Origin of the sequence: Amycolatopsis sp. (genome assembly GCF_036008905.1) — a bacterium.
Classification (GTDB): Bacteria; Actinomycetota; Actinomycetes; order Mycobacteriales; family Pseudonocardiaceae; genus Amycolatopsis.
On sequence record NZ_DASYMU010000067.1, the window covers coordinates 1 to 48,836 of the forward strand.

A 48,836-nucleotide genomic window follows, 5' to 3' on the forward strand; every position below is an offset into this window, starting at 1 on the left:
CACCAATGACGCGGATTTTCCCCCCTCAACACGCTGACAAACTCTTCGCCGAAGCGCTAGCTGAAATTGCTGAGCGACCCAACCCAAAACGACGACTACGCGCATACCCACGCGTCGTCAAACGACGGCAAGTCGGAGCGACACTCACCAAACGAGCCGACCACCGAGAAGCAAGGTACGCGGACCCACCGAACATCCGGCTGACACCTCGGGCAGCTTAAGTCAGTGGCATTGCTGTCGACAGATGGCGGGCGAGCGTGCACAGACTGCACTTGGGGGTGCGTGGGTTGCACTCAAGCGTGCGTGGGGCGCGCTTGAGTGCAAAGCCGGGTTAGGCGACGGGGGTGTAGTGGGAGGCGTCGCCTTGTAGGGACGTGGAGGGGGTGTTGTCGATGCCGACGGGGACGTCGCCGGCGACGGTGACGCGGTGCAGACGCCGGGGGAGATCGTCGTAGTTGTCGACGGCGTAGTGCTGCGTGATGCGGTTGTCGAACAGGACGAGCTGGTTCGGCTCCCAGCGCACGCGGACGACGTTTTCGGGGCGGGTGACGTAGGTCTGCAGCAGGCGCAGGATGTCGCGGGACTCGCCCGAGGACAGGCCGACGATCCGCTGGGCGAAGCCGCCGATGAACAGGCCGCGTTCGCCGGTCGCCGGGTGGACGCGCACGACCGGGTGCACGGTCTGGTACTGCTTCGCCGTGAACACCTCGCGACGCTGTTTTTCCTTCTCGCCCACGGATTCCGGTGCGCGGGCGTAGTCGTGGTCGTTGGTGTGGACAGCCCGGAGAGTGTCGGCGAAGGTGCGCAACGGGTCGGGGAGGTCGCGATAGGCCGCGGCCGAGTTGGCGATCAGGGTTTCGCCGCCGTAGGGCGGGATGACGAGGCTGCGCAGCGTGCTCGCCTTGGGCGGGTTGAGCACGAAGGTGACGTCGGTGTGCCACTGGTTCGCGCGGCCGCCGTCCTCGCTGTCGACGGGCAGCACGCTGGGCGCGCCGTCGAGCGAGGGGACGGTCGGGTGCGCCTTGGTCAACTCGCCGAAGTAGCTCGCGAACCGCTGCTGCCCGGCATCGTCCACATTGGCCTCGCGGAAGAACAACGCCTTGTGCTCGTGCAGCGCGTCGGTCAGGAACGTGACGGTTTCGGTGTCCAGCTCGGCCGACGGGTCGACGCCGACGATCTCGGCGCCGATCCGGCCGGTGAGTTTGCGGACGTCTCGTTCGGTGCTGATGGCGGTCATGCGGCGTACTCCTTCGCTCGGTGCTGATTTGCCGGACGCGCGAGGCCGTAGTGCTCGCGCAGGGTGGAGCCGGTGTACTCGGTGCGGAACAGCCCGCGCCGCTGGAGCTCGGGGACGACGAGGTCCACGAAATCGTCGAGACCGCCGGGCAGTGTCGGCGGCATGATGTTGAAGCCGTCGGCCGCGCCCTCGGTGAACCAGTGCTCGAGCTGGTCGGCGATCTGCGTCGGCGTCCCGGCGAAGACGCGGTGGCCGCGACCGCCGGCCAAGCGCTCGATCAGCTGGCGGATCGTGAGGTTCTCGCGCCGCGCCAGGCCGGTCACCAGGTCGAACCGGCTCTGCGCGCCTTCGGTGTGCGTGCCGACCTCGGGCAGCGGGCCGTCGAGCGGGTACAGCGAGATGTCGTGGTCGAGCATGTTCGACAGCTGCTTGACGCCGTATTCGGGCGTGATCAACGCGTTCAGCTCGGCTTCGCGCTGCCGCGCTTCGGCTTCGGTCCGCCCGATGATCGGGCTGATCCCGGGCAGGATCTTCACCTCGTCCGGCGTCCGTCCGTACTGCGCCAGGCGCGCTTTGACGTCGTCGTAGAACGCCTTGCCCTCCGCGAACGTTTGCTGTGCGGTGAAGACGGCCTCGGCGTGCCGCGCCGCGTAGTCCTTGCCTGTCTCGGATGAGCCTGCCTGCACGAGCAACGGGTAACCCTGGACCGGCCGCGGGGTGTTCAGCGGCCCGCGGACCTGGAAGTGCTTGCCGACGTGGTCGACGCGGTGGATCCGCTCGTCGTCGGCGTAGATCCCGCTGTCCTTGTCGATCAGTGCGGCGCCGTCTTCCCAGCTGTCCCAAAGCTTTTTGGCGACCTCGACGAACTCGGCCGCGCGTTCGTAGCGCAGTTCGTGGTCGGGCCGCTTATCGAGGTTGAAGTTACGGGCTTCGTCTTGACCCGCCGAGGTGACGATGTTCCACCCGGCGCGCCCGCCGCTGAGGTGGTCGAGCGAGGCGAACTTGCGGGCCAGGTGGTACGGCTCGTTGTAGGTCGTCGACGCCGTCGCGATCAGTCCTATGTGCTCGGTCGCACCGGCCAACGCGGAGAGCAAAGTCAACGGCTCGAACAGGTTGTGCGAGTTGTAGCGGACGTTGCCCCACAGCGCGACACCGTCGGCCAGGAACAGCGAGTCGAGCTTTCCGCGTTCGGCCGTCTGCGCGAGGCGGACGTAGTGCGCCAGCGAACGTGCCTGCCTCGGCTGCGACTCGGGGTGCCGCCACGCGGCTTCGTGATGCCCGTTCTCCATCACGAAGGCGTTTAGGTGCAGCTGCCGCCTTGTTGAACTCATCGCGAACTTTCTCCTTGCTGGCGCCAGGTCGAGAAACGCCGTTCGAACAGCACGAAACCTTGGTTGACGAGCAGCCCGAGGACGGAGACGGCGATGATGCCGGCGTACATCTTCGGGATTTCGAAGTTCACCTGTGTGGTGTTGATGAGGTAGCCGAGCCCGGCTTTCGCGCCCACCATCTCCGCCGCGATGAGCACGAGGATCGCGTAGGTGCCCGCCATCCGGATGCCGGTGAAGATGGTCGGGACCGCCGACGGCAGGATCACCTTCCGGAACAGTGTCGGATTGGACAGCCCGAGCGAGCGCGCGGCCTTGACCAGTAACGGATCCACGGTCCGGACACCGGCGATCGTGTTGAGCAGCACCGGCCACACGCAGGCGTAGACGACGAGCGAGATCTTCGACGTCTCGCCGATGCCCAGCAGCAGCGTGAAAACCGGCAGCAGCGCCAACGCGGCAGTGTTGCGCGCCAGCTCCAGCAACGGGTTGAGATACGCCGCCAGCGGTTTGTACCAGGCGATCAAGAGTCCTAACGGGACGGCGACAGTGACCGCGATCGCGAACCCCGCCGCCGAACGGCCGAGACTGGCCTGGAGGTGATCGAGCAGCTGGCCGTTCTCGATCAGGCCCCACAGCGCGACGACGTCCTCCGAAACGGGCGGGAGGAAGGTCCGCGTGCCTTCGTCGAGCACGTACCGCGGGATGAGTTCCCACGCCGCCAGGAACAGCACAATCGCCGCGGAGCTACGGGTGACGCGGCCGAGGAACCGGGCTGCTCGACCGAATCGCGGCGGCTTTTCCGATGGCAAGGACGAAATTCGTGGAGGTGTCAGGGGCGGTGCGTTGAGAGTCGTCGTCATCAGGCGGCCCTTCTCTCTGCTTCACTGGCCTTGAGGACTTCGTCGTGGAGCAGTGTCCAGATCTCGTGACGGTGCCGGACGAACACCGGATCGGAGCGCAGGTCGCGATCGTCGGTGCGGTCGCCGAGATCGACACCGACGACCTGCTTGAGCCGTCCTGGCCGGGACGTCAGCACTGCTACCTGCTGGCCCAGGTACACCGCTTCGTCAATGCCGTGAGTGATGAAGACGATCGTTTTGCCGGTGCGGTGCCAGATCCGGAGCAGCTCGTCCTGCAGTTGCTCCCGGGTCTGCGCGTCGAGCGCCGCGAACGGCTCGTCCATCAGCAGCACGTCCGGGTCGTAGGCGAGGCTGCGGGCGATGGCGACCCGCTGCTTCATCCCGCCCGACAACTCGTGTGGATAGCGCTCCTCGAAGCCGGAAAGCCCGACCAGGTCAAGGAATTCGCGGGCTCGGTCGGCTCGTTGGCGTTTGCCGAGGCCTTGGCCTTCGAGGCCGAATTCGACGTTCGCCCGTGCGGTGCGCCACGGGAACAGGGCGTACTGCTGGAAGACGACGCCGCGATCGAGGCCGGGACCGGTGATCGGCTTGCCGTCGATGAGGATTTCGCCGGACGTCGGTGTGGTCAGGCCACCCAGCAGGTCGAGCAGCGTCGACTTGCCTGATCCGCTGGGGCCGACCAGCGATAGGAACGTGCCGCTTTCGATGTCGAGCGTGATGTCGTCGAGCGCCAGCAGGCTGCGCGTTTCGGGGTTGTCCTTGGTGGGACGGACGGGGAAGACCTTGCTGACCGCGTTGATGCTGATCTTGGTGGTCTTGTTGGACACTGTGGTCACCGCCCCGCTACCGGCGTGGCGCCGTCACGGTAGGGGTTGAATTCGTTGGTGTAGATCTTCGCCGCGTCGAACTTGTCGCTCTTGATGACGCCGGTGCGGTGCAGCCAGTCCGTCCAGCGGGTGAAGTCCTGATCGCTGATGAGGCCGCCCGGCGTGGAGATGCCGACACTCTTCCAGTATTTCAGTGTGTCGGTGCTTTCGTTGCGGCCACGGTCATCGACGATCTTCGTGAACTCGGCGATGACCTGCTCGCGCGGGGTGGTGCGCTCCCATTCGATGGCCTTCGCCACCGCGCCGACGAAGATTTTCGCGGTCTCCGGGTACTTCTTGATGAAGTCGTTGCGCAGCACGTACGGGCCGCCGTTGTAGGAGCCGAGGATCTTGTAGTCGTCGAACAGCGAACGCAACCCGCCCGTCGCCAGCGCGTGGTCCTGCAGGACACCGCTGAGCGCGCCGGCGTCGACCTGCCCGTTGCGGATGGCTTCTTCGGTGCTCACCGGCGGGATCACCACGAGCTGCACCTGTTTGATCTCGTCGTCGGAAAGCCCGGCCTGGCGCAGATAGGTGTTGATCACGGCTTCCGCGTTGGCGCCCACGGTGTTGACGCCGATCTTCTTGCCGATCAGGTCGCGGGCGGTCCGGATAGGACTGTCCTCTTTGACGTAGTAGCCGGTGAACGTCTTTTCGTCGTAGCCGTAGTAGTTGATGACGGCCTTGACCGGTGCGCCCGCTTCGATCAACTTGACCACCGCGCCGGTGAACGCGCCGCCGAAATCGGTCTGGTCGGTGGCCGCGGATTGGATGTCCTGGGGCCCACTGATGGTGTTTCCGACCCATTTCAGCTTGACCGGGCCGAGGTAGCCGAGATGCTCGGCCAATTCCGGCAGGGAAACGGTGTTGGCCGAGCCCTGATAGCGCAGTTCGAGCTTTTCGGGCTGCCCGGGAACGCTGGTGGCGGTGGCTGATTCACCGCAGGCGGAAAGCATCGCCGCCGCCAGGAGGGCGACCGCGGCGGCGAGTGCGGGACGTGTTCTTTTCACGGTTCGTCTTTCTGGTTCAGGGTCGTCGAATACCCGAAAAGCCGATGCGGCCATTCGGAACAGTGCTCGATTACTGGAGGCTCGGGCTCAAGTCTGCAAGTGGGAAACAGTGCCGTCAATATTGCGAGTTTTTGAATTAACCCACTTCGTCGAGGAGATTCAGTGGATCGCCGTAGAGCAGGTCGAGCATCACCGTGCACGCCGCGGTGGCGAGCTCGGTGCCGGGAAAGCTAGTGGTGACAACGGTTTGTGCGGGATCCTCGCAAATGGACGAACGGTCTCTTACCTCGTCACGCACGGCCGAGAGACAGCGAGGAAGATCGAATCCCTGTCCGGCGAGCACGAGGACTTCGGGATTGAGGACGTCGATGAGCAGCGCCGCGGCCTGGCCGACGACCTTCGATCGGTCGAGGAACAGTTGCCGTGCAACGGAATCGCCACTCCGGGCGAGCTCCAGCAGGGTCTGGAACGACGGTTCGGCGATGAGACCCAGTTCGGCGGCACGCCGCCCCAGTGTCTGTTCGGAGATCGTCGCCTGCAAGCAGCCGTTCCGGCCGCACGCGCAGGGCTCGACGCTGTCGGGAACGGTGAGGTGGGCGACCGCCCCTGCGGCCGAACGCGGGCCGTGGTGCACGGTGTCGCCGGTGGCGAACGCGGCGTCGACGACGTTGCCGACGAACAGTTGCAGCACACTCGACCTGGTCCTGGACTGTCCGAACAGGCGTTCCGCGTTCACCAGCGCCCGCGAATGCGCGTCCACCCGGACCGGGAGCCCGGTCGTTTCGTGGAGCACCTCGCCGGCGGGAACGTCATGCCAGTCCAGCAGTGGATGTTCGATGATCGTTCCGGTGGCCTGGTCCACCCAGCCACCGGTGGCGACACCGAGGCCGAGCGCTTCCCGGTCGCCGCCGTGGTCGTCGAGCAGGACGTCGATGAGGAAACCCGCTCGCTGCAATACTTCCACCGCGCCGGCGCCCGCGTGCGGAACCGCGCGTTGCGTGACGATCCGGCCACGCAGGTCCATCAACGCGAGCGTCACGTGGTGCAGCGCGATGTGCACGCCGCAGATGAGGTGACGATCGGTTTCGACGTCGACCGGCACATGCGGGCGCCCGATCGCCTTGGGGCCCGCGACTTCCGGCAGTTCCCGGAGCAGGCCGAGCTTCGCCAGTTCGGCGCTGTGTCCGGTGACCGACGCGGGGGAGAGACCGGTGAGTCGCGCGATCGTGCTCCGTGCGACGGGACCGTGATCGAGCAGCGTGCGCAGGACGGAACTCGCGCTCGAACTCCGCCTTGTGCCCGGTCGCGCCGCGGAACCGTTGCGGTGCATGGTTTCCCTCTCCGGCGGAGTACGGCGAACGTCAGTCGGGAACGAGCATCACGCGACACATCGCGCCCGCCTGACGCCGGAGATCGACGTGGCGGCGAGAGGTGAAGCCTGCGGCCTGGGGTGCCATTCACCGATACTCGCAGAGCCGGAGAGGGTTTCCTAGCAACGGTGTCCCGCGCTCAGGATGTGGGACTCACCAGTCGTGCAGGGTGCCGTCCGTCAGCCGGTTCACCGGGAAGTAAGCGGCTTCGGTCTCCGCGGTGTGCGGCAGTGCCCAGCGCGTCGCCATCTGTCGACAGATGGCGGGGTAACCCAATCTGGTCACCACGGTCTTGCTGCCGTGGGGCGCGAAGCCGTCGAAGTCGCGGCCGCTGCTGTCGTATCAGGTCGCGGAGGACAGCGCGGCTCCGCAATGCGCGATCTCGTACCAGCTGCGTCAGGGCGCGGGCAACGAGACATTTACAAGTACTGCACCGGCGGCGGGGATGTCGCGTACCAGCGGGACATTCTCAGTGAGCACATCGCCTTGGTCATCATCGGTGCCGCCGACGCGCTCAACTGGCTGAAGGCGCGGCTGGCCGACAAGCCCGCGGCTCCCGGCTGCGGCAAGAAGACGGTCCTGTCGTCGTTGCTCTCGCCGGGCGCGCTGCCGACGTTCGGCGAGAGCCTCTACAACGACTTGCTTGCCCTGCTTGGCCGCCCCATCCGCTGAACATTCTGAAGGTCGAATCAGGCGGCGTTGAAGTCGTCCGGGTTCGGGCCGGTGCGCTCGCCCCGGTCCAAAGAGGACAGACTGGAGACCTCGTCGTCGGTCAGCGCGAAGCCGAAGACGTCGAAGTTTTCGCGGATCCGGGTCGGGGTGACCGACTTGGGGATCACGACGTTGCCCAGCTGCAGGTGCCAGCGGATGACGATCTGCGCCGGGGTGCGGCCGTGCTTCTCGGCGAGTGCGACGATCGCGGGCTCGCTCAGCAGGTCCCCGCCCTTGGCGAGCGGGCTCCACGCCTCGGTGGCGATGTCGTGCTTCGCGTCGAACGCGCGGACTTCGGCCTGCTGCAGGTACGGGCTCAGCTCGACCTGGTTCAGCGCGGGGACGGTGCCACCGGTCTGCAGGATCCGCTCGAGGTGCGCGGGCTGGAAGTTGGACACGCCGATCGCGCGGACCCGGCCGTCGGCGTAGAGCTTCTCGAACGCCTTCCAGGTGTCGAGGTACAGATCGCGCTCCGGCGTCGGCCAGTGGATCAGGTACAGGTCGAGCGTTTCGAGGCCCAGCTTTTCCATGCTGGCGTCGAACGCCCGCAGGGTCTTGTCATAGCCCTGCTCGGAGTTCCACAGCTTGGTGGTGACGAACAGCTCGTCGCGCTCGATGCCCCCGGCGGCGAGTGCCTTGCCCACGCCCGCTTCGTTGCCGTACAGGGCGGCGGTGTCGATGCTGCGGTAGCCGGCGTGCAGGGCGGCCGACACCGCGGCGGTGGTCTCCTCGTCGGGGACCTGGAACACGCCGAAGCCGAGCTGCGGCATTTCGACGCCGTTGTTGAGCTTGAGGTTGGGAACGGTGCTCACGTTGTCTGTTTCCTTACTTCTGTTGCCGGATCAGGGAATGATGCTGTTCGCGACGCCGCCGTCGACGCGCAGTGCGCCACCGGTGGTGGCCGACGAGTGCTCCGACGCCACATAGGTGACGAGGTTCGCGATCTCCGCCGGGCGGATCAGGCGGCCCAGCAGGGAGGTCGGGCGGCCTTCGGCCATGAACTTGTGCTCGGCCTCGGAGAACGGCACTCCGGGGTAGAGCCCCTTGATGAACTCCTCGACACCCGCTGTCAGTGTCGGGCCGGGGAGCACGCTGTTGACCGTGACGCCCATGCCGGCGACTTCCTGGGCCATGCCACGGGAAACCGACAGCTGCGCGGTCCTGGTCATTCCATAGTGGACCATCTCGGTCGGGATCTGCACGGAGGATTCGCTGCTGACGAAGACCACCCGGCCCCACCCACGTCCGACCATACGCGGCGTGTAGTGGCGCGCAAGCCGGATGCCGGACAGGACGTTGACCTCGAAGTAGCGCTTCCACTCGTCATCGGCGATCTCGAAGACCGGTACGGCCTCGAAGATACCCGCGTTGTTGACGAGCACGTCGACGTCGGGGAGTTCCGAGGTGAGCTTCGCCGCACCTTCGGCGGTGCCGACGTCGGCGGCGATACCGCGGACCTTCGTGCTGCCAGTGGCTTCGGCGAGCTGCTTGACCGCGTTCGCGATCCGCTGGTCGTCACGGCCGTTGAGGACCACGTCGGCACCGGCGCGCGCGAGGCCTTCGGCGATCGCGTAGCCGATTCCGGAGGTCGATCCGGTGACGAGAGCCGTCTTGCCGGTCAGGTCGATGTTCATGAAGCTGAGATCCCTTCCTTGGGTTCCATGGTCGCCGAGATCGGGGCTTTCCGCCGGTTACGGCGGTCCAGCAGACCCGAGAGGACGGCCACGGCGAGACCGGACGCGGCGAGTGAAGCGCCGATCCAGTTGGGGGCGGCGTAGCCGAGGTTGTGCTCGATGGCCATGCCGCCGAGCCACGCGCCACCGGCGTTTCCGAGGTTGAACGCGGCGATGTTGGCGGCCGACGCCAGCGCCGGAGCGCCCGTGGCCTTCTGCATCACGCGCGCTTGGAGCGGCGCGACGGTGGCGAATCCGGCGGCGCCGAACACCACGATCGTGAGCGCCGCGGGGAGCTGCCAGTGGGCGGTGAAGACGAACGTCAGGAGCACCACGGTCAACGCCGAGAGGATGACGTAGAGACTCGGCATGAGCGATTTGTCCGCGGCCTTGCCGCCGAGCAGGTTGCCGACGAACAGCCCGCCGCCGAACAGCACGAGCAGCCAGGTGACGGACCCGGTCGAGAAGCCGGCCACCTCGGTCATCATCGGCGCGATGTAGGTGAAGGACGCGAACACCCCGGCGAACCCGAGCGCGGTCATCGCGAGCGCGAGCCACACCTGCACGTTGCGGAACACGGCGAGTTCGCTGCGCAGGCCGCCACCAGGGACGACGGTCTGGCGTGGCACCAGCGTCAGGATGCCGATCAGGCCGATTACGCCGAGCACGGTCACCGCCCAGAACGTCGAGCGCCAGCCCAGCGCCTGGCCGAGCGCGGTGCCCGCCGGCACGCCGAGGACGTTGGCCACGGTCAGGCCGGTGAACATGATCGCGATCGCGCTGGCTTGTTTTGCCGGTGCGACCAGCGAGGCGGCCACGACCGAGCCGACGCCGAAGAACGCGCCGTGGGACAGCGCGGCGACGATCCGCCCGGTCATCAGCAGGCCGTAGCTGGGGGCTATCGCCGAGATCACGTTCCCGGCGATGAACAGCCCCATCAGGCTGACCAGCACGGTCTTGCGCGGGATGCGGGAACCCAGCGCGGTCAGCAGCGGCGCGCCGACGACGACACCCAGCGCGTAGCCGGAGATGAGGAGGCCCGCGGATGGGATCGACACGCCGAAGTCGTTCGCGACCTCGGGCAGCAGGCCCATGACCACGAACTCGGTGGTACCGATGCCGAAGGCGCTGATGGCCAGCGCTAGCAGGGCAGCGGGCATGGAACGGTCATCTCCCGAGGTAGTCTTTTGTCAGGCGTTCGCAACTATGAGCGTCCGAAATAGTTGCACACGCGGGTTATTGCGCACGCCGACTAACGTAGCATGCAAAGATCAGGGCGCAAGCCGAGAGCGCCCGAGCGAGAGGTGAACCGTGTCACTGGCAGACGACGCTGTGGAGGCACGCGCTCAGGGATGGCGCACGCTCGCCGCTCTGCACGCGCGGATCGAGGACAACCTGGAGCGCGTGCTTCAGCAGGAACACAAACTGTCCGTGAGTGAGTACAGCGTGCTCGACGCGCTGGGGCGGCAGGATGGGTTCCATTTGCGGATGAATCAGCTGTCTACGGCGGTGGTGCTGAGCCATTCGGCGACCACGCGGTTGGTGAGTCGGTTGGAGGACCGCGGGTTGTTGCAGCGGTACTTGTGCCCGACGGATCGGCGCGGGATTTATACCGAGGTGACGGCTGCTGGGCGGGAACTGTTGGAGACGGCTCGGCCTTCTCACGACGGGGCGCTGGCTGACGCGTTGGCCGCTGCGGAGGAGTTGCCGGAGTTGGCTCCGCTTGTTGGGGCGTTGTCGACGCTTACTTACCCCGTGGGGTGACCGGGGGCCGACCCAGCGTGGGTCGTGAGTGCGTAACAGTGTTCTAACACTGTTACGCACTCACGACTTCGGGGTCAGGGGCAGAGGGCCATGGGGAGGGTGCCGGGGCCGCTGATGGAGAGGTGGACTGACGCGATGGTGACGGCGGAGCCGGAGGCGATTCGGAAGTCCGTTTGCTCGTTTTCGCGGCCGGCGAAACCGGCGTCGGGGACGGTGAGGGCGGCGGTTTTCCAGGTGTTGGTGCCGGTGCGGGCTATGGAGCCGGCGGACTGGTAGGCACTGCCACCGTGCGCGTCGTACTGGACTTGGAACGAGTCTGTGCCGGAGTCGTAGTAGTCGATGGTGAACACCGTGGCGAAGTTGCCGTCGTAGGCGAGTCCATTGTCGACGGTGAAGTACATGTTCAGGTTGTTCGGCACCTTTTGCACGGTCTGCCTGGCGTTGCGACCGTCCACTGTGACCGGTGTTGTCGCGCCGTCGCCTGGGGTTTCGTATTGGGCGAGGCCGTTCGACACGTTTTGTTCGCCTAGGGTGGCGCAGACTTTTGCGGTGTCACCGGCGCCGACTAACGCCACCGGGAATTCCAGTCGGGGGAGTGCGGTCGACGCCGAGGTCAGGTTCAGGGCGATGGAACTGAAGCCCTGTACGACATCCGGGTCCGCGGACAGTGAGACGTCTACTGCGCCGGTTCCGTCTGGGGCGAGCTGGACTGTGCCTGAAGACGGGGTCACGGTGACTCCGGCGGGTGGCTGTGCGGTCCAGTTGAAGGAGTGCACAGTGCTTGGCTTGGCCGGTTGTGCGCCTGCGCCGACGGCGAACTTCAGGGTGCTGGCGGTCTGCGCGCCGACGGCGACGATCGCGCGTTCGGGAGTGCTGGTCAGGTCGACCGGGGTTACGCCCGGCGGGAATTGGGCGGGGACGGCGGGGAAGGACGGTGGTGCGGTGCCCCAGGACTTGTTGGGAGTGCTGGAAAGCCGGTAGTCGATGTTCGTGGTCTGGGCGCATTTGCCGTCGCCGAACAGTGTCGAGCCGCGCAACCAGGCTTGCTGTGACGACTTGCCGTTGACCGATAGGCCTTGCACGTATTGCTTTGTCGACGCGTTCGGCGCCGAGATGTTCACCTTGGCCTGGCCAAGGTTCAGTTTCACCGACGGGAACAGCGGCGAGGTCAGCGCAAGGGTGTCCGTGCCCGAAGTCGTCGGGTACATGCCCATCGACGACCAGACGAACCACGAGCTCAGCGCGCCGAGGTCGTCGTTGCCGGGCTCACCGCCGGGCGTGTTCGAGTACACCGTGGTCAGTGTCTTCCGCACGGTTTCCTGGGTCTTGTAAGCGGATCCGGCGTAGTTGTACAACCACGGCACGTGCATGTTGATCTCATTGCCCGCCCAGAAATGCGGGTCGTTGGGCCCGGCGTTGTTCTTCGTGAAGAACTCGTCGAGCCGCCGGTTCGCGTTCGTGTTGCCGCCCAGTGCGTCGAACAGGCCGCGGACGTTCTGCGGCACCAGCCAGAGGTACTGCGCCGCGTTGCCTTCCTGGAAACCCGACTGCCCGAACCGTTCCATGCCGGTGGTCACCGGGTTTCCGCCGGGGAAGTTCCCGGCGGCGTCGCGCGGCTGCAAGAAGCCCGAACCGGGGTTGAGCAGCTTGGTCCAGTTCTGTGAGCGGCTCAGGAATTGGCTCGACGTCGACTTCTGGCCGAGCGCTTGGGAGAACTGGGCGATGCTGAAATCGGCGAGCGCGTATTCGAGTGTCACCGAAGCGCCGTTGTCGACGTCCGAGATCGAGCTGCGGCCGACGTTGGGGACGTAGCCCAGTTTCAGGTAGTCGGCCAGCCCGGCGCGCTGCTCGTAGTAGCCCTGCCCGAGGGTTTCCGGGGTCTGGACCACGGTCGCGCCCTTGACCATGGCGGCCAGCGCGGCCTTGGTGTCGAAGTTGCGAGCGCCGAAGGCGTAGGCGGACGCGATCATCGGGTCGGCCGCGTCGCCGTTCATGACGTCGACGTAGGCGTTGGCCACCGGCCACTTCGGCAGCCAGCCGCCCTGTTGCGCGCTGGTTACCAGCGACTGCATCATCTGGCTGGTCTCTTCGGGCGCGATCATCGCCTGCAGGGGTACCAGTGAGCGGTATATGTCCCAGCCGGAGAAATTGGCGTACTGCGCCTTGCCCGGCGCCACGGAATGGATCTTGTTGTCGAATCCGGGATACTGCCCGTTGACGTCGCTGAATACGTTCGGGTGCAGCAGGCAGTGGTAAAGCGCGGTGTAGAACTGCACCTGCTGGTCGTGCGTCCCGCCGCCGATTTCGATTTTCGACAGCTGCTTGCGCCAGGCCGCCCGCGTCGCGTCCGCGACTTTCTGGCGGTTCCAGCCCGGGATTTCCGACTGCAGGTTCGCCAGCGCGTTGGCCGTGCTGACGTAGGAGATCGAGACCTTCATCCGCACCTGGCTGCTCTGTGCGGTGTCGAAGCTGACGTACGCCCCGGACTGCAGCCCGGTCGCGCTCGTGCTGCCGGGGTTGACCGTGGCGTCGTTCCAGGTGCCGTGCGCGCTGAACGGACGATCGAAGGTGGCGGCGAAGTAGACCGTGGAAACGTTCTGCTGCGCGCAGAAGTGACCGCCGCTGATCGACCCGGTCACCTTGCCGTCCTTGATCTGAACGGCGGTGTCGGTGTTGCCGTTCTGCGAGTAGCCCACCTTGAACAGCAGGCTGGCCTCGGCGCCGGCGGGGAAGCCGAATTCGCCGATGCCCGCGCGGGTCGTCGTGGCGACGTTCGTGGTGATCCCGCCGAGCTTCGTCGCATACGTTCCGGGGCTCGCCTGTTCGTCGGCGTGGCTGAACGGCTGGGTCGTCTTTCCCGGTGTGGCACCGATGTTCCCGCTCACCGGGAGTATCGGGAGATCGCCTTGGATCGGGCAGCCGACACCGGACAGGTGTGTGACGCTCAACCCGGTGGTCGCGGAATCGTCGTAGTTGTAGCCACCTCCCGCTGGGCGGGACGTCGTTTCCGGGCTCCAGGTGAGCATCCCGAACGGGGCCGCGGCGCCGGGGAACGTGTTGACGGAGCCGACGAACTCACCGCCGCTTCCGGTGCCGATAAAGGGGTTCACCAGCGTTGTCGAGTCGACGGCGGCCTTCGCTTCGACGTCGGCGTGTGCCGTTGCCGCGCCCAGTGTCCCGGCCGCGAGCGCGACCACGACTCCGGTGCCGAGGGACCGGAAACCACGGCGGAAGTATCCGCTTGAGCGCATCTCGTCTCCCCGAACGGGTTTAGTTCACCTTGTGGACTAAATCGACCCATGTATAGCAGTGTGACTGCGATCACGTCAAGAAGCCGGGCGGCCTAAAACTGTTGTCTCAGCAGGCATTTTGTCTTGCAAGACATTGTCGACTCGCGGCGGAAAATTTTCGCAAGCGCTTTCTGGAACCAGTAATTAGGGTTCTGGGAATACGAACCACTGCTCCATTCGTGGGACATCGAACTAGGTCAAACACGACAAACCCGCAGGTCAACCCTAAGTTCGGGACATGTAACAAGTAGGCAACGCCCCCGAAACCGTTGACCCCGCTCGATCAGGTGACTTAATTTGTTGGCCCACTAGACAAAATTGGTGGTTGCGTTGGATTCCTCCCTTCCCCTCCGGCCGGTCAGATCGGCGCGTCCCGCCGATCAAGCGACCGTCCGCCGCAGCAACCTCACGTTGGTGCTGCGGCACCTTCGTGATGGCGGCCCGCGGTCGAGGGCCGGGATCGCGATGGACACCGGGCTCAACAAGGCGACGGTGTCGAGCCTGGTTTCGGAACTGGCCGAGCTCGGCTTGGCCCGCGAAGGAGACCTCGAGCGCGCCGGAGCGGTCGGCCGCCCCGGCAAGATCGTCGAGCTCGACGGTCGCCGTGTCGGCGGCATCGGCGTCGAGATCAACGTCGACTACCTGAGCGCGCTCGCCCTCGACCTGACCAACGCGGTGCTCTTCGAACAACGCGTCGCACTCGACGTCCAGGCCCTCACCATCGACAAAGTGCTTGACGCGGCAGCGGATCTCACCGCACGGGCGCTGCGGGAATGCGGCAGGCTCAACGTCGTCCCGGCCGGGGTGACCATCGCGATCCCGGCTCTCGTCGACGTCGCGGCCGGGGTGGTCGCGTTCGCGCCGAACCTCCGCTGGCGCGATGTCGCGGTGGTCAAGGGTTTGGTCGACCGGCTCACCGCCAGGCTCGGCAGCCCGGCTTTCCCGATCCGCATGGCCAACGACGCCAACCTCGCCGCGCTCGGCGAGTACGCCATGGGCAGCGTCGCCGGCACCCCGGATCTCGTGTACCTCACCGGCGAGATCGGCGTCGGTGGCGGTGTGATCGCCGGCGGACGGCTTCTCAGTGGCGCGGAAGGGTTTTCCGGCGAGATCGGCCACATCCAGCTCGACCCGGGCGGCCGCCAATGCGGCTGTGGCCGGCGTGGCTGCTGGGAAACGCTGGTCGGGATGGCCGCGATGCTCCGGCTCGCCGCCGAACCCGGTGACCCGGTGCACGACCCGTCGCTCGATCTCGAACAACGCCTCGACATGATCCGCCGCCGGGCCGCGGTCGGCGACCGCCGCACCCTCGCCGCGCTCGGACAGGTCGGCACCGGCCTCGGCGTCGGCGCGTCGATCCTGATCAACGTCTTCAACCCGCGAGTGGTCGTGCTCGGCGGGTACTTCGCCCAACTGGGCCCCTATCTGCTCGCCCCGATGATGGCCGAACTCAAGTCGAGGGTCATCGCTCCGGATATCGGCGGGTGCCGGGTCGAACTGTCCTGGCTGGGATTTTCCGCCGCTTCCCGCGGTGGTGCCCATGTCGCGCTCGAGGCCGTGCTCGACGACCCGGCGCTCGTCGCGTTGCCGGGCCCGGCCAAGGAAAGGCACAGCGGATGACTTTGCTGACGATGGCGGAAATCGTCAAGGTGTTCCCAGGGGTCCGGGCACTCGACGGCGTCGACCTGTCGGTCGAAGCCGGGGAAGTGCACTGCCTGCTGGGCCAGAACGGTGCCGGGAAGTCGACCCTGATCAAGGTGCTCGCCGGCGCGCACCAGCCGGATGAGGGCGTGATCGAGATCGACGGCGAGGCCGTGTCGTTCCCGAACCCGGTCTCGGCGACCAAACGCGGGATCGCGACGATCTACCAGGAGCTCGACCTCGTCGACGGGCTTTCGGTGACGGAGAACATCTTCCTCGGTCACGAGAAGTCGAGTGGTGGTTTCGTGCACCGCCGCGAGATGCAGGCGGAGGCCCGCAAACTGCTCGAACAGCTGGGGCACGCCGAGATCCCGGTCGGCCGGGAGGTGTGGCGCCTGTCCGCGGCCGGCAAGCAGATCGTCAGCATGGCGCGGGCGCTGTCCCACGACGCCCGGCTGATCGTGATGGACGAGCCGTCGGCCGTGCTCGCCGCCGACGAGGTCGCCAACCTGTTCCGGGTCATCCGCGGGCTGACCGGACGCGGGGTCGCCGTGCTCTACATTTCCCATCGCCTGGAGGAGATCCGCGAGATCGGCGACCGCGTCACCGTGCTCAAGGACGGCCGCACGGTCGCGACCGGGCTTCCCGCCAAGACCACGGCGACGGTGGACCTGGTGTCCTCGATGACCGGCCGCCGGGTCGAGTTCGCCTTCCCCGAACGCCCCGACGCCGGAAGCCACGACAGCGAACCGGAAGTCCTCGTCGTCGACGGCTTGACCCTGGACGGCTCGTTCAGCGATGTCTCCTTCTCCGTGCGGGCAGGCGAAATCGTCGGACTCGCCGGGCTCGTCGGCTCGGGCCGCTCGGAAATCCTGGAGACGGTCTACGGCGCACGGCGTCCGACCTCCGGGCAGGTCCGGTTCGGCGACAAGCTGATGCGGGCGGGCTCGGTGACGGCGTCGGTCCGCCAAGGCATGGGCCTGGCGCCCGAGGAACGCAAGAGCCAGGCGCTGCTGCTCCACGATTCCGTCGCCCGCAACGTTTCTCTCGCGTCGCTGCGCAGGTTCGCCAAGTTCGGCTGGATGAACCGCAACCGCGAACTCGCCGAAGCGCAGGAAAAGACCGACGCCCTCGAACTCCGCCCGTCCGACATCAGCCGCACTGTCAGCAAGCTGTCCGGCGGGAACCAGCAGAAAGCGGTGCTGGCGCGCTGGCTGCTGCGGGGGTGCAAGTTGCTGTTGCTCGACGAACCGACCCGGGGCGTCGACGTCGGCGCGCGGGCGGAGTTGTACGCGGTCATCCGCGAACTGGCCGATTCCGGGGTCGCGGTGGTGCTGGTTTCCAGCGAGGTCCCCGAAGTCCTCGGCCTGGCCGACCGTGTTCTGGTGCTCCGGGAGGGCCGGGTGGTGTTCGAGGCCGACGCCCGCGAACTCGACGAGCACCGTGTTCTGGATCTTGTTATGGAGGCGGTATGACCGAGCAAGTCGTGGTGGCCGACCCGCCACCCACGCGTCGGGGGTTTTCGATGCGGCGCATGAAGGACGTCCAGAATCTCGGCCTGGTGGCCGTGCTGGTGTTGCTGGCCATCGCCGGCACGGTGACGAAGCCCGACCAGTTCTTGAGCACGGACAACCTGATCCTCGTGCTCACCCTGGCGTCGATCGTCGGGGTGATCACCGTCGGGATGACCTTCGTCATCATCGGCGGCGGGATCGACCTGTCGGTGGGCGCGGTGGTCGCGCTCTCCACGGTGTGGGCGACGACCAAGGCCACCCAGTCCTACGGCATCGGCGGGATCATCTTCTGCGCCCTGGCCGTCGGCGTCGGGTGCGGACTCGTGAGCGGCCTGCTCATCGCCTACGGCAAACTGGTCGCCTTCATCGCGACCATCGCCATGCTGGCCAGCGCTCGCGGCCTCGCGATCCAGCTGTCGCAAGGGAAAACGCAGGTCGTCAACTTCCAGAACCAGGGCCTGGTCGACCTCGGGTACAAGAAGAGCTACATCCTCGGCATCCCGCCGCTGGTGATCATCTTCGTGATCGTCGCGATCCTCGGCTGGATCGTGCTGAACCGCACCACCTTCGGCCGCCGCACCTTCGCCATCGGCGGCAACCCGGAAGCCGCCCGGCTCGCCGGTATCAACGTCAAGCAGCACACCCTCCTGCTGTATGTCCTTTCCGGACTGTGCTGCGGGATCGCCAGCGTGATGCTCGTGATCCTCACCAGCAGCGGGACCTCGGCGAACGGCAACCTCTACGAACTCGACGCGATCGCGGCGGTGATCATCGGCGGCACCCTGCTCTCCGGTGGCCGCGGCTCACTCGTCGGCTCGGTACTGGGTGTCCTCGTCTTCACCCTGATCAGCGTGCTCTTCACCCTCAACAACCTGCCCACCGCGGTCCAGCAGATCGCCAAGGGCGCGATCATCGTCGTCGCTGTGCTCGTTCAGCGTCGTGCTTCAAACGAGAGGACATCGTCATGACCACACCCAGGTCCGGGCTCAATCGCCGCGGTTTCTTGGCGGCAGCGTCGGCGCTCGGCGTGGGGGCCGTCGCCACCGCCTGTACGGGCAACACCGACGAAGCCCCGCCGGCCGCGGCGGGGAACGCGCCCGCCCAGAACGCCCAGAACTCCGCACCGGGCAAGCTGGTGACGGTCGGGTTCGCCGGCCCGCAGGCCGACCACGGCTGGCTGAACGCGATCAACGTCAACGCCAAGGCGGAGGCGGCGAAGTACACCGACGTCAAACTGGTCGTCACCGAGGGCTCGAACGACGCCGCCGTGCAGGCCAGCCAGGTCGACTCGCTGATCAGCCAGAAGGTCGACGTCCTGGTGATACTTCCCGCCGACGGCAAGCAGATGACCCCGGCCGGGCGCAAGGCGATGGACGCGGGGATCCCGGTCATCAACCTCGACCGGATCTTCGACTCCTCACAGAGCTACCGGACCTGGGTCGGTGGCGACAACTACCGCATGGGCCTCAACGCCGGTACCTACATCGGGCAGAAGCTGGGCGGCAAGGGCACGGTCCTCGAACTCGCCGGCATCGATACCCTGGAGCTGACCCAGCAACGGTCCCAGGGCTTCGACGACGGGCTGAAGAACTTCCCCGGCATCCAGAAACTCGGCCGCGCGGCGGCGGAGTTCAACGTGCAGACCGGGCAGGCCAGGATGGCCGAGCTGCTCCAGGCGCACCCGAAGTTCGACGCGATCTGGAACCACGACGACGACCAGGGAATCGGTGCGCTGCAGGCGGTCCAGCAGGCCGGCCGGACCGACTTCCTGATGGTTGGTGGCGCGGGCTCGAAGGCCGCGATGGAGCAGATCAAGGCCGACTCGTCGGTGCTCAAGGCGACCGTGCTCTACCCGCCGACGATGTCCGCGTCCGCGATCCGGCTGGCGCGTTTGCTCGGTCAGGCCAAGGGCCTCGGTGACCTCGCCGAGCAGGAGATCCCCGCGTCGGTCACCTTGTTCTCCGCGGTCGTGACCAAGGAAAACGTAGACAAGTACCTGCCTTTCTCGTTCGAGTGACTGGGGTTCGCCATGCCTGAGAACGCATCGAAAATCGGCGTCGGGATGATCGGTTACGCCTTCATGGGCGCCGTGCATTCCCAGGCGTGGCGTACCGTCCACCGCGCCTTCGACGTGCCGCTGACGCCGGCGATGGTCGCCCTGTGCGGCCGGGACCCGGCGAAGGCGGCCGCGGCCGCGGCCAAACTCGGCTGGCAGTCGGTGGAAACCGACTGGAAGCAACTGATCGGCCGCGAAGACATCGGGCTGGTCGACATCTGTACTCCCGGCGACACCCACGCCGAGATCGCCATCGCGGCGCTGGCCGCGGGCAAGCACGTGCTGTGTGAGAAACCGCTGGCCAACACCGTCGACGAAGCCGTCGCGATGGTCGATGCGGCGGAAAAGGCGAGGGTCAAAGGCGTTCGGTCGATGGTGGCGTTCAACTATCGCCGGGTGCCCGCCCTCGCCCTGGCCCGCAAGCTGATCGCGGACGGAAAGCTCGGCACCATCCGGCACGTCCGCGCCCAATACCTGCAGGACTGGATCGTCGACCCGGAGTTCCCCCTGGTTTGGCGACTGGACAAGGAAAAGGCCGGTTCCGGCGCGCTCGGCGACATCGGCGCGCACATCATCGACCTGGCCCAGTTCGTCACCGGCTCACGGATCACCGGTGTCAGCGGGCTGACCGAAACCTTCGTCACGGAGCGGCCCCTCGTCGCGTCCTCGGCGGGCCTCGCGGGGGAGGCCTCCACGGAACGCGGCACGGTGACCGTCGACGACGCCGCCCTGTTCACCGCCCGCTTCGACTCCGGCGCACTGGGTTCCTTCGAGGCCACCAGGTTCGCCAGTGGCCGCAAGAACGCCATGCGCATCGAGATCAACGGTTCCGACGGCAGTATCGCCTTCGACTTCGAGTCCATGAACGAACTCTCCTTCCACGACCACACCGAAGGCGCCGACATCGCGGGCTTCCGCCGCATCCTGGTGACCGAATCGACCCACCCGTACCTGTCGGCCTGGTGGCCGCCGGGTCACGGCCTCGGGTACGAGCACTCATTCACGCATGAGGTCTACGACTTCCTGGTCGCCATCGAGGCCGGCCGGGACCCCGAACCGTCGTTCGCCGACGGTCTCCAGGTGCAGCGAGTACTGGCCGCCGTCGAAAAGAGCGCGGCCGCTCAAAGCGTCTGGACTGCCATTGAAGGAGCCAACGCATGATCCAGCGCGCACGTCTGCTGGTCCTGGCCTTTGCCATCGTTGTCATCGCCTCTATCGGTACCGCCTCGGCGGGTTACGCGGCTCCGGCCGCGGCCCCGGCGTTCAAGGCGCTGGTCTTTTCCAAGACGACGGGCTTCCGTCACTCGTCGATCCCGGCCGGGATCGCGGCCATCCAGAAACTCGGCCAGGAGAACAACTTCGCCGTCGACGCCACCGAAGACGGCGCCGCGTTCACCGAAGCCAACCTGGCCCAGTACAAGGTCGTCATCTTCCTGTCGACCACCGGTGACGTCCTCGACGCCCCCCAGCAGACGGCGTTCCAGCACTACATCGAAGGCGGCGGCGGGTTCGCCGGCGTCCACGCCGCGGCCGACACCGAATACGACTGGTCCTGGTACGGAAAGCTCGTCGGCGCCTACTTCAAGCAGCACCCCGCGCCGCAGCAGGCCGTCGTCAAGGTCGAGGACCCGGCGCACCCGTCGACCCAGGGCCTGCCGGCGAAATGGACCCGCAGCGACGAGTGGTACGACTACCAGGCCAACCCGCGCGAGAACGTCCACGTCCTGACCTCATTGGACGAGACGTCGTACAGCGGCGGCACGATGGGCTTCGACCACCCCAACACCTGGTGCCAGGACTACGAAGGCGGCCGATCCTGGTACACCGGGCTCGGGCACGACGACGCGTCCTTCACCGAGGCGAACTTCCTCCACCTGCTGCTCGGCGGGATCCAGACCGCGGCCGGAGTCATCCCCGCGGACTGCTCGGCGAGCCTTGACGCGAGCTTCGAAAAGGTCACCCTCGACGACAACACGTCGAACCCGATGATGCTCGACGTCGCCACGGACGGCCGTGTCTACTACATCGACCGGCTCGGTGACGTCAAGGTCGTCAAGCCGGGTGCCGGGGGTGTGGCCACGGCCGCGCACTTGGATGTGTTCACCGCCAACGAAAGCGGCTTGCTCGGGCTCGCGCTCGATCCTTCGTTTGTCACGAACCATTGGATCTATTTCTACTATTCGCCGAACGGCAAGGACGTCGACCGGATCTCGAGGTTCACCGCGAACCCCGACAGCACGGTGGATCTGTCCACGGAAAAGGTGCTGCTCGAAGTTCCGGTGCAGCGGGCGGAATGCTGTCACCACGGTGGCGGCATGGCGTTCGACCCCACTACCGGTGACCTCTGGCTCGGCAACGGTGACAACAGCAACCCGTTCGCCTCCGACGGCTACGCGCCGATCGACGAGCGTGCCGGACGGTCCACTTGGGACTCCCAGCGCTCCTCGGCCAACACGAACGACCTGCGCGGCAAGATCCTGCGCATCCACCCGGAGGCCGACGGCACCTACACCGTGCCCACCGGGAACCTGTTCGCCCCGGGCACCGAGAAGACCCGTCCCGAGATCTACGCGATGGGCTTCCGCAACCCGTTCCGTATCGGCATCGACCCTGAGACGCACAAACTGATGGTCGCCGACTACGGCCCGGACGCCGGGGTCGCGAGCCCTGTGCGCGGCCCGGAGAACACCGTCGAATGGCAGATCCTCAACCAGCCAGGGTTCTACGGCTGGCCGTACTGCGTCGGCGACAACAAGCCTTACGTGGACTACGATTTCGCGACCGGCGCCTCCGGTGCGGCGTTCGACTGCGCGGCACCGAAGAACAACTCGCCCAACAACACCGGTCTGGTCGACCTCCCGCCCGCGATCCCGGCGATGGTCTACGGCCACTACGCCGGTGAGCCGAAGTTCCCGGAGCTCGGCTCGGAAGGCGCGCCGATGGCGGGCCCGGTCTACCGGTACGACGAGAACTCGACGTCGGACCGCAAGTGGCCGGCCTACTGGGACGGCAAGGCGATCTTCGGCGAGTGGAACACCGACAAGCTGTTCTCCTTCCAGCTCAACGAAGACGGCAGCCAGCTCGTCGACATCAACCAGATCCTGAGCAAGCTCAGCTTCAAGAAGCCGATGGACATGAAGTACGGCGCGGACGGCGCGCTGTACCTGATCGAGTGGGGCTCGGGATTCGGCGGGGACAACGCCGATTCCGGCGTCTACCGGATCGACTACGTGCGGGGAAACCGTTCGCCCATCGCGGCGGCGACCGCGGACAAGACGTCCGGTCCCGCTCCGCTCGCCGTGCAGTTCTCGAGTGAGGGCTCGCGGGATCCGGACGGCAACCCGGTCACCTTCGCCTGGGACTTCGAAAGCGACGGCACGGTCGACTCGGCCGAGCCCAACCCGCAGCACACCTACGGCACCAACGGAAACTTCAGCGCGACGCTGACCGTCACCAGCGGCAACGGCAAGAGCGCCAGTGCGAGCGTGCCCATCGTGGTCGGCAACACCATGCCGACGGTGACGCTCGACATCCCGCCCAACGGAGGGTTCTTCGACTTCGGCGACCAGGTGAAGTACACCGTCACGGTCACCGATCCCGAGGACGGGACGATCGACTGCGCGTCGGAGAAGATGCAGGCGATCCTCGGGCACGACACCCACGGGCATCCGCTCGACCAGTACACCGGTTGCTCCGGGTCCGTGCAGACGACGTTGTCCTCGGGACACAGTGACGGCGACAACGTCTTCTACGTCCTCGAAGCGTCCTATACGGACAAGGGCGGCGCGGGTGGTTCCCAGCCGCTGACCGGCCGGGCCCAGTCGATCCTGCAGCCCAAGCACAAGCAGGCGGAGTACTTCAACGGCACCGGACGGGTCGCCAGTGGCATCGGCACGGGCACGCCCGGCGTGCAGGTCGAAACCACCAGTGACACCGCGGGCGGGTTCAAGAACATCGGGTTCATCGAGGACGGGGACTACTGGTCCTTCGATCCGGTCAACCTGTCGGCGATCGACGCGCTGCGGTTCCGCACGGCCTCGGCCGTCGGTGGCGCGACCATCGAGGTCCACAGTGGATCGCCGGACGGCGCGCTGCTCGGCAAGGTCGCCGCACCGGGAACGGGTGGCTGGCAGACGTTCACCGACGTCACGCTCCAGCTGACGAACCCGCCGACGACCACCGCGCCGCTGTTCTTCGTGGTGCGCAATCCGGAAGGCGGCACCAGTACGGCGTCGATGCTGAACGTCAACTGGGTCGACTTCCTGGGCAAGGGCGTGACCGCGAACCAGCGGCCGACGATCCAGCTCACCGCCACCCCGACCACCGGTGAAGCACCGCTCGCGGTCAACTTCACCAGCGTGGGCACCGACCCCGAGGGCGACAACCCGCTGACGTACAAGTGGAACTTCGGCGTCCCCGGCTCACCGCAACCGTCCACACCGGACGCTTCGTACACCTACCAGACGGCCGGCGCCTACGACGCGACGGTGACCGTCACCGACAGCCAGGGTGCGGCGCGGACCGAACACGTGCCGATCACCGTCGACGCCCCCGGACAGAGCTGCCTCGGTGGCAAGTCCGACAGTTTCACCGGAACCCAGCTCGACCGGGCCAAGTGGACAGTCATCCGGGAGAACCAGGATCTCCGGGTCGGCGGTGGCGCGCTGCACATCCCGACCGCACAGGCCGAGATCTACGGTGGCGACAACGGCACCCCGGTGCCGAACCTCGTTGTGCAGCCCGCGCCGAACGGGGCGTGGGAAGCGACCACCAGGGTGACGCTGGCGGCACGGGACGCCTACCAGCAAGCCGGTCTCGTGCTCTACGGTGACGACGACAACTACGCGAAGATGGTCCTGGAAGCCCAGGGCACCAACGACATCAACGGCCGCGTCTTCCAGTTCATCCGCGAAGAACAAGGCGTGCCCAACGAAACCTCGCAGTCCAACGTGTCCGCGCCGGGCTCGGCGTTCAGCGACACGGTGTTCGTGCGGATGGCCAGTGACGGCACCCATGTGACCGGGGCGTACTCGGCCGATGGGGTCAACTGGACGCCGATGCCGCAGACGGACAAGCTGCTCGCCGGGATCACCAACCCGAAGATCGGCCTGATCTCGTTGGCCAGCGGGGGAACCCGCCCGGTCATCGACGCCGCGTTCGACACGTTCCAGCTCACGCCGGACGAGACGGCAGGCCCGGACGACGAGTTCGACGCCACCTCACTCGACACCTGCCGGTGGAACACCGCGGTGCGGCCGGACCCGGCCACGCAGCGGGTCGCCGGCGGCAACCTCGAAATCGACACCAGCAAGGGCGACATCTACGGCACCGACAACTCGGCGCCGAAGAACTTCACCCTGCAGACCCCGCCCGCCGGGGACTGGACCGTCGAGACCAAGGTCGACGGCAGCGCGTTCAACGAGGCCTACCAGCAGGCCGGGCTGATCGCGTACGGCGACGACGGCAATTACGTCAAGGTGGACTACCTGACCAACAACGCACCGGGTTCGACGGTCACTCGCGGCATCGAGTTGCGCAGTGAAATCGGCGACGCGGTGCAGAGTCCGCAGCCGAACGCCAGTGACGTCAACCAAGGCGTGTGGTTCCTGCGCCTGGCCAAACAGGGTGACACCTACCGCGGCTTCTACTCCGCCGACGGCATTGCCTGGACCGAACTCGGGTCACTGACCAACGCGAGTATCGCCAACGCCAAGGTCGGTTTGTTCGCCTTCGGCGTCAACCAAGCGGCTTCCAAGACGGCCAAGTTCGACTACTTCCACCTGTCGACGGCGCCGATCGACGAAACCGCGCCGGTCACCACGGCCGTCGCTGATCCGGCGGCACCCAACGCCGCCGGGTGGTACGGCGGACCGGTCAAGGTCTCGCTGACCGCGGCCGACGAAGAAGGCGGCACCGGCGTCGCCGGGGTCGAGTACAAAGTGGACAGTGGAGAGTGGACGGCGTACACCGCACCGGTCCCGGTGACCGGGGACGGCACGCACACCGTCGCCTACCGCTCCGCGGACCAGGCCGGGAACGTCGAGGCGGAGAAGTCCGTCACGGTGAACATCGACGCCACCAAGCCGGCGGCCACGGTCTCCGGGCTCACCGCCGGGCAGATCTACGGGGACAGCCAGGACGTCCGGATCGCCTGGCAGGCCGTGGATGTCACCTCCGGTGTCGGTTCGGTGAGTGCGACGCTGGACGGAAGGCCTTACCAGTCCGGCACTTTGCAGGCCCTGTACGAACTGACCGCGGGCTTGCACGAGCTGTCCGTCACGGTGACGGACAACGCGGGCAACCAGGCCACGCAGAAGGTGGCGTTCGGGGTCGACACCTCGACCCGGGATCTCGGCAACCTGATCGACCGGTTCAAGGCCACCGGCAGGCTCAGCGCCACCGGGGCGAAGACCCTGCAGGCCCAGCTCACCAAGGCCCGCAAGGCCGAGGCGAACGGCAACGACATCAAGACGGGCACCGAACTGGGCAAGTTCAAGTCACTGGCGGCCGACCCGGCGATCGTGGTCGTCGGTGAGGTACGCCAGATCCTGGGGCGCGACACCGACGTGCTCATCGCGCGCCTGTCGGGCCCTGAGCCGAGCGGCAGGCGGCCGGAATGATGAAACGGTTGCTCGTGGCCGGGCCGCTTCTGGTGGCGTGCCTCCTGGTGGGCGCGCCACCGGCGTCGGCGCACGGCGGGCCGATCGCGCTGGAGGTCGGCGGTGACGGTCGGCAGGGCGTCACCGCCGTGGCGACCTATGTCGGGGACAAGCACATGGTCACCGGCCAGGTCGACCTGACGATGACCGCGACCGCGTCGGACGGCCGGACCTTCGGGCCCGTCCGGCTGGTCGCGTCCGCGGAGGGCCAGGCGTTCTACACCTCCGAGCAACCGCTGCCACCGGGCCCGTGGACGGTGACGGTCGTCGCGACCAAGCCGTCCGCGGCCCAGCGCACGGCTGACATCGTCTCGGTGGCGGCTCCGCCGGCGCCTGCCCTGCCTGCCGGGCCGGACATCGCGCTGTTCGTCGGGATCCCCGCCGGGATCGCGGGGCTGTGCGGACTTGCCTTCCTCGCCCTGTTCCTGCGCAGGCGAACCCGTCAGTCCATTTCTAGCTGAGTGAGGAACCATGGCTACGGACATTGCCCACGATCGCGTCGGAGTCTGGTTCGTCGGCGCGCGTGGCTCGGTGGCGACCACCGCGATCACCGGCGCCGCCGCGATGCGCGCCGGCCTCGCGGCGCCGACGGGATGTGTCGGTGAGCTGCCCGATTTCGCCGGGGCCGGGCTGACCCCGTGGGCGGATCTGGTGTTCGGCGGGCACGACGTCGTCACCACCCCGCTCGTCAAGCGGGTCGAGCAGCTCGTCCATGCCGGGGTGCTGCCCGCGTCCCTGCGTTCCTCCGTGCTCCGGGACATCGCGGAGGCCGATGCCGAAATCCGCGTCGGCGTGACGAATACCGGGCGGCAGGACGAGCAGGCCGCCCGGCTCGTCGCTGATATCGGGGACTTCCGGGAGCGCAACGAACTCGTGCGGGTGGTGGTCGTCAACGTCGCGTCGACCGAGCCGCCGTTCCCGGCGAACCCGGCGCACGAATCGTTGGCGGCACTCGAAGTTGCGCTCGGCGGCGACGAGCGGGTGCTTCCGGCGAGTTCGTTGTACGCCTACGCGGCGATGCGGGCGGGCTGCGCGTACGTCGACTTCACCCCGTCGACGGGCGCGTGGCTTCCCGCGTTGGACGAACTGGCGCGGCAAACCGGTGTCCCGTATGCGGGCCGGGACGGCAAGACCGGGGAGACGTTGTTGAGATCGGTGCTGGCACCGATGTTCGCGCAGCGCAACCTGCGGGTGCGAGCCTGGTCGGGCACCAACCTGCTCGGTGCCGGGGACGGCGCGACGCTCGCCGACCCGGAAGCCGCGGTCAGCAAGAACAATTCGAAACAGCGGGTGCTGTCCGAAACGCTCGGCCACGCCGTCGACGGCGAAGTCCACATCGATTATGTGCCCGAGCTGGGTGATTGGAAGACGTCGTGGGATCACGTGCTGTTCGACGGTTTCCTCGGCGTGCGGATGAACCTCCAGTTCACCTGGCAGGGCTGCGATTCCGCACTCGCCGCGCCGCTCGTGCTCGACCTGGCGCGGTTCCTGGCGAGGGCGCACGCGAACGGGATTTCGGGGCCGGTGCCCGAACTCGGGTTCTTCTTCAAGGATCCGGTCGGGGACGGCCCGCACGGACTATCGGCCCAGTACGAGGTCCTCCGAGACTGGGCGACGCCGTGATCGTCCATAAGGGACAGCTGCGCTTCGGCTACGACACCAGTGGCTTCTCGCATCACCGGCTCGCTGACGCGCTGCGGGTCATCGCGAACCTCGGCTACGAAGGTGTCGCGCTCACGCTCGATCACCACCATCTCGATCCGTACGCCAAGGACCTGGGCCGGCAGATCTCCATGCTGTCCATCGATCTGGACCGGCTCGGGCTGTCCGTGGTCATCGAGACGGGTGCGGGCTACCTGCTCGACCCGTGGCGCAAGCACTCGCCCACGCTGCTCGAACCCGATCGCCAGCAGCGGGTCGACCTCCTGATCCGGGCGGTCGGGCTCGCCGCGGACCTCGGTGCCGACGCGGTTTCGTTCTCCAGCGGGGTCGCCTCGCCCGGGGTGCCGGACACGATGGCCTGGGAGCGGCTCGTCGCGGGGTGCGAGCTCGTGCTCGCCCGGGCCGAAGCGCTCAACGTGCGGCTGGCCTTCGAACCGGACCCGGAGATGTTCGTGTCCAATTTGGACGGATACGACCGGCTGAGGTCGAGACTGGGCAACCCCAAGCGGTTCGGCCTCACCCTCGCCATCGGCCGTGCCGAGCCACAGTCCGCTCCGGACCGCGTCCGGCGCGCGGGCTCACGGCTGATGAACGTGCACCTGCACGACGTCGGCGGGGGAGCGCCCGAGGAGCTTTCCCCGGCGTTGACCGCGTTACGGGCGATCGGCTACCAAGGACTGGTGTCGGTCGAGCTGCCGAACCAGAGCCAGGCCGCGCCCGCGGCGGCCGGTGACTCGCTCGGCTACCTCCGGCAGGCTTCCGGGATCGAGGTGATGTCATGACGACCAGCGCCGTCCGGCACGCGTTGCGGGACAACCTGTCCGAAGACGCCGAACACTGGCTCGCGGAATCCATGGACGCCGTGGCCGCCGATCCGGCGAAGATCCGCGCGCTGTTTCCCGCTGTGGGCCGCAAATGCGGTCGTGGGCCGTTGACCACCGAGCACGACGAGCTGCGCGGCTGGTCGGTGGACGACGCCGTCCGGGTCCTGCTGCTCTCCTCGCTTTCCGCGCGGGCGCTGGTGTCCGAGACCAACGAGCTCTACCGCTACGGCGACGCGTCCGAGAAACGCGCGGTGCTGCGCGGCCTGGCCGAAGTGCCGATCGGTCCCGACGGACTGCCGTTGATTCGCGATGCGTTACGCACCAACGACACCCGGCTGGTCGCCGCCGCGCTCGGCACCTATGGAGCTGAACATCTCGACGCGTCCGGGTACCGCCACGGCGTACTCAAATGTGTGTTCATGGGCATCCCGCTCGCCGGCATCAGCGGCCTGGCCGAGCGGGCCGACCCGGAGCTGACGCGGATGCTGCGTTCGTTCGCGGAAGAACGGCTGGCAGCCGGGCGGCCCGTGCCCGCCGATGTCGGACTGCTCGTCCCGGAGTTCTCGGATTTGGAGGCGTGATGCGTATCTTCGACCCGCATATCCACATGACGTCGCGCACGACCGACGACTACCAGGCGATGTACGACGCCGGGGTCCGCGCGTTGGTGGAACCGGCGTTTTGGCTCGGCCAGCCGCGGACCACGGTCGGCAGTTTCACCGACTACTTCGACGCGCTCGTCGGCTGGGAGCCGTTCCGCGCGGCACAGTTCGGCATCAGCCACCACTGCACGATCGCGCTGAACCCCAAGGAGGCCAACGATCCGCGCTGCGTGCCGGTGCTGGACCTCTTGCCGCGGTATCTCGCGAAGGACAGGGTGGTCGCGGTCGGCGAAGTCGGGTACGACTCGATGACCCCGGAAGAGGACACCGCGTTCTCGCGGCAGATGCAGCTGGCGCTGGAACACGAACTACCCGTGCTCGTGCACACCCCGCATCGCGACAAGCTCGCCGGGACCGAGCGGACCCTCGCCGTGGTGCGGGAATCCGGCGTCCCGCCCGAGCATGTCGTGGTCGACCATCTCAACGAGGTCACCGTGGGACTGGTCGCGGATTCGGGCTGCTGGATGGGGTTCTCGATCTATCCGGACACCAAGATGGACGAGGACCGGATGGTCGCGCTCCTGCGGGAGTACGGCACCAGCCGGGTGCTGGTGAACTCCGCGGCGGACTGGGGCAAGAGCGATCCGCTGAAGACGGCGAAGACCGGTGCCGCGATGCTGGCCGCCGGGTTCACCGACGCCGACGTCGACAAGGTGCTGTGGCAGAACCCCGTCGACTTCTACGGCCAGAGTGGCCGTCTCGAGTTGTCCGATGTAGACAGTGAGCCGACCGCGAGTTTCGAGGGCAACTCGATCCTTCGCGGTGCTCGCAAAAAGTGAAGAGAACCACCGATTCAGGAGGCACCAATGGCACGACCGCTTACCCTCTTCACCGGACAGTGGGCCGACCTGCCGTTCGAGGAGGTCTGCAAACTGGCGAGTGAGTGGGGCTACGAGGGTCTCGAGATCGCCTGCTGGGGCGACCACTTCGAGGTGGACAAGGCACTCGCCGACGAGGCCTACATCCCGGCCAAGCTGGAGACGCTCGCCAAGTACGGCCTGAAGGTCTGGGCGATCTCCAACCACCTGCTCGGCCAGGCCGTCTGCGACCACCCGATCGACGAGCGGCACGAGGCCATCCTGTCGGCGCGGATCTGGGGCGACGGCGAGCCCGAAGGCGTGCGGCAGCGCGCGGCGGAGGAAATGAAGGACACCGCCAGGGCCGCCGCGAAGCTCGGTGTGTCCACGGTGATCGGTTTCACCGGCTCGTCGATCTGGCACACCGTCGCGATGTTCCCGCCGGTGCCGCCGGCGATGATCGAGCGTGGGTACCAGGACTTCGCCGACCGCTGGAACCCGATCCTGGACGTCTTCGACGAGGTCGGTGTCCGGTTCGCGCACGAGGTCCACCCGAGCGAAATCGCTTATGACTACTGGAGCACGGTCAAGACGCTGGAGGCCATCGGGCACCGCCCGGCGTTCGGCCTCAACTTCGATCCGTCGCACTTCGTCTGGCAGGACCTCGACCCGGTCGGTTTCCTCTGGGACTTCAAGGACCGGATCTACCACGTCGACTGCAAGGAATCGCGTAAGCAGCTCAACGGCCGCAACGGCCGGCTCGGCTCGCACCTGCCGTGGGGCGATCCGCGCCGCGGCTGGGACTTCGTCTCCACCGGACACGGTGACGTGCCCTGGGAAGACGTCTTCCGCATGCTCAACGCGATCGGCTACGACGGCCCGATCTCCATCGAATGGGAAGACGCCGGAATGGACCGCCTGCTCGGTGGTCCCGAGGCCCTCGAATTCATCCGCAAGTTCAACTTCGAACGCCCCACCGCATCGTTCGACGCCGCCTTCTCCTCAGGCGACTAAAGCGCACTAACCGAGGCCGAAAGGGACTTTGCCCGCCGTACGGGCAGGCAAGGTCCCTTCACCCCCAAAAAACGCCGGGAAGGTCCACTTCGGACCTTCGCGGATCTTCACCTGTCCACCCGAACACCTGGAGACAACGCCATTCACTGACCGCTGTGAAAACTAAAGAAAGGTAGACAATGTCTTCGTCCCCACCGTTGTGGGCGAGGCTATCGGGTGCTGCCCTGCCGATCCTCGGCATGGCTCTCACCCTTGTGCTCGCTCAGACTCCCGCCCACACCGCCCTCGCCGGCGATTCGCATGCCGGTCACGAGCAGGTGGCCGCCGACATCCCACCAGCCGACTACCAGCAGGTCAACCTCGCCAACGGCGCGGCCAAGCTCGGCGAGGCCATGTCACTGGCCGTCCTGCCGGACCGCTCCGTCGTGCACACCGCGCGTGACGGCACGGTCCGGGTCACCAACCCGGCCGGAAACGTCACAAGTGTCGCGGCGAAGTTGAACGTCTATACCCATGACGAAGAAGGACTGCAGGGTGTTGCGGCAGATCCCAACTTCGCCTCGAATCGTTATATCTACCTGTACTTCTCCCCGCGGCTCAGCACCCCGGACGGGGACGCGCCGACCGACGGCACGGAAGCGTCCTTCGCGCCGTTCAAGGGAGAACTGCATCTCTCGCGGTTCGTCCTGAAGACCGACAACACCTTGGACATGGCCAGCGAGAAGGTCGTGCTCGCCGTGGCCAACGATCGTGGTCAGTGCTGTCACGTCGGTGGTGACATCGACTTCGACGCCGCCGGGAACCTTTACCTGACAACCGGCGACGACAGCAACCCGTTCGTTTCGGACAGTTTCACCCCGATCGACGAGCGGACCACGCGTAACCCGCAGTTCGACGCTCAGCGTTCTTCGGGCAACACCAACGATCTGCGTGGCAAGGTGCTGCGCATCCATCCCGAAGCCAACGGCACGTACACCATCCCGCCGGGCAACATGTTCGCCCCTGGCACGGCGAAAACCCGTCCCGAGATCTACGCGATGGGCTTCCGCAACCCGTTCCGGATGAGTGTCGACAAAGCGACCGGGGTCGTCTACCTCGGCGACTACGGCCCGGACTCGGGTTCCACCAACCCGACCCGCGGACCCAACGGCCAGGTCGAGTTCAACCGGATCACCGCGCCGGGCAACTACGGCTGGCCGTACTGCACCGGGACCAACACCACCAACGAAACCTACAACGAGTTCACCTTCCCCAGCGGTCCTTCGCAGGCGAAGTACAACTGTGCCGGTGGGCCGGCGAACAACTCGTTCCGCAACACCGGGTTGGCGACGCTCCCGGCCGCCAAGCCGAGTTGGATCAAGTACGGCGGGGACGAGGGCAGTCCGCCGGAGTTCGGCAGCGGTTCCGAGTCGCCGATGGGCGGACCGGTCTACCGCTACAACGCGAGCCTCAACTCGCCGGTCAAGTTCCCGTCCGCTTTGGACGGTAAGTTCTTCGCCGGGGAGTACGGCCGCAAGTGGATCAAGGCCATCGGTGTCAACGCGGACGGTTCGCGCGGGACGATCGAAGCGTTCCCGTGGAGCGGCACGCAGGTGATGGACATGGCGTTCGGCCCGGACGGCGCGTTGTACGTGCTCGACTACGGAACGGGTTCGGGAAACCAGGCGCTGTACCGGATCGAATACATCGGGAGCAGCAACCGGAACCCGATCGCGGTGGCCGCCGCGAACAAGAACTCCGGGCCCAGCCCGCTGGTCGTCACCTTCTCCTCGGCGGGCAGCAACGATCCCGAAGGCGGCGCGCTGACGTATCGCTGGGACTTCGGTGACGGGACTTCGTCGACACAGGCGAATCCGTCGCACACCTATACACAGAACGGGAACTACTCACCGACGTTGACGGTGACGGACTCGACCGGCCTGACCGGCACGGCGAGTGTGCTGATCACGGTCGGCAACACCGCGCCGACGGTGAACCTGCAGTCACCCGGTGATGGGCAGTTGTTCTCCTTCGGGGACACCGTTCCGTTCCAGGTCAGTGTGAGCGACCCGGAGGACGGGACGATCGACTGCACCAAGGTGAAGGTCACCTACCTGCTCGGGCACGACAGCCATCGGCACCAGATCACCCAGAAGGCCGGGTGTTCCGGGACGATCGCGGTCCCGGTCGACGGTGAGCACGACGCCGCGGCGAACATCTACGGTGTCTTCGACGCGGAGTACACCGACGCGGCCGGGCTGACCACGCACAGCACCAAGATCCTGCAGCCACGGCATCGCCAGGGTGAGCATTTCGGTGCGCAGTCGGGCATCCAGGTCGCCGGGCACGCGGCCGCCGAAGGTGGCAACACCGTCGGGTTCACCGACAACGGCGACTGGATTTCGCTGCAGCCCTACATCCTGGGCAACGCGACGTCGATCTCGGCGCGGGTTTCCTCGGGCGGGGTCGGCGGCACGATCGAAGTCCGGGCGGGTTCGGCGACCGGGACGCTGATGGGCACGCTCACCGTCGGAAACACCGGCGGCTGGGAGAACTTCGTCAACGTCACGGCGAACCTCGCCAACCGGCCGGCGGGCAGCACGCCGTTGTTCCTGGTGTTCAAGGGCGTCACCGGGCAGGGCAACCTGTTCGACCTCGACGCGTTCACCTTCACCACCTCCGGCAGCGGTGGCACCGGCGGCACGACCACGGCCGAAGGCGAGTCCTTCACGTCGACGGGCGGGGTCCAGCCCGCCGCGCACGCCGCCGCCAGTGGCGGGAACACCATGGGCTACATCGAGAACAACGATTGGGCGGGCTTCTCCGCGGTGAACATGGCCGGTGCCACGGCGTTCAGCGCGAAGATCTCGTCGGCCGGTCCCGGCGGCACCATGGAGGTGCGGGTGGGCTCGGCGACGGGCACGCTGCTGGGTTCCGTCGCGGTGCCGAACACGGGTGGCTGGGAAACCTTCCAGACCGTGTCGACGTCGTTGACCGGCGCGGTGAGCGGGTCGCTGTTCCTGGTCTTCCGGGGCGGCTCGGGCTCATTGTTCGATGTGGACACCTTCACTGTGACGCGCTCATGAAAGGAATCTCGATGAAGCATTCCTTAAGACGTACCGCATCGGTGGTGGGCGCGTTGGTGATCGGCACCGGCCTGCTCGTCACCCCGAGTGCCCAGGCCGCCGACCCGGCGTACCAGGTGCTGGTCTTCTCCAAGACGGCCGGTTTCCGGCACGACTCGATCCCCGCCGGCATCCAGGCGGTCCGGGATCTGGGCGTCGCCAACGGGTTCACCGTCACCGCCACGGAGGACGCGAACCTGTTCAACGCCGGCGAACTGGCGAAGTACCGGGCGGTGGTGTTCATGAGCACCACCGGTGACGTCCTGAACGCCACCCAGCAGACGGCGTTCCAGTCCTATGTGGACGGCGGAGGTGGTTACGTCGGCGTCCACGCGGCCGCCGATACGGAGTACGACTGGCCGTACTACGGGCAGCTCGTCGGCGCGTGGTTCCAGAGTCATCCGGCCATCCAGCAGGCCACGTTCCGGACCGAGGACCGCGCGCATCCCGCGACCGCCCACTTGGGACAGTCGTGGTCGCGGTCGGACGAACTGTACAACTACCGCACCAATCCGCGGCCGAACGTCCATGTACTGCAGAACCTGGACGAGTCGACCTACAGCGGTGGCACGATGGGCGATCACCCGATCACCTGGTGCCATCCGCAAGCGAGCGGGCGATCGTTCTACACCGGACTCGGCCACACCAACGAGTCCTATTCGGACGGTGCATTCCGCGCGTTGCTGTTCGGCGGGATCCGGTACGCGGCGGGTGTCGCCAAGGCCGACTGCCGTCCGGAAACGGGCTACACGGGCATCTACAACGGCTCGACGTCCGGCTGGTCCCAGGCCGGGACCGCTGGGTTCGGCAATTCCGACGCCACGCTTACGTCGTCGGGCGGGCCCGGGCTGCTCTGGTACTCGGCGAAGGAGTACCGCTCGTATTCGCTGAAACTGGACTGGAAACTGAACGGTGACGGCGATTCCGGTGTCTTCCTTGGCTTCCCGTCGACCGGGGCGGGTAGTGCCGGGTCCACCGGGTACGAGGTGAACATCGACGCCAGTGAGGCGGCCGATCGCACCACGGGCGCGGTGTACGGCTCGAAGGGCGCCAACGTCGCGGCCCGCGACGGCGCGCTCAACCCGGCCGGGCAATGGAACACCTACGAACTGCTCGTCGAAGGCGAGCGGCTCCAGGTGCTCCTCAACGGGGTGAAGATCAACGACTTCACCAACACCGACCCGGCGCGCAGCCTGCAGCAGGGCTACGTCGGTGTCCAGAACCTCACCGCGAACTCGGTGGCGTTCCGGAACATCCGGGTCAAGGAGCTCGGCACTGGGCCGGTCAGCAGGACGGCCGAAGGTGAGGCGTTCACGTCGACGTCCGGTGTGCAGATCGCCGGGCACGGCACAGCCAGCGGTGGCAACACGGCCGGGTACATCGAGAACGGCGACTGGGCCGGGTACGCCTCGATGAGCACGGCGGGCGCGACGACTTTCAGCGCCCGGGTTTCGTCGGCGGGTGCCGGCGGGACGATCGAAATCCGCTCCGGTTCGGCGACCGGCCCGCTCCTGGGCTCGGTCGCGGTGGCCAACACCGGTAGCTGGGACACCTTCACCACGGTGTCCACGGGTTTGAGTGGCGGCAGCGGCCCGGCGTTCCTCGTCTTCCGAGGCGGCGGCGGTTCCCTCTTCGACGTCGACACCTTCACCCTGAGCTAACCCCTCGTGGCGGGACGGTCACCCCTGGCCGTCCCGCCACGAGTGCAACTCACGCGCACCCAAGTGCAGTCTGTGCACACCCAAGCGCGATCCATGCACAGGAAATGTCGGTACGCGCCAGTAAGTTCCGATCATGACCGTACGAGGCGCCTTAGCCGGGATAGCGCGACTTCTAGCGCCAGGGGAGCCGGAGGTCTCGGATCGGGTGTTGCGGGCGTATGACGCGCCGGAGGCGTACCTGAGCGAGCATGCGGACAGGCTCGAGGAACGGGGGATCGACACCCCGATCGACAACCTCGCCTGGATCGCGCTCGTCGACTCCCTCGACGATCACCACCTGCTCGGCGAGGTCGACTGGAAGGAAGCGCCGGAGGACATCCGCTACGCGCTCGACCAGCTCACTTCACGCCCTGGCGAGGAAGTCTGGGCCTGACACGATCCCGAAGAGCACTTCTTCACCCACGACTTCCTCGAGCGCGCCGGGGAACACACCTACGCGGCGGGCACCGCGCTGATGCAACTGGACATCGAGTCCGACTGCTACCCGCTGGCCTACCTCCCGGTCGCCCGCGTCGCGGAGCTTATCGAGCTCGCCACGGACGCGGGCTACCACGTGGAGGTTTTCGGCCGGCCGGTCGCCGGTTCGCCCCGGCGACCCGAACCGGTCCGGCGTCAGCCGCGGACGCCGGTGATGTGCTCGATAGCGAGCTGGTTCAAGCGCGAGAAGTGATAGCCGCGTTTGGCCGCGGTCGGCTCGTCGAAGTCGTCGGCCAGCAGGTCGTCGAGGGTCTCGCCGGGGGCGAGGGTCGGCACCGAAAGCTCCGGCACGCGCGACGCGGCGAGCGCCTCGGCGACGTCGGGGTCCGCGCGATAGGCCTTGGCCTTCTCCTTGAGGATCAGGTACGTCCGCATGTTGGCGGCCGCGGAAACCCAGACGTCGTCGGAATCTTCGGTGCGCAGCGGCTTGTAGTCGAAATGCCGCGGGCCTTCGTAGCCGCCGTTCTCCAGCAGGTCCACCAGGAAGAACGCGCTCGTCAGGTCGCCGTGGCCGAAGATCAGGTCCTGGTCGTACTTCGGCCCGTGCTGGCCGTTGAGGTCGATGTGGAACAGCTTGCCCTGCCACAGCGCTTGCGCGATGCCGTGCACGAAGTTGAGCCCGGCCATCTGCTCGTGGCCGACCTCGGGGTTGACGCCGAACAGCTCGGGGCGCTCCAGCTGACCGATGAACGCGAGCGCGTGGCCGATCGTCGGGAGCATGATGTCGCCCCGCGGCTCGTTCGGCTTGGGCTCCAGCGCGAAGCGGATGCCGTAGCCCTTTTCGGTGACGTACGCCGCGAGGAGGTCCAGGCCTTCCTTGTACCGGTCCAGCGCCGCTCGCATGTCCTTGGCGCCGTCGGACTCGGCGCCTTCACGGCCGCCCCAGACGACGTACGTCTTCGCGCCGAGCTCGGCGGCGAGGTCGACGTTGCGCCGGATCTTGCGCAGCGCGTGCCGCCGGATGTCGCGGTCGTTGCTGGTCAGGCCGCCGTCTTTGAACACGGCGTCGCTGAAGAGGTTCGTCGTGGCCATCGGCACGACGAGCCCGGTATCGGACAGCGCCTGCTTGAACACCGCGATCGCCTTGTCGCGATCGGACTCGGTGGCCAGCAGGTCGTCGTCGTGGAACGTGACGCCGTACGCGCCGAGTTCGGCGAGGCGGTGCACGCTCTCGACCGGGTCGAGCGGAGCCCGGGTGGCGCCGCCGAACGGGTCGACCGCCTGCCAGCCCACGGTCCACAAGCCGAAAGTGAAATGGTCTTCCCTGGTCGGGGTGTAGGCGTCCATCTGCGATCCTCCGATTTAGTTCACGTTATGGATTAAATATGCGGTGCCGAAGGCCGTGACGTCAAGAGACAGCTAGTGCCCACCCGTCGCCCACCACCACCCTCAACGGACACGCTGCGCGTGACATCTACTCTCTAAGCATGAGCCAGGCCGTGCGACACGACTCGATGCGTGCGCGCAACCTCGAGGTCGTCCTGGGCGAGGTAGGCCGCCACGGGCCGATGACGCGCGCCGCCCTGGCCGAAAGCACCGGCCTGACCAAGAGCACGGTGTCCAAACTGGTCGCCGACCTGCTGGAAGCCGGGATCCTCACGGAGTCCGGTGTCATCCGCGCCGGAGAGCGCGGCCGTCCCGGTGTGGAGGTCAGCCTCAGCGGGCACCGGGTCGCCGCCCTCGGGCTCGAAGTGAACGTCGACTACCTGGCCGTCTGCCTCCTCGATCTCGCGCGTTCGGTCCGGCTGTCGATCCGCGTCGAGCGTGACAACCGTGGCAGCCGCCCGGACGCCGTGCTCGCCGAGCTGCGGGTGCTCGCCCTCGACGCGATCGAGGAAGCCGGGCGGATGGGCCTGACCGTCGCCGGCGCGATGCTCGCGGTGTCCGGCCCGGTCGACCACGGCGTGCTCTACAACGCCCCCAACCTTGGCTGGCGCGACGTCCGAGCAGCCGAGTCGCTCCGGCTCCCGCTCGACGTCGACATGGACAACGAGGCCAACCTGGCCGCGCTCGGCGAGCTGTGGTTCGGCACGGGTGACCCGGATTTCCTCTACGTGTCAGGGGAAATCGGCATCGGCGCCGGGCTCGTGGTGGACGGCAGCCTGTTTCGCGGGGTCCACGGGTTCGCCGGGGAGCTCGGGCACGTCGTCATCTCGCCGACCGGGCCGCCGTGCCGCTGTGGGAGCCACGGCTGCCTGGAGAGCTACGCGGGCCAGGAGGCGCTGCTCCGGGCCGCAGCCGTGGCCGGGGGAGTGACCGAGCTCGTCGCGAAACTGCAGAACGGCGACAAGCGAGCGACGAAGGCTTGCGCGGACGCCGGTCGCGCACTCGGTGTCGCGCTGACCTCCGCGGTGAACCTGCTCGACCTCGACCGGATCGTGCTCGGCGGGGTCTTCGCGCGGCTGTTCCCGTGGATCTCCGGCTCGGTCGGCGAAGCGCTGGAATCCCGGCTCGGCACGCTTCGGCGGACCGTGCCGTCGCTCTCCGGATCCCGGCTCGGCGGTGACGCCGCGACGCTGGGCGCCGCGGGACAGATCATCCAGCGCATCATCGCCGAGCCGGGCCCGTACGTCGCCCGTGCCAGAGAGACCTAGTGTGCGAGTCCCGACCCAGCGTGGGTCGTGAGTGGCTACGAGTGTTAGAACACTTGTTGCCACTCACGAGCCACCCACCCAGCCGCGCCTCTAGTGCTCAGCTCGCGGCGAACCGGTCGACCCAGTAGCGCGTCCGGTCCAAATAGGACGTCTCGGCGGCGGCGCCCGTCTTCCCGTACGCGCCTTCGAAGGTGAGATAGCCCTGACCCAACGGCGGTGCCGAACGCGCCGGTTCGAGCACCGAGCCCTCGTGCCACTCGTTGAACGAGGTGACCGACACCCAGTCCGGGTTCCCGCCGATCGACGGCGTCACCGCGTTCTGCCACTCCTTGTCATACGTGGCACCGTTTTCGCGGGCCAGCGTCGGCGTGGTGTTGCCCACGACCGCGCGGTCGTCGATGTAGCCAGGGCCGACCGACGGAGCCCACACCAGGCCGTTGGCCGCGCAGAAGTCGCCCGCGCTCTTCCAGCCGGGCGCGGTGGCCCCGGCGATCGCGTCGTAGGTGTACATCCCGCCGAAGTGCGCGACCTTCGAGGTGTCGGTGGTCTGCGCGAGGATGATGTTGGTCGCCTTCAAAGCCTCGATCGGCGTCCAGTCGACGATCCGCAGGCTTTCGAAGACGTAGAAAGCGGGCCGGTTGCCGTGTTCGGCGTCGCGGTAGTAAGCCGGGCTGCCGCCGTAGCGCGAGTTCAGGTAGTTGACGTCGGCCACCGTGGATTCCGCTGTCCGCCCGCCGTAGGGCTCCAGGTGCCACGCGACCTTGATGCCGTACTTGGCCGCGGCGGCCAGCACGCCCGGCGCGAGTTTGTCCTCGTACGAGCCCTGGCCCCACCAGCTGTAGACGAGCGTCCCGGCGCCGGACCGCCGGATCCACGCCATGTGCTGGTCGACGGCCCCGGCGAAGTCGCCGGAGTCGTACGCGCCGAGCTTGGGGTAGTAGTCCGCGCCGACGTCGGCGGGCGGGGTGTGGCCGCCTTGCGGCCAGTGCCGGTAACTTCCCGCCACCGAAGGGTTTCCGTACCACGGGTAGTAGAACAACTGGACCTTTGTGGACAGTGGAGCCGCTTGGGCGGCCACTGTCGGTACGGTGGAGGCGGTGGCCGATCCGAGGATCGTCAGTGCCGCCGCCGAGATGGCCAAGATGATCGTGCGCCAGCGTCGCATGGATGCTCGCTCCTCGTCGCGTCATTGCGGATGGCGAGCATACAAATTTCAAACAGACTGCAGCAATAGTTCGACGAACACTCGCAAGATCCTGGCTCGTTGTCCGATTGCTGACAGAAATGTCCGTGTTTGCCGACGATGCACCCAGGCGATGCAACCAACGGCCCGCCGGTTACGTCCTGGCTGTGGAAGGTGGTGCGTCATGCGCAAAGCGCTCGCGGCAGTCGGACTCGGCATCGTCCTCGCCGGATGCGGCGCGCAGGCACCGGGCCAGGCACCGGGGCAAGCCCCATCCGTCCCGACCCAGACTTCGGAGAAACCCGTGGCCCCCTCGCTGGACACCCAAAGCCGACGGCTGCTCGATCAGGCCCGGAGTGCGGGCAAGGAAAAGGTGACCGCGCTCGTCCTCGCCGCGCCCGGAACGACCGCGGATCTCGAACGCGCACTCGACGGGCTGGGCGTGAAAGTCCTGTCCGCCGACGCCCCCACGGGCTCGCTGCGCGTCGAGGCGCCGATCGCCGCCGTCACAGAGGTCGCGGCCCTGCCGTCGGTCACCGCCGTGCAGCTCGACGAAGACATCAAACGCGAAGAGCCCACACCCTGAGCGAGGGTGTGGGCTCTTCGTTACTGCCAAAGAGAACCTAGCTGACCGAACGGATGAGCACCGTTCCGTTGCCGACCTGGACGTTGGTGTCGGTCTGCACCGACAGCACGCCCCGGAGCACGCGGCCCGCCGCCGGAACGGCGTTCGCGGTCACGGTTCCGGGCACGGTCCACGAGGCGCCCGAAGCGCGCGCCGCGTTCGCGTCCGTCACGGCGACCGTGCCGAACGCGGGGTTGACGAACGTGTCGAGGTAGTTGTACGTCGTCGTGCCCGCCGGAACGGCGTACCCGTCGACCAGCACGATCCACTGCCCGGCGGCCGGGTTGTTGATCGTGACGGATTCCTCGGAGTCACCGTCGGCACTGGAGCCGGCGACGACGCAGGTGCCCGTGGTGCAGCGGTAGACCACGAGGTCGAGGTCCGCGCTCGGGTCGGACGTCCCGCCGATGGTGGCGGTGAACGACGTCGAACCGGGCGTGATCGTCACCGGGTACTGCTGCTGCGCCAGCTCGGCGATGCTCGGCGTCTTGATTGACGCGCTGCCCAGCGTGCCGCCGACGAGCCGCCCGCTGAACGCACCGAGCGTGTTGTTGACGGTGTAGCTACGCGCCACCGGCGTGCCGATGGTCGCCGACGCGATGTCGTCCGGGTTCGGCGAGATCGTCGTGCCGAGCACCGAGGCGCTCAGCGACCACGGAGCGACGTCCACATCGGACGTACGCCGGGCCTCGATGATGATCTCCCAGACACCCGGCTGCGGGTTCGCGACCGTACGGCTGGTCGGGGTGCCGTTGCTGCAGCCCGCGCCACCGTCGGGGTTGTAGCAGTTGGTCGTCGACGTGATGTCGATCGGCACCCCGGTCGGGTCGTAGCGCAGGAAGCGCACCTGACCCTTACCCGCGGGGCCGCCCGCGTCCATGTCGATCTTCAACGCGCTCGCGCCCTGCGGCACCTTCACGAACAGGCTCGACGCGGTGTTCCGCGCGATCTTGCCGGAAGCGTCGATCTTGTAGCCCGTGGCCGCGGTGAACTCGGTCGGCGCGAAGACCGTGTTCATGGTCTGCAGGTCGATGCCGATGGTCAACGGGTTGTCCAGGTACAGCAACGCCGAATGCGCGCCGCTGGTCTTGGGGTTGACCTTCACGTCGAACTTGACGGGCTTGTTCAACGGGAGGTTCAGCAGGCTCGACGAGGAGAACGTCCCGTCGTTGCCGACCCACCGCGCGAGGTAGAACGCGTTCGCCCCACCGGAGGTCCGGGTGAAGGTGTAGGTGCGGGTGTACGACTTGCCGGTGGTGACACCTTCGCGGTCGTGGATGCCGACGCCGATACCGGGCGTCTTCAGCAGACCGGACTGCACGGTGTGCACCTCGACCGCACTGGCGACGGTCTCGGGCTTCGGGTTGAGCTGCAGCGCGACGAAGGCCGCCGCGACGTTGAACAGCCCGGCACCCTGGGCGTAGGCGTCGATGCCCTTGACGAAGCGCGCGGTCGACTTGATCGCCGAACGCAGCTTCGCCACCGGCGGACGCTCACCGTTGTGGGTCGCCTTGTAGCCGCTCACGAGCAGCGCGGCCGCGCCGGTCGCCTGCGGGGAGGCCATCGAGGTGCCCTGGAGCATCGCGTAGCCGGCGGGGAGGGGGTACGTACCGGCGACCGGGCTGGGAACTTCCCAGCGGGGCACCGAGGAGATCGCCGCGCCGGGCGCGATGATGTCCGGCTTGAAGCCACCGTCTTCACGCGGTCCACGCGAGGAGAACGGGTGCAGGGATTCGGGAGCCGCGGTCTTCGAGCCGTAGTTCGAGAGCCAGGTTTCCTTGGTGATGTAGGAACCCACGCTGATCGCGTCGGTGGCCACCGAGGGGTCGCCGACCGAGTTCGCGCCGGCACCGCTGTTGCCGGCCGAGATGAAGATCTGGACGTTGTACTCGGCGATCGTGCGGTTGTAGAGCTCCGCGCGGGCGTTGTTGCCGTCGTTCAGCGAAGGCAGGCCACCGATGGAGATGTTGATGACGTCGGCGCCGTGGCTGGCCGCGTAGACGACGCCGTCGATCAGGCCGCTCGAGGTGCAGCCGGCGCTGGTGAGGCAGACCTTGACGGAGAGCAGGTTGGCGCCGGGGGCGGCACCGTCCATCTTGCCGCCGAAGAGGTCGTTACCGGCGGCGATCCCGGCGACGTGCGAGCCGTGCTCCGCGCCGGCGATGCCGATGTTGACGAAGCCGGCCTTGTCGGTCTGGACGACGAAAGCCATGCGCTCGGCGATGTCGGTCGCCGGGTTGTCCGTACCGAAGAAGCCGACGTCCTTCTTGAACTTGTAGTCGGTCATCGCGGTGTCGTTGGTGAAGTTCCCGTCACCGTTGAGGTCGACGCGGACCTCCTTGGTGGCGGTGTCCAGCAGCACGCCCCAGCTGTCGACGCGGTCGCCGTCACGGTTGAGGTCACCGCCGGTCTCGCTGTCGGCCGCACCGAGGTCGCCCGCGGTCTCGCGGAACAGGCCGAAGGTGTACGGGCCGCCAGTGGCGGGCGCGGTCCAGTTGCGGCCGCCCGAAGCGAACGGGCCGGTGTAGGTCGCGGCCGACTGGGCCACCCAGGTGCCGTCGCCGGAGTTCGTGGCGTTGGCGTTGTACCAGTCGGTGATCTTGCGCTCGCCGTGGCTGGTCGTGGCCAGCGCGGCGTTGTCGAGGTCCACGCCGGAGTCCAGCACCGCGACCGTGGTGCCCTTGCCGTCCCAGGCGGGGAACGCCTGGCCGAACTGCGCGGCATAGGTGTCACCGGTCGGCATGTACGGGTTCACGCGCGGGGTGTCCTTGCCGGGCGCCGGTTGGGGCGCCGGGTCGGCTGCTCCCTCGGGCTTCGGGTCGTCGCGCTTGATCAGCCCGTCGACGTCGACGGCGTTGACGGACGCGAGCTTCGCGGCCTTCGACGCGGCGGCCACCGGGACGCTGACCTTGACGTAGTCGAGCTTGGTGTCGGTGGACTGGACCACGCCGCCCAGTGCGCGCAGTTCGTCCACCGCCGCGCCGGTCTTGCCGCGCTCGGCCGCGATCAGCAGCGTCACGTCCGGCTTACCGGCTTCGGTGGCCTCGGCGACCAGAGCCCGGTCGCGCTCGTCCAGCTCTTTCCCGTTGGCGCCGGCCGCCGGGCTGGTCGGCGCCGCCGGTTGGGCGATCGCCTGTTGAGCGACGAATCCGAGTGTGGAAGCGCTCAGTGCGGTGGCGAGCAGGGTGAGCCCGGCTCTCCGTCTCCAGCTTGAACTTTCGATCACTGCATCGACCTCTCTCAAATGAACCTGCCGGAGCAGTACACATGGAGGGATCTTTAACGGCAATCAGACAGTTAGCCTATTTATCGCAACTAGTTGTGAGCCAAATGGCCTAGTGGTACCCGCTGTTAGGTGGCCACTACCTGTCGCCGCGAGTGGTTAAGTGGCAACTTGAAGTGTTCGGCATCCGGTAGGCGCCGGTCTGGCACTGTGGTCGGTATGAGCGAAGACTTGGTGCTGGCCGCGGTCCGGCTGGGGTCGGGTGGCCCGGTGGTCGATGTCCGCCTCGAACACGGCAGGGTCGCCGCGATCACCACGGATCAGCAGATCAGCGCGGGTGCCAGGGTGATCGACGGCCAGGGCGGCACGCTGCTACCGGGTCTGGTCGACGCCCATGTGCACGCCGTCCAGTGGGCCGCGGCGCGGCGTCGGATTTCGCTGGCCGACGCCGGATCCGCGGCCGAAGCGGTCACACTGCTCGTGGAAAGCCTTCGCCCGGCGGACCCCGGCGAGCTCGTCATGGCCGTCGGATTCCGCGACGGGCTCTGGGCCGATCGGCCGCACAAGGACCTTTTGGAGCGCGCTTTACCCGGCCGCGCGGTGGCGTTGTTCAGTAACGATCTGCACACGCTGTGGCTGAGCCCGGCCGCGCTCGAGCTGATCGGGCGCGAGCACCCGACCGGTGTACTGATCGAGGACGAGTGCATGCGGGCGACCGCGGACCTGCCCGTCGCGTCCGCGGAAACCGAGGACGGGTGGGTCGCGGACGCCATGCGGGCCGCCGCGGCGCGAGGCGTGACCGGGATCGCCGACTACGAATTCGCCGACACGATCACCGACTGGACCCGGCGTCTCCAAATGGAGCCTCCGTCGGTGCGGGTGTCCTGCGTGATCGCGAAGTTCGCCCTCGACGACGCCATCGCCCACGGCTACCGCACCGGTGATCCCGTGGCGGGTTCCGGCGGTCTGCTGACTGTCGGGCCGTACAAACTGTTCGTCGACGGCTCGCTCAACACGCGGACCGCGTTCTGCCACGACCCGTACCCGGGCCTGCAGACCCGCGGAAACCTGGAACTGCCGCCCGAAGAGCTCGTGCCGCTGATGAAACTGGCCTCCGCCAACGGAATCCTGCCCGCGGTACACGCCATCGGCGACCACGCCAACACGATCGCGCTCGACGCCTTCGCCGAGGTCGGCTGCGGCGGCCGGATCGAACACGCGCAGTTGTTGCGCCCCAGCGAGTTCGGCCGCTTCAAGGAACTGGGCGTCATCGCCGGCGTGCAACCGGCCCACGCGCCGGACGATCGTGACGTCGCCGACCGCTACTGGGTGGACCGGACAGCCCGCGCGTTCCCGTATGGCGCCTTGCTGGCCGCGGGCGCGACGCTGGAGATCGGCTCGGACGCGCCGGTGTCGCCGCTGGACCCGTGGGACGGCATCGCCTCGGCCGTCACCCGCACCGACGACGACCGCCCCGCCTGGCACCCCGAGCAAGCGATCCCGCTGGACGTGGCGCTGACCGCGGCGAGCCAGGGACGGGACTCGGTGCATGTCGGCGATGTCGCGGATCTGATGCTGGTCGCCGCCGATCCCGCGACTGTCCCGCCCGCGGACCTGCGGACGATGCCCGTGCTGGCCACCGTGCTCGCCGGCCGGCTGACCCATCTGGCCGTTTAGGTGCCCGACGTCTTCGCCATCTGTCGACAGATGGCGAAGACGTCGAATGTTTTCCGACTTTCGAGGCTTGACGGTTGTGGGTCACCGGGTCAGAATCACGGCTGACAACGTTGTCAGCCGAAGGGAAGTCCATGAGTTCGCGGGGTACCAAACGCGTCTTCGCCGCGCTCGTCACGTTGACCCTCGGAGCGGGCGTCGCCGCCGCGCCCCCGGCCTCGGCCGATCGTGGCCCGAAGTTCGCCGAAGATCCCACGACGCTGGTCGACACCTCGATCGGCAACAACGGTGACGGCACGACCTTTCCCGGCGCCGCGAAACCGTTCGGCATGGTGCAGCTCAGCCCGGACACGCAGCTGAAGAAGTACGCGTCCTACGACTACGCGCAGGACACCATCCTCGGGTTCAGTCACACGCATCTGTCCGGCGTCGGCTGCCAGACCATGGGCAACATCCGCTTCATGCCGACCACCGGCGCGGTGACCTCGTCCGATCCGGCGCAGTACGGCTCGAAGTTCAGCCACGACAACGAGACCAAGTCGCCAGGGTCCTACTCGGTGAAGCTCGACAAGTACGACGTCAAGGCCGAGCTCACCGCGACGGATCGCACCGGCCAACACCGCTACACCTACCCCGCGGGCGCGAGCGAGAACGTGCTGATCGAGGTCGGCGAGAGCAACGGCTACACCTACGCCGGCGATGTCCACGTGGTCGGCGACGACACCGTCGAGGGCTGGCTGCAGGGTGGCAACTTCTGTGGGGAGACCAAAAACGAGCGGTACAAGGTCTTCTTCAGCGCCAAGTTCGAGCGCAAGTTCGCCTCCTTCGGCATCTGGACCGACGGCAAGCTGACCCCGGGAGCGCGCGACGCGGTCCTCGGCAGCCAGCGCGCCGGGGCGTGGGCGAGCTTCGACCCGGCCGCGGGCAAGCAGGTCGGCGCGTCCGTTGGGCTGTCGTACACCTCCGTCGACGGCGCTCGGCTCAACCGCGGCGCCGAGGCGGACAAGCGCGGGTTCGACGCCGTGAAGGCTGAGGCCTCGAAGACCTGGCGTGACGAACTGAACCGGATGCGCGTCGCCGGTGGGACGCTCGCCGACCAGCGGACGTACTACAGCGCGCTCTACCGGTCGTTGCTGCACCCGTCGGTCGGGTCCGATGTGGACGGTCGCTATCGCGGCTTCGACGACCAGGTCCACCACAGCGAAACCCCGTACTACCAGATGTTTTCGCTGTGGGACACCTATCGCTCGCAGAACCAGCTGGTGGCGCTGCTGCATCCGGACCGCGCCGCGGACATGACGAAGTCCGTGCTCAAGATCTACCAGGACGGCGGCTGGGTGCCGCGCTGGGCGCTCGGCGGCGGCGAGACGAACGTGATGAGCGGCGACTCGGTGACGCCGTGGGTGGTCGACAACTACCGCCGCGGCCTGCTCGACGACAAGACCTCGCGCGCGTTGTTCGCCGCACTGTGGAAGAACGTCAACGAGGTTCCCGCGGACCAGTCGAAGTTCCGGGGCCGCGACGGCAACCCGAGCTACGTCCAGAACGGCTGGATCGGGTACCGGGACGTGCCGGGCTACACCTTCGGCGATACGCGTCAGGCCGGTTCGGCGACCCTCGAGTACTCACTCGCGGACTGTTCGCTTTCCTTGATGGCCAAGGGATTGGGCGAGAAGGACAAGGCGAAGACCCTCGCCGATCGCTGTGGCAACTTCACGAAACTGTGGGACACCGGCACGACGTCGAAGGGCTACGTCGGCTTCCCGCGCTCGCGTGCCGAGGACGGCACCTGGGTCGGTGAGGCAGACCCGGCGAAGTCGACCGGTTTCCACGAAGGCACGCCGTGGCAGTACCAGTGGCTCGCGCAGCAGGACGTGCCGGCGTTGTTCGGCCTGATGGGCGGCAAAGTGCAGGCGGAGCAGCGACTCGACACCTTCTTCGACATGCCGTTGCTGCTCAGCGATCCCGCCAAGGCGGCCAAGGACTCCTGGGTCCACGGCGCGTACGACTACCACAACAATTTCGCGTTCAACCCCAACAACGAGCCCGACCTGCACGCGCCGTGGATGTACTCGTGGACGGGCGCGCCGTGGAAGACCTCGGCGGCCATGCGCGCCGCGCGGACGCTGTTCACGGACACGCCGTACGGCATGCCCGGCAACGACGACCTCGGCACCATTTCGTCGTGGCTCGTGTTCGCGATGGCGGGTGTTTTCGAGGCGACACCGGGATCAGGTACCTACATCCTGAGCGCGCCGATGTTCGAGAAGGTCGAGATCGCGCCGGAACACGGGCGCAAGGTGTCCATCGAAGCGCCGGGCGCGAGCGCGTCGAAGTTGCAGTACGTGTCCTCGGTACGGACCGGTCACGGCCGTGAACTGAACCGGACCTGGCTCAGCCACGACGAACTGCTGCGGGCGGGTACCATCAAGTTCGCGCTGACCACCGACCCCGCGTCGACGACCTGGGGGACCGGACCCGCCGCGGCGCCGCCGAAACTCGTCGACGCGCCCTGACCCACGCTGCCAAGATGGGGCTGGTGAGCGAAAAAACGCTGCGGGCGCCCGGTGCGGACCTGTTCTACCGGACGGAGGGCTCGGGCCCGCTGCTGCTGCTCATCCAGGGCGGTCCCGGCGATGCCGACGGAACCCACGGCATCGCCGGGCATCTGGTCGAGCGCTACACGGTGCTGACCTACGACCGGCGCGGACTCTCCCGCAGCACGCTCGACGATCCGGGCGAAGTCCCCGGCATCGGCACCCATGCCGACGACGTCCACCGGCTGCTGGCCACCGTGACCAGCGAGCCGGTGGCCGTCTTCGGCACGAGTTTCGGCGCGTACCTCGGGCTCCAACTCGTCTCGCGCCATCCCGAACAGGTCGAGCTCCTCGTCGCGCACGAACCTCCCGCGACGCAGTTCCTCACCGACGAAAAGGAGACCGTCGTCCGGCTCGACGCGATCAGCTCGGACGAGGAAGCCGCCGCTCTGCTGGGCCTGGACTTCGACGAGCACGAACCCGGCGTCGAATTCCCGCCGCTGACTCCGCGGCAGGAAGCCAACGAGGTTTTCTTCCGGACCCGTGACGCTACTGGGGTCAGTGCACACCGGTTCGACGAGACGCTCCTGCTGACGGCACGCACCCGGATCCTGCCCGCGGCCGGAGCCGCCTCGGGCACCGCGTTCGCTTGTCGCTGCGCGGAGGAATTGGCGCGGCTACTGGGAAACGAGACGCTCTACTTCCCCGGCAGCCACGTCGGCCTCATCACCCACCCCGCCGCCTTCGCCGCCAAACT

General features: G+C 67.3%; 35 protein-coding genes and 1 pseudogene. 22 read left to right on the plus strand and 14 right to left on the minus strand.

What is annotated here, in order from left to right:
• Positions 1-331: 331 nt before the first annotated feature.
• The 7 genes from VGP60_RS12730 to VGP60_RS41685 all read right to left on the minus strand — a co-directional run bounded on the left by VGP60_RS12730 (position 332) and on the right by VGP60_RS41685 (position 6,761).
• Positions 332-1,237, minus strand: a complete 906-nt coding sequence (locus VGP60_RS12730) for a TauD/TfdA family dioxygenase (RefSeq protein ID WP_327548166.1) — start codon at positions 1,235-1,237, stop codon at positions 332-334.
• The gene (locus tag VGP60_RS12735; protein ID WP_327548167.1) at positions 1,234-2,568 is read right to left on the minus strand and encodes an LLM class flavin-dependent oxidoreductase; all 1,335 of its coding nucleotides are present in this window, start codon (positions 2,566-2,568) and stop codon (positions 1,234-1,236) included. The genes VGP60_RS12730 and VGP60_RS12735 overlap by 4 nt, the downstream gene beginning before the upstream one ends.
• Positions 2,565-3,428: an ABC transporter permease gene (locus tag VGP60_RS12740; RefSeq protein ID WP_327548168.1), complete on the minus strand. Its 864-nt coding sequence runs from the start codon at positions 3,426-3,428 to the stop codon at positions 2,565-2,567. The genes VGP60_RS12735 and VGP60_RS12740 overlap by 4 nt, the downstream gene beginning before the upstream one ends.
• Positions 3,428-4,255, minus strand: coding sequence for an ABC transporter ATP-binding protein (locus VGP60_RS12745; protein WP_414640335.1), 828 nt, complete (start codon positions 4,253-4,255; stop codon positions 3,428-3,430). Before VGP60_RS12745 ends, VGP60_RS12740 begins: the two co-directional genes overlap by 1 nt.
• A 5-nt stretch (positions 4,256-4,260) precedes the next feature.
• Positions 4,261-5,304: an ABC transporter substrate-binding protein gene (locus VGP60_RS12750; RefSeq protein ID WP_327548169.1), complete on the minus strand. Its 1,044-nt coding sequence runs from the start codon at positions 5,302-5,304 to the stop codon at positions 4,261-4,263.
• 136 nt (positions 5,305-5,440) lie between these two features.
• The gene (locus VGP60_RS12755) at positions 5,441-6,634 is read right to left on the minus strand and encodes an ROK family transcriptional regulator (protein ID WP_327548170.1); all 1,194 of its coding nucleotides are present in this window, start codon (positions 6,632-6,634) and stop codon (positions 5,441-5,443) included.
• A gap of 31 nt (positions 6,635-6,665) precedes the next feature.
• Positions 6,666-6,761 (minus strand): putative leader peptide, encoded by a 96-nt coding sequence (locus VGP60_RS41685; protein ID WP_414640336.1) that lies wholly within the window; start codon positions 6,759-6,761, stop codon positions 6,666-6,668.
• Positions 6,762-7,046: 285 nt separating this feature from the next.
• On the opposite strand from VGP60_RS41685, the gene VGP60_RS12760 reads away from it, so the two are divergent.
• The gene (locus VGP60_RS12760; RefSeq protein WP_327548171.1) at positions 7,047-7,346 is read left to right on the plus strand and encodes a lipase family protein; all 300 of its coding nucleotides are present in this window, start codon (positions 7,047-7,049) and stop codon (positions 7,344-7,346) included.
• Positions 7,347-7,363: 17 nt separating this feature from the next.
• Here VGP60_RS12760 and VGP60_RS12765 read toward each other — a convergent pair whose 3' ends face one another.
• The 3 genes from VGP60_RS12765 to VGP60_RS12775 form a co-directional block, all read right to left on the minus strand.
• Positions 7,364-8,155: an aldo/keto reductase gene (locus VGP60_RS12765; RefSeq protein ID WP_414640338.1), complete on the minus strand. Its 792-nt coding sequence runs from the start codon at positions 8,153-8,155 to the stop codon at positions 7,364-7,366.
• Between the two features lie 72 nt (positions 8,156-8,227).
• Positions 8,228-9,019 carry an SDR family oxidoreductase gene (locus tag VGP60_RS12770; protein WP_327548173.1) on the minus strand — a complete coding sequence of 264 codons (792 nt, stop codon included), beginning with the start codon at positions 9,017-9,019 and terminating at the stop codon, positions 8,228-8,230.
• Positions 9,016-10,218, minus strand: a complete 1,203-nt coding sequence (locus VGP60_RS12775) for an MFS transporter (RefSeq protein ID WP_327548174.1) — start codon at positions 10,216-10,218, stop codon at positions 9,016-9,018. Before VGP60_RS12775 ends, VGP60_RS12770 begins: the two co-directional genes overlap by 4 nt.
• Before the next feature lie 151 nt (positions 10,219-10,369).
• On the opposite strand from VGP60_RS12775, the gene VGP60_RS12780 reads away from it, so the two are divergent.
• Positions 10,370-10,822, plus strand: a complete 453-nt coding sequence (locus VGP60_RS12780) for a MarR family winged helix-turn-helix transcriptional regulator (RefSeq protein WP_327548175.1) — start codon at positions 10,370-10,372, stop codon at positions 10,820-10,822.
• Between the two features lie 74 nt (positions 10,823-10,896).
• Here VGP60_RS12780 and VGP60_RS12785 read toward each other — a convergent pair whose 3' ends face one another.
• Positions 10,897-14,073: a GH92 family glycosyl hydrolase gene (locus tag VGP60_RS12785; protein WP_327548176.1), complete on the minus strand. Its 3,177-nt coding sequence runs from the start codon at positions 14,071-14,073 to the stop codon at positions 10,897-10,899.
• Positions 14,074-14,526: 453 nt separating this feature from the next.
• Between VGP60_RS12785 and VGP60_RS12790 the strand changes: the two genes are divergently transcribed.
• From VGP60_RS12790 to VGP60_RS41905, 15 genes and pseudogenes are all read left to right on the plus strand, one after another.
• Entirely contained in the window at positions 14,527-15,732 is a 1,206-nt protein-coding gene (locus tag VGP60_RS12790; protein WP_327548177.1) for an ROK family protein, read from the plus strand.
• Complete coding sequence (locus VGP60_RS12795; RefSeq protein WP_327548178.1) at positions 15,729-17,228, plus strand: sugar ABC transporter ATP-binding protein; 1,500 nt, start codon at positions 15,729-15,731, stop codon at positions 17,226-17,228. The genes VGP60_RS12790 and VGP60_RS12795 overlap by 4 nt, the downstream gene beginning before the upstream one ends.
• Positions 17,225-18,235 carry an ABC transporter permease gene (locus VGP60_RS12800; RefSeq protein WP_414640337.1) on the plus strand — a complete coding sequence of 337 codons (1,011 nt, stop codon included), beginning with the start codon at positions 17,225-17,227 and terminating at the stop codon, positions 18,233-18,235. Before VGP60_RS12795 ends, VGP60_RS12800 begins: the two co-directional genes overlap by 4 nt.
• Positions 18,232-19,284, plus strand: coding sequence for a substrate-binding domain-containing protein (locus VGP60_RS12805; protein WP_327548179.1), 1,053 nt, complete (start codon positions 18,232-18,234; stop codon positions 19,282-19,284). The genes VGP60_RS12800 and VGP60_RS12805 overlap by 4 nt, the downstream gene beginning before the upstream one ends.
• A gap of 12 nt (positions 19,285-19,296) precedes the next feature.
• On the plus strand, positions 19,297-20,484 hold the full coding sequence (locus tag VGP60_RS12810; RefSeq protein WP_327548180.1) for a Gfo/Idh/MocA family oxidoreductase: 1,188 nt from the start codon (positions 19,297-19,299) through the stop codon (positions 20,482-20,484).
• Positions 20,481-25,943, plus strand: a complete 5,463-nt coding sequence (locus VGP60_RS12815) for a ThuA domain-containing protein (protein WP_327548181.1) — start codon at positions 20,481-20,483, stop codon at positions 25,941-25,943. The genes VGP60_RS12810 and VGP60_RS12815 overlap by 4 nt, the downstream gene beginning before the upstream one ends.
• Positions 25,940-26,443, plus strand: a complete 504-nt coding sequence (locus VGP60_RS12820; protein WP_327548182.1) for a hypothetical protein — start codon at positions 25,940-25,942, stop codon at positions 26,441-26,443. Before VGP60_RS12815 ends, VGP60_RS12820 begins: the two co-directional genes overlap by 4 nt.
• A gap of 10 nt (positions 26,444-26,453) precedes the next feature.
• Entirely contained in the window at positions 26,454-27,605 is a 1,152-nt protein-coding gene (locus VGP60_RS12825; protein ID WP_327548183.1) for an inositol-3-phosphate synthase, read from the plus strand.
• A complete protein-coding gene (locus VGP60_RS12830; protein ID WP_327548184.1) occupies positions 27,602-28,426 on the plus strand; it encodes a sugar phosphate isomerase/epimerase family protein in 825 nt (274 codons plus the stop codon). The genes VGP60_RS12825 and VGP60_RS12830 overlap by 4 nt, the downstream gene beginning before the upstream one ends.
• Positions 28,423-29,049 (plus strand): EboA domain-containing protein, encoded by a 627-nt coding sequence (locus VGP60_RS12835; protein WP_327548185.1) that lies wholly within the window; start codon positions 28,423-28,425, stop codon positions 29,047-29,049. The genes VGP60_RS12830 and VGP60_RS12835 overlap by 4 nt, the downstream gene beginning before the upstream one ends.
• Positions 29,049-29,909 carry a TatD family hydrolase gene (locus VGP60_RS12840; protein WP_327548186.1) on the plus strand — a complete coding sequence of 287 codons (861 nt, stop codon included), beginning with the start codon at positions 29,049-29,051 and terminating at the stop codon, positions 29,907-29,909. Before VGP60_RS12835 ends, VGP60_RS12840 begins: the two co-directional genes overlap by 1 nt.
• Before the next feature lie 27 nt (positions 29,910-29,936).
• Positions 29,937-30,941 (plus strand): sugar phosphate isomerase/epimerase family protein, encoded by a 1,005-nt coding sequence (locus VGP60_RS12845; protein WP_327548187.1) that lies wholly within the window; start codon positions 29,937-29,939, stop codon positions 30,939-30,941.
• 239 nt (positions 30,942-31,180) lie between these two features.
• Positions 31,181-34,006, plus strand: a complete 2,826-nt coding sequence (locus VGP60_RS12850; RefSeq protein WP_327548188.1) for a carbohydrate-binding protein — start codon at positions 31,181-31,183, stop codon at positions 34,004-34,006.
• An 11-nt stretch (positions 34,007-34,017) separates the two neighbouring features.
• Positions 34,018-35,706, plus strand: coding sequence for a ThuA domain-containing protein (locus VGP60_RS12855; protein ID WP_327548189.1), 1,689 nt, complete (start codon positions 34,018-34,020; stop codon positions 35,704-35,706).
• Positions 35,707-35,839: 133 nt separating this feature from the next.
• Positions 35,840-36,436: pseudogene (locus VGP60_RS41905) on the plus strand (DUF6630 family protein).
• Here VGP60_RS41905 and xylA read toward each other — a convergent pair.
• Positions 36,379-37,530 (minus strand): xylose isomerase, encoded by a 1,152-nt coding sequence (xylA, locus tag VGP60_RS12870; RefSeq protein WP_327548192.1) that lies wholly within the window; start codon positions 37,528-37,530, stop codon positions 36,379-36,381. The pseudogene VGP60_RS41905 and the gene xylA sit on opposite strands and share 58 nt — an antisense overlap.
• A gap of 140 nt (positions 37,531-37,670) precedes the next feature.
• Here xylA and VGP60_RS12875 point away from each other — a divergent pair, with 140 nt between their 5' ends.
• On the plus strand, positions 37,671-38,837 hold the full coding sequence (locus VGP60_RS12875; protein ID WP_327548193.1) for an ROK family transcriptional regulator: 1,167 nt from the start codon (positions 37,671-37,673) through the stop codon (positions 38,835-38,837).
• A gap of 97 nt (positions 38,838-38,934) precedes the next feature.
• Here the strand turns inward: VGP60_RS12875 and VGP60_RS12880 are convergent, their stop codons facing one another.
• Positions 38,935-40,002: a glycoside hydrolase family 99 protein gene (locus tag VGP60_RS12880; protein ID WP_327548194.1), complete on the minus strand. Its 1,068-nt coding sequence runs from the start codon at positions 40,000-40,002 to the stop codon at positions 38,935-38,937.
• 202 nt (positions 40,003-40,204) lie between these two features.
• On the opposite strand from VGP60_RS12880, the gene VGP60_RS12885 reads away from it, so the two are divergent.
• Positions 40,205-40,606, plus strand: a complete 402-nt coding sequence (locus tag VGP60_RS12885; RefSeq protein WP_327548195.1) for a hypothetical protein — start codon at positions 40,205-40,207, stop codon at positions 40,604-40,606.
• 37 nt (positions 40,607-40,643) lie between these two features.
• Here the strand turns inward: VGP60_RS12885 and VGP60_RS12890 are convergent, their stop codons facing one another.
• Complete coding sequence (locus VGP60_RS12890; protein ID WP_414640339.1) at positions 40,644-43,868, minus strand: S8 family serine peptidase; 3,225 nt, start codon at positions 43,866-43,868, stop codon at positions 40,644-40,646.
• A 219-nt stretch (positions 43,869-44,087) separates the two neighbouring features.
• Here VGP60_RS12890 and VGP60_RS12895 point away from each other — a divergent pair, with 219 nt between their 5' ends.
• From VGP60_RS12895 to VGP60_RS12905, 3 genes are all read left to right on the plus strand, one after another.
• Positions 44,088-45,545 carry an amidohydrolase gene (locus VGP60_RS12895; RefSeq protein WP_327548197.1) on the plus strand — a complete coding sequence of 486 codons (1,458 nt, stop codon included), beginning with the start codon at positions 44,088-44,090 and terminating at the stop codon, positions 45,543-45,545.
• Between the two features lie 131 nt (positions 45,546-45,676).
• A complete protein-coding gene (locus tag VGP60_RS12900) occupies positions 45,677-48,058 on the plus strand; it encodes a GH92 family glycosyl hydrolase (RefSeq protein ID WP_327548198.1) in 2,382 nt (793 codons plus the stop codon).
• Between the two features lie 23 nt (positions 48,059-48,081).
• Positions 48,082-48,836, plus strand: a 755-nt coding sequence (locus VGP60_RS12905) for an alpha/beta hydrolase (protein ID WP_327548199.1), incomplete at its 3' end; no start/stop codon positions are given.

What these genes read in the sequence shown, in the direction of transcription:
- xylA (WP_327548192.1), bottom strand. Translation starts at nt 37,530, where the DNA reads ATGGACGCCTACACCCCGACCAGGGAAGACCATTTCACTTTCGGCTTG.
- VGP60_RS12820 (WP_327548182.1), top strand. Translation starts at nt 25,940, where the DNA reads ATGATGAAACGGTTGCTCGTGGCCGGGCCGCTTCTGGTGGCGTGCCTC.
- VGP60_RS12880 (WP_327548194.1), bottom strand. Translation starts at nt 40,002, where the DNA reads ATGCGACGCTGGCGCACGATCATCTTGGCCATCTCGGCGGCGGCACTG.
- VGP60_RS12895 (WP_327548197.1), top strand. Translation starts at nt 44,088, where the DNA reads ATGAGCGAAGACTTGGTGCTGGCCGCGGTCCGGCTGGGGTCGGGTGGC.
- VGP60_RS12795 (WP_327548178.1), top strand. Translation starts at nt 15,729, where the DNA reads ATGACTTTGCTGACGATGGCGGAAATCGTCAAGGTGTTCCCAGGGGTC.
- VGP60_RS12900 (WP_327548198.1), top strand. Translation starts at nt 45,677, where the DNA reads ATGAGTTCGCGGGGTACCAAACGCGTCTTCGCCGCGCTCGTCACGTTG.
- VGP60_RS12835 (WP_327548185.1), top strand. Translation starts at nt 28,423, where the DNA reads ATGACGACCAGCGCCGTCCGGCACGCGTTGCGGGACAACCTGTCCGAA.
- VGP60_RS12845 (WP_327548187.1), top strand. Translation starts at nt 29,937, where the DNA reads ATGGCACGACCGCTTACCCTCTTCACCGGACAGTGGGCCGACCTGCCG.
- VGP60_RS12815 (WP_327548181.1), top strand. Translation starts at nt 20,481, where the DNA reads ATGATCCAGCGCGCACGTCTGCTGGTCCTGGCCTTTGCCATCGTTGTC.
- VGP60_RS12735 (WP_327548167.1), bottom strand. Translation starts at nt 2,568, where the DNA reads ATGAGTTCAACAAGGCGGCAGCTGCACCTAAACGCCTTCGTGATGGAG.
- VGP60_RS12785 (WP_327548176.1), bottom strand. Translation starts at nt 14,073, where the DNA reads ATGCGCTCAAGCGGATACTTCCGCCGTGGTTTCCGGTCCCTCGGCACC.
- VGP60_RS12775 (WP_327548174.1), bottom strand. Translation starts at nt 10,218, where the DNA reads ATGCCCGCTGCCCTGCTAGCGCTGGCCATCAGCGCCTTCGGCATCGGT.
- VGP60_RS12855 (WP_327548189.1), top strand. Translation starts at nt 34,018, where the DNA reads ATGAAGCATTCCTTAAGACGTACCGCATCGGTGGTGGGCGCGTTGGTG.
- VGP60_RS12760 (WP_327548171.1), top strand. Translation starts at nt 7,047, where the DNA reads ATGCGCGATCTCGTACCAGCTGCGTCAGGGCGCGGGCAACGAGACATT.
- VGP60_RS12850 (WP_327548188.1), top strand. Translation starts at nt 31,181, where the DNA reads ATGGCTCTCACCCTTGTGCTCGCTCAGACTCCCGCCCACACCGCCCTC.
- VGP60_RS12875 (WP_327548193.1), top strand. Translation starts at nt 37,671, where the DNA reads ATGAGCCAGGCCGTGCGACACGACTCGATGCGTGCGCGCAACCTCGAG.
- VGP60_RS12805 (WP_327548179.1), top strand. Translation starts at nt 18,232, where the DNA reads ATGACCACACCCAGGTCCGGGCTCAATCGCCGCGGTTTCTTGGCGGCA.
- VGP60_RS12755 (WP_327548170.1), bottom strand. Translation starts at nt 6,634, where the DNA reads ATGCACCGCAACGGTTCCGCGGCGCGACCGGGCACAAGGCGGAGTTCG.
- VGP60_RS41685 (WP_414640336.1), bottom strand. Translation starts at nt 6,761, where the DNA reads ATGGCACCCCAGGCCGCAGGCTTCACCTCTCGCCGCCACGTCGATCTC.
- VGP60_RS12825 (WP_327548183.1), top strand. Translation starts at nt 26,454, where the DNA reads ATGGCTACGGACATTGCCCACGATCGCGTCGGAGTCTGGTTCGTCGGC.
- VGP60_RS12800 (WP_414640337.1), top strand. Translation starts at nt 17,225, where the DNA reads ATGACCGAGCAAGTCGTGGTGGCCGACCCGCCACCCACGCGTCGGGGG.
- VGP60_RS12770 (WP_327548173.1), bottom strand. Translation starts at nt 9,019, where the DNA reads ATGAACATCGACCTGACCGGCAAGACGGCTCTCGTCACCGGATCGACC.
- VGP60_RS12765 (WP_414640338.1), bottom strand. Translation starts at nt 8,155, where the DNA reads ATGCCGCAGCTCGGCTTCGGCGTGTTCCAGGTCCCCGACGAGGAGACC.
- VGP60_RS12740 (WP_327548168.1), bottom strand. Translation starts at nt 3,428, where the DNA reads ATGACGACGACTCTCAACGCACCGCCCCTGACACCTCCACGAATTTCG.
- VGP60_RS12840 (WP_327548186.1), top strand. Translation starts at nt 29,049, where the DNA reads ATGCGTATCTTCGACCCGCATATCCACATGACGTCGCGCACGACCGAC.
- VGP60_RS12810 (WP_327548180.1), top strand. Translation starts at nt 19,297, where the DNA reads ATGCCTGAGAACGCATCGAAAATCGGCGTCGGGATGATCGGTTACGCC.
- VGP60_RS12730 (WP_327548166.1), bottom strand. Translation starts at nt 1,237, where the DNA reads ATGACCGCCATCAGCACCGAACGAGACGTCCGCAAACTCACCGGCCGG.
- VGP60_RS12885 (WP_327548195.1), top strand. Translation starts at nt 40,205, where the DNA reads ATGCGCAAAGCGCTCGCGGCAGTCGGACTCGGCATCGTCCTCGCCGGA.